The following is a 51,151-nucleotide window of genomic DNA, read 5'->3' as shown; positions in this document are numbered from 1 at the left end:
CACTGCTGCCCGAGCGGATTGCTCACGCCGACAAGTTGTTCCTCCGTATCGTAGTGATAGCGCGTCACGCTGCCATCGGGATCGGTGCGCGTGTGCAGCCGCCCTTGACCGAAATAGGTATAGCTCGTGAGTTGACCGGCTTCGTCGGTATAGCGGATCAGATTGTCTTGCGCGTCATACTCGCAAAGCACGTCCCGCGAACCGGGCAAATGACACGCGCTCAAACGATTCTTGGCGTCCCAGCGATAAGACGTGGCGTCTTCACCGGGCGCTTCTCGGCGCAGCAGATTGCCGCGCGCATCGTGCGCGAGGCGGATGCTTCGGCCCGCCGCGTTGATTAATTCGGCGAGATAGCCGAACGTGTCGTAGATGAGCGTCGTGGGTTGTTTGGCCGCATCGTCGACCCGCACGAGCTGGCCGCGCGCATCGTATTCGAACGCCGTCTCGATGCCTTCGGGCGTGGTCTGTCGCACCAGATTTCCGCGCGCATCCCACGCCTGTTTCCATACGCCGCCCTCGGGATCGGTGATCGCGACGGGTCTGAGGGTTTCGTCGTACTCGGTGCAGACGCGGCCTCGATCGGGGAGCGTCTGGCTCACGACATTGCCGAAGTTGTCGTATTCCCACGTCGTGCGGTTGCGCGCCGGATCGACCATCGACGTGGTGCGGCCCAATCCGTCGTAGTGGTAGCTGGAGACACCGCCCATCGGATCGGTCAGCATGATCGGCAGGCCGCGTGCATCGGCTTGCAGGAGTGTCACGCCGCCAAGCGAATCGATGATGCGTGTTTCCAGATGCGTCAGGTCGTACTCGAAAAGATAGTCGTACAGCCCACCATCGCCCCACGCATGATCGACGCGCCAGAGACCATCGTCGTGATGTTGATGCGAGTAATAGAACGACAGGCCGTTACGATCCGTATGGCGCACCATCAGGTGACGATGCCGCCGATTTCGTCGTCGTGCTCGAACAAATCGAGGCGGATGTCAGCAGGCGTGCGCCAGCCGTGGCCCGCCGCGCCCGGCAACATGTCATGGCTCGCGTAGTAGCGATGCCACACGAGCGGCAAACGCCCGCGCACGGTGAAGTCGCGCTGCTCGACGATCACTTCGCCAGTCACGCCATCGACCGGTTCACCGAAGGCACGCTGGCAGACGCTGCTGAGGAACCTGCCCCACTTGCCATCGCCTAGTCGATCCTGAATCGCCCGCGATACGTCGCAGAACTTCGGCTTCTGGTTCATCGCGTGGGCGTGTGCGGCTTGCATCGCCATGCCCGCGAGCGCCGCGATGCTCGGCACCGGTGGACCGCCAACCAATACTGGGCGTGAGGCGGGAATCGGCAGCATCATCGAGGTCGGCAGCGAGGCGGAGCCGCGCTTGCTGTGTTCAGCGTTGTGAGAGAGCGAAAGCATCCCCACGAACCAGCAACTCAGCGCGGGCAACACGGCGTAGGACATCGGGTCACCGTTGGCGCGCACGGTGAGGCTGCCAAGGAACGATTCGCTGTTGCTGGATGGCCGGGGCGCGTCGGGGCCCGTGAACGTGCCGCCAATCGGGAAATGCAGGCCGGGAACATGAATGGTCTGGGTGCCCGCGGTGGTGCGCATCAGGCCGTTGACATGGATAGGGTCCACCGCCTCCGCCAGCGGCGCTCTGCACGGCCATCGCCGCCACGCCGACCGCCGCCGCGCCAAAACTGCGCATGCCCATCTTGACGATGGAGGCCGCGCCCATCGCCATCATGCCCATCGACACCATGTTGCCGACGCCCTCTGGCAAGAGGCTCAGGTACTCCATCGGATCGAACACCATGCCTACGTGCGGATGCGGCAGCGGTAGCGTGGGGCCTGCGAATGTCTGGATCAGATGAACGTCCACGCCGATGACCGGCGTCAGGTGGGTAACTGCAAGCAGCGCCATTACGCGTGGCCTCCCGTTTCGGGAGCCAATTCCCCGGCGAACTGTTGCGATACGTCCGGATGCCAGTTATTCATTCTCGCTTTCGCGCCTGAGAGGAATCGAACCGTCTTTCTAAACCACGGCTTAAATCAAAGCAAACCTAGTAATCCTAATCAATGCACCAAAAATCCCGGATGACTCTCGTGGGGGACACACACGGAATCACGCTGCAAGCGGTTCATCCGATCGACGCAGACCATCTGCGATGGCAAAAAGCGAAGCTCGTCAGCGCTGGATTTCGCAAACCACGCGCAGGATCAACGCGCCCCGCATCACCATCAGAAAGTCAGCACACTCATGAACAGCCGCTGCAACCACCCCATCGTCGTCGAATCCGCGAGCATTCCCACGCCCGCCTGCTCGATGCGCGCATTCGCCACCTTGTTCGACGCCACGTAATTCCCCGCCTCGATATCCTTCGGATTGACGATGCCGGAGAATCGCAGCCGGTCCTGATTGCCGCTCATCGCGATGATCTTGTCGCCCGCGACCACGAGATTGCCGCCCGGCAACGTGCCGATGACCGATACCGCGAGCGTGCCGCTCATCGCCGAAAGATTGCTGGTGCTGCCGTTCCCCTTGAACGACGTATCCGCCGAGCCGACATTGAAAAGACGCGCGAGCCGCGCCGCCGCCCCGCTCGACTTGTCGGCGGCCTCGGCGCTGATGCTGCTCGCGCGGGTCGCGCTGGCATCCGCGGTATTGCTGCCCTGGTACGACTCCGCGAGCCGGATCGTCAGCACGTCGCCGACCTTCTGCGCGCGCGAAGTCTCGTAGAGCGATGCCGAACTGCCCGCCTGATAGATCGCGCCCAGCGTGTTGACGTTGACCGGCTGCGCGACGGCCGGCGCATAAGTCGGCATCTCGACGATCGAGCGCGACCCCGACGACGAGCACGCGGCGAGCGCGAGCACGAACGCCGCGCATGGCATTGACGCCAGTTTCATGAACAATCCTCTCCTTCGATTCAGGGCGCGTCGTGAACGGCGGCGAGCCGCCATCTGTCGGTGGTATCGCGCAGCCACGCTTCGTAGGCCTTCAGGCGATAGATCACGCGCGCCGAGGCCGCGGCGCCGTTCGCCTCCAGCGTGATCGAGCTCGCCGCGTTCTCCCATGTCCGCGTCTGGTAGCCGTTCGCGCGCTCGACACGACTCCCGCCGAACTTCGACGTCAGCGCTTGCGCGAAGTCATCGGCCACGCGCGCATCGATCACGAACGACATGCGATAGAGCCGCGGCGACGCATCGCCCGGCATCGCCATGAAGCGCAGCACGTGATCGCGCGCGGGCGTGCCATCGACGACCGCCAGCGATTCGCTCCATCCGTTTTGCGTGCGATGCGCCCATTTGCAGGCGATCGACAGGCTGTGCGCATCGCGCAGCACCATGCCGAGCGAGGCGGCCTCGAGGTCCGTGTCGCATACGGCGACGCTGCCCGGCGGCGTCGCGCGCGCGGGTTCCTCGCGACGGAAGGCATCGAGCGAAATGCCGAGCCGCAGGCCGCGGAAGTCGAACGGCTTTTGCGCCGCGGCGAATGCGGGCATCGCCATGCAAGCGAGCAAGGCGCAGCGAAGGAACGTTCGCTTCATGTCAGTCGATGGCGGTGGCGCAGGCATCGAAGGGCGTGGACGCGGCATGACCCACGACCGGCACGATCTTCAGCGCGGCAGATGTCACGCGGCACGGCAACGCGGCGAGCGCGCAGCCGTCGAGCATGAGCGGACACGCCGCGAGCGCGGCGCACGCGAGCACGAGACGAAAGAACGTCGCCATGATTCACGCGGTCGTGTCGACGTGATTGCCGAGATGCGCCGGATTGCTCGGCGTCGTCTTCGCCTTCGGTGTGGCGGTGTCTACGGTCGGGTTATCGCCACCCCGCTTGATGGGCAACGTGTGCGACGACGTTTGCGTCGTGTGTTGAGTGCTCGGGCCAGTGACGTTCATGCTGCGCGCTCCTTGAAGATGAAAGACCGTTGCGGATTGCAACGGGGCAATCTTCCATGAGCCCGCGATGTGACGATCGCGCGAAAAAAACACGCTTTTCGCGGGTGCTTACGAGGCATTACGCCGGTGTTACCGGTTCTTTCCACTTCGTTCGAAACGATGCTGCAATGCGGCGAAAGCCGCGAGATGGTATGACTGTTTCGCCCGAAAAAGCGGGTTAACGTGAATTAAAAGTGGCCGGATAGCTTCATATAGTCAATCTATCTCGGCGCCGTTGCATCGGCAGTATAAAAACCCAAATACCGGAACGGCAAAGAGATAAATAGAACAACGAATTAACAGGTTATTCCAGAATCACTCGAACAAAGTCGAATAAATAGCCAACGGATGGAGGAACCACTGACATGAAACGCCGCACCGTGTTAGTCGCGATGGCCGCCGCGCCCCTGAGCGCCATGCTCCCGCTACCCGCCTTCGCACAGAAGCCGATCGTGCTCGGCTTCGCGCAGGTTGGCGCCGAAAGCGAATGGCGCACTGCGAACACCGAGTCGATCAAGTCGAGCGCGAAGGAGGCGGGCATCGACCTCAAATTCTCCGACGCCCAGCAGAAGCAGGAAAACCAGATCAAGGCGATTCGCTCGTATATCGCCCAAAAGGTCGATGTGATCGCGTTCTCGCCGGTCGTCGAAACCGGCTGGGAAACGGTGCTCGTCGAAGCGAAGAACGCGAAGATTCCCGTGGTGCTCACCGACCGCGCCATCAGCAGCAAGGACGAGACGCTCTATGTCACGTTCATCGGCTCGGACTTCACCGAGGAAGGCCGCAAGGCGGGCCGGTGGCTCGTCGAGAAGGAGAAAGGCAATCCGGGGCCGGTCAATATCGTCGAGTTGCAGGGGACAGTGGGTTCCGCGCCCGCGATCGATCGCAAGAAGGGCTTCGAGGAAATCATCAAGTCCGATCCGAAGTTCAAGATCATCCGTTCGCAGACCGGCGACTTCACGCGCGCGAAAGGCAAGGAAGTGATGGAAGCCTTCCTCAAGGCCGAAGGCAAAAAGATCAACGTGCTCTACGCCCACAACGACGACATGGCGATCGGCGCGATCCAGGCGATCGAGGAAGCCGGCATGAAGCCCGGCAAGGACATCATCATCATTTCAGTGGATGGCGTGAAGGGCGCCTTCGAAGCGATGATGGCGGGCAAGCTCAACGTATCCGTCGAATGCAGTCCGCTGCTCGGGCCCCAGTTGATGTCGGTCGTGAAGGACATCAAGGCCGGCAAGTCCGTGCCCAAGCGTATCGTCACGCAGGAAAGCATCTTCCCGATGGAGGTCGCGGCGAAGGAATTCCCCAATCGCAAATACTGATCTCCGATGACTTCACCCGTATTGGAGTTGCGCGGCATCGACAAGCGCTTTGCCGGCGTGCATGCGCTGCAGGACGTGAACCTCACCCTCTATCCGGGCGAGGTTCACGCGCTGATGGGACAGAACGGCGCCGGCAAGTCGACGCTCATCAAGGTGCTCACCGGCGTCGTCAGTCTCGACGCCGGCGAAATCGTGCTCGACGGTCGCGCGATTCGCCCCGAGTCGCCGCTCGAAGCGCAGAAGCTCGGCATCAGCACGGTCTATCAGGAAGTGAATCTCTGCCCGAATCTGTCGGTGGCGGAGAACATCTTCGCCGGTTACTTTCCGCGGCGCGGCGCGCTGCACGGCTATCGCATCGACTGGGACGCGACGAACCGGCAGGCGCGCGAGCTGCTTGCGCGCATCGGTCTCGATATCGACGTGACGCGCGTGCTGACGAGCTATTCGGTCGCCGTGCAGCAGATGGTCGCGATCGCGCGGGCGCTGAAGCTGTCGTCGAAAGTATTGATTCTCGACGAGCCCACTTCCAGCCTCGACGACGACGAAGTGCGCCGCCTGTTCGACGTGCTGCGGCGGCTGCGCGAGCAAGGTCTCGCCATTCTGTTCGTCACGCACTTTCTGAATCAGGTCTACGCGATCTCCGATCGCATCACCGTATTGCGCAATAGCCGGCGCGTGGGCGAATGGCGCGCGAGCGAGCTGGGCACGCAGGCGCTGATCGCAGCGATGCTCGGGCGCGAGCTCGCCGCAGCGCAAGCGCGTCAGGCGCCGCCCGAAGAGTCCGAGGCGAGCGCGACGGATAACGCCGTGCTCGACGCCGTGCGGCTCGGCCAGAAGGGACAATTGCAACCGCTCGATCTGCGCGTACGTGCGGGCGAAGTGGTCGGCGTCGCGGGGCTGCTCGGGTCCGGACGCACCGAGCTTGCGAAGCTGCTCTTCGGTCTGGAGAAGCCCGACGAAGGCGAACTGCGCATCGATGGCACGCCGGTTTCGTTCGCGACGCCCGCCCAGGCGATCCGTCATGGCATCGCATTTTGTCCGGAGGAGCGCAAGGCCGATGGCATCGTCGCGGAGTTGTCGTTGCGCGAGAACATCGCACTCGCGTTGCAAGCGCGAATGGGCGCGCGACGCTGCCTCACGCGCGCCGAACAGAACGCGCTCGCCGAACGCTTCGTGCGCGCGCTCGGCATCAAGGCCGCGACGCTCGACATGCCGATAGGCCTGCTCTCCGGCGGCAATCAGCAAAAGGCGCTCATCGCGCGATGGCTCGCGACCGAGCCGCGTCTGCTCATTCTCGACGAGCCGACGCGCGGCATCGACGTCGCGGCAAAACAGGAAATCATGGACGAGATACTTCGCCTCGCATCGACGGGCATGGCGGTGCTCTTCATCTCGTCGGAAATCTCGGAGGTCGTGCGCATCGCCAACCGCATCGTCGTGCTGCGCGACCGTCGCAAGGTCGGCGAGCTACCGGCGGGAACGAGCGAGGACACCGTCTGCGAAATGATCGGAGCCGAACATGGATGACACCGTGCGACGTGGAATGCTGCGTTCGGCGATGGAGCATCGGCTCGGCTGGCCGATCGTCACGCTCGCGCTGCTGCTCGCGCTGAACGCGGCCTTCAATCCGGGCTTCCTGCATGTCGAATGGCGCGATCATCATCTCTACGGCAGCCTCGTCGACATCCTCAACCGCGCCGCGCCGCTCGCGGTCGTCGCGCTCGGCATGACCATCGTGATCGCGACGCGCGGCATCGATATCTCCGTGGGCGCGGTCGTCGCCATCGCGGGCGCGGTCGCCGCATGGACGATCGGCGGGTCGGTCGCGGGCACCGTCACGCGCTTTCCACTGCCCGTCGTGATCGTGGCCGCGCTCGGCGTCGCGTTGCTGTGCGGGCTGTGGAACGGCCTGCTCGTTGCGCGCGCGGGCATGCAGCCGATCATCGCGACGCTCATTCTCATGGTCGCGGGACGCGGCATAGCACAGCTCATCACGAGCGGCCAGATCATCACGATCTACTACTCGCCCTACTTCTTCTTCGGCGGCGGTTATCTGCTCGGCGTGCCGGTGTCGATTCTTATCGTCGCGCTCGTGTTCGTGCTGCTCTATCTCGCCATTACACGCACCGCGCTCGGGCTTTTTCTGCAGGCGATCGGCATCAATCCGACCGCCGCGCGCGTCGCGGGCGTGCAGGCGCGAAGGCTCACGCTCGGCGCGTATGCATTCAGCGGATTGTGCGCGGGCGTCGCCGGCATTCTGATCAGCTCGAATGTAAAAAGCGCGGACGGCAACAACGCGGGCCTGCTGCTCGAACTCGATGCCATCCTCGCCGTCACGCTCGGCGGCACCGCGTTGACGGGCGGCCGTTTCACGCTCGCGGGCAGCGTGATCGGCGCGCTCATCATCCAGACGCTCACCTATCTGATCTATTCGCTCGGCGTGCCGCCGGAGGTGAATCTCGTCGTGAAAGCGATCGTCGTGTTCGCGGTGATGATGCTGCAATCGGGCGAATTCCGCGCGACAGTCGCGAAGTTCGCGCGCCGCCCTCTTCCTGACCGCGAGGTGCGCCGATGAATTCGGGCCTGCCCACGCTCACGCAGCATCGCAAGGAAGATACGCCGCCGCGCAAGACATCGCGCAGCCGCTACCTTCCGCTTGCCGCGACGGTATCGCTCTTCATCGCCGTGTCCGTGCTCGGCTCGGTGATGTACACCGGCTTCTTCTCGCCGCAAGTCTTTCTGAATCTGCTGATCGACAACGCGTTTCTGATCGTCGTCGCGGTGGGCGAGACATTCGTGATTCTGTCGGGCGGCATCGATCTGTCGGTGGGATCGGTCATCGCGCTCACGACGATGGTCTCCGCCGCGCTCGTCGAGAAGGCGGGCTGGCATCCGCTCGTGGTGATTCCACTCGTGCTCGCGATGGGCACCGCGTTCGGCACGCTGATGGGCTGGCTGATCGCGCGCTTTCGCCTGCAGCCGTTCATCGTCACGCTCGCCGGAATGTTTCTCGCGCGCGGGCTGTGCTATCTCATCAGCATCGACTCGATCAGCATCACGGACCCGTGGTACGCCGCTGTGTCGCAGATTCGCATACCGGTGATGAGCGGCGCGTCGCTCTCGCTCGGCGCGGTGATCGCGCTCGTCGTGCTCGCCGCCGCCGTGTTCGTCGCGCATTACACGCCGTTCGGACGCACCATCTATGCGGTCGGCGGCAACCCGCATTCCGCGCTGCTGATGGGCTTGCCGGTGAATGCGGCGACCATCGGCGCCTATGCGCTGTCGGGCTTCTGTTCCGCGCTCGGCGGCGTGCTGTTCACGTTCTACATGCTGTCGGGCTACGGCCTGCATGCGATGGGCCTCGAACTCGATGCGATCGCTTCGGTCGTCATCGGCGGAACGTTGCTGACGGGCGGTGTCGGCTATGTGATCGGCACGCTCTTCGGCGTGCTGTTGCTCGGCATCATTCAGACGCTGATTTCATTCGACGGCTCGCTCAGTTCGTGGTGGACCAAGATCGCGGTCGGCGCGCTGCTGCTCGTGTTCTGTCTGTCGCAGCGGGCGTTCGGTGACCGCGGCGCGGCGAAGCGCTGACGAAGCTATGGACTATCGCCATCCACAGCCCCGCAAGAGCATGCACGCGCGCATCGTGCAGGAACTCGGCATCGAGATCGTGAGCGGCAGGCTCAAGCCGGGCGACCGCCTGCCCGCCGAGGCGAAGCTATGCGAAGCGTATGGCGTGAGCCGGCCCGTGCTGCGCGAAGCGACCCGCGTGCTGGTCGCGAAAGGGCTCGTGCTGTCGAAGCCGCGTCTGGGCAGCGTCGTGCGTGCGCGCGATGAATGGCATACGCTCGATCCCGATGTGCTCTTCTGGACGATCAACAGCGTGCATGAAGGCGAGTTCTTTCAATCGCTGCTCGTGGTGCGCAGGATTGTCGAGCCTGCCGCCGCCGCGCTCGCCGCATCGAACGCAACGGAGGACGATGTCGCGCGTATCCGTGACGCATTCGAGCGCATGTCGCACGCGCCCACGCCCGAGGCACTGCTCGCGCCCGATCTCGAGTTTCATCGCGCCATCATGACGGCGACGCACAACGACATGCTGATGTACATCGGACACATGCTGACGCTGGCGCTGTCGGAGTCGATCAAACTCACGAGCCGTCATCCCGATACGCATGCGCTCTCATTGCCGCGGCACAAGGCGATTCTCACCGCCATCGCGAATCGCGATCCGCTCGGCGCGCGTCATGCGAGTCTCGTGCAACTCGACAACGCGCTCGCCGATGCACAAAGCGTGCTGTCGGCGGTGTATCAGGAATAGCGGCCTTACGTGCTCCGGCGCCACGCGTTGTCTTTCAGTGCCTTTTCGAAGGCATCGGCGGACCAGGCTTCATCGAGCGCCTGGCGAAGCAGCGCCTGCTGGCTCTTCGGCGCGAGACCCCCGATGGGTGGATCGCGATCCAGATTCGTCGGGAACGCATAACCTTCCGCGCACGACGCGATGACCGCATCGAGCTCGGCATCGTTCATTCGTCCCGTCGACTTGATGTCGAGCAGCACCGGAAAGATCGCTTCGCACATGCGCGCGCGATCGAGCGTTTCCATCGCGCGGCCATACGCGGACGACACCTGGAGAAGATTCGCCATGCGCTGCACGTCGTGCGTGCGGTTCGCGCCCGCCGCATGGAAGAGCGCCGGGCTGAAAAAGAGCGCGTCGCCCTTTTCGAGCGGCAGTTGAACGTAGTGAGCCTCGAAGTGCGCGCGGAAGTCCGCACGGCGCCATGCGAGATAACCCTCGCGATAACGTTGCGAGAACGGCAGCAGTTTCGTCGGGCCGCTCTCGACGGGCATGTCGCTGTGCGCGACCGCGCCTTGCAGCGTGAGAAACGGCGACATCGCGTGGACGTGTGCCGGATAGCGTTGCACTTCATCCGCCGTCTGGAATCCGAGGTGATAGTCGCGATGTGCCTCTTGCGCGTCTCCGCCCGGACGCACGACATTGACCTGCGACGTCATCTGAAATCCGGGACCGAGCCACGCTCGCGCGGCACACTCGATGAACGGATTCGCAAAGTAGCGCGCAAAAACGCGGGGTGCTTGCAGACAGAGCTTTTCCTGAGCGTTCCAGATGCGATCGTTCGCGCCGGCTTTTGCGAAATGATCGCCCGCGCTCGCGCCTCGCGCGTGCTCCTGCCGGATGATGGATTCGAAAATCGCGGTGGCTTCGTCTACGGGGCCGGTGTCCGCATACGCGCGCTTCAGTACGAACACGCCCGCGCCATCGCGCAGCACCGTCGCCCATTCCGCCTGCAATGCCATGATCTTCGATGAATCGTGCAGCACCTCGGCAAGCGCGCCGCAATCGTAGAGCGGAATCCGGCTTCGACTATCCGATGCGAATATCAGCTTCTGCGCGGTGTCGCGCTCGAGCAGGCTCGAAAACGCGTCGAGCGAGCACCCGCTTTCCGTGTACCAGTTCGTCTCGTTCATGTCTTGCTCCGTTTTCCTCAAGCATAACGGCTAATGCGAAAAGCGGACCATCATCGATACATCAAAAAACCATCAAGCCTCGATGATGAAAACGGACCGTCTTGCAGAAAGCGGCTGAAGCTCATTTCAGCGGATCGTGGCCCCAGTTCATCAGCGAATAACGCCAGTGCGAATGCTCGACGTCGTGCGGACGTTGCGCGAGGGTGCCGTTTGATATAGCCGATCACTTTGCGCACGTGCGCATAGGTATTCACCCTTCATGCTCGATCTCGAACGCCTGGCCCTCGTGCTCCAGCCACGAGCGAAACAGCACGATCAGATCGTCTCCGGCCTTTTCATCGGCGATATAGGTGCAGTAGCTGCGCGACGGCAAACGCGGACCGGCAAACGGCGCGACGAGCCGTCCCGCGGCGAGGTCGTCGGCGACGAGCGCGGTCGGGCCCATCGCGACGCCCATGCCATCGACAGCCGCCTGCAAGGTCAGATAGAAGTGATCGAACGTCAGCACCGCCGCGGGCGTGAGCGCGGACTGGCCCACCTGCGCGAGCCAGTCAGGCCAGACGCGCGGCAAGCTCGACGTATGCAGCAGAGTGTGCCGCCGCAAGTCTTCAGGCGTTCGCAGCGGCAAGCGGCGCAGCAGCGCCGGACTGCACACGGGCAAGCGCGACTCTTCCAGAAACGGCCGCATTGTGTACCCATAGAACGTGTCCGGGCCGCCACGGATGACGATGTCATGGGCATCCTTCAGGCGCTCCACCGGCTCGTTCGACGTCTCGATCCTGACTTCGACGTCGGGATGACGCACGCGGAATTTTTCGAGCCTCGGCACGAGCCAGCGCAAGGTAAACGTCGCGGGCGCATCCACGGTCAGCGTGCGCGACACCTTCGCCGACACGCCATAGCGCGCGGTGGCCTGCGCAAGCTGATCGAAAAGCGGACCGATCTCCGCGAGATAAGCCCGCGCCGCAGACGTCAGCACGACGCGCCGGTTATGGCGCTCGAACAGTGACGCGCCGAGCCACGCTTCGAGCAGGCGTACTTGCTGGCTGATCGCCCCTTGCGTCACATGCAATTCGGCCGCGGCTTCCTTGAAGCTGCCGAGCCGCCCTGCAGCCTCGAAGGCGCGCAGCGCGTTGAGCGAAGGCAATGACGGTCTCATTCACAAGAGATTTTCTAACACGACTACGCAATTTATATGCTTTGTCGCCCGCAGACAAGATAGTTATTCTGTAAATCGTCCGTCACATAATCAACATAAAAACGCATGTTCACTTACACCGGCGGAGTGGTTCTCCTCGCAGCCGTGCTTCACGCGAGCTGGAACGCGATGCTCCATGGCAACCGCGACCGGTTCCTCTCGATGACATGGATGAGCATCGCGATCGGGGTCGTGTCGGCGCTCGTCGTCCTCTATCTGCCGATGCCCGCGAAAGCCGCGTGGCCGTACATCGTCGCTTCGGGGCTCGTGCATATCGTCTATAACGTGAGCCTCGTGCGCTCGTATCGTCGCGGCGATCTCGCGCAGGCTTATCCGATTGCGCGCGGGTCATCGCCGATGCTCGTCACGCTCGGCGCGGCGCTCTTCGCGCACGAAGGCATCGGCTTGCTGCATGCGTTCGGCATCGTGCTGATATCGGGCGGCATCATGGCGCTCGCGCTGCAGGGCGGACGCGTGTCGCGCGCGGGCGGGCTCGCCGCGCTGACGACGGGCGTGACCATCGCGATCTATACGGTCATCGACGGTATCGGCGTGCGTCTCTCCGATGGCCAAGCGCTCACCTACACCGCATGGATGTTCATGTTCTACTGGCTGATGCCGGTGATCTTCGTCGCGAAGCGCGGCCTTCCGGCGCTCTGGACGCCCGTGAAGGAAGCGCCGATGGCCGTGGGCTCGTCGCTCGCGGGCGGACTCGTGTCGATCGCCGCCTACGGCATCGTGATCTGGGCGATGCAGTCCGGCGCGATGGGCGCGGTATCCGCGTTGCGCGAGACGAGCGTCGTGTTCGCAGCACTCATCGGCCGCGTGTTCCTGCGCGAGCCGGTGAGCGCGAAGCGCTGGCTCGCATGCGTGGTCGTCGCGGGCGGGGCCGTGTGTCTGGGACTTTGAAGGCGGGCTTTGAAGCGGGCTATGAAGCATGCCGCGAAGTGAGGCTCAAGGCTGCCTTTGATCGACGAATCGGGATTGCGCAGGGTTCGATAAATTGCTCATCGTGGCATTGGGCGCGATGGCAAACCGCGGCGCACAGTGTCAGTGACGCGCGTAGCGCGATGTTGCCGTCTGTGTGACCGAGAAGAATCGAGAACGACCTTGCAACCCGTACACGAATGGCATGCGGCGCCTTTGCCCGCCGATGAAGCGAAGCGGCTCCAGTTGCTGCGAAGCCTCGACCTGCTCGACACTGCGCGCGAAGAAGTCTTCGACCGGGTGACGCGCGTCGTCGCTGAACTGTTGCAGGTGCCCATCGCGCTGGTGTCGCTCGTCGATGAACATCGTCAGTGGTTCAAATCGCGCGTCGGGCTGGATGTCTGCGAAACCGCGCGCGACGTGTCCTTCTGCGCGCACGCGCTGCATTCGGGGCGCCTGCTGCTCGTCGAGGATACGCAACACGACGCACGCTTCGCGGGCAATCCGCTCGTCACGGGCGCGCCTCATATCCGCTTCTATGCGGGCGTGCCGCTGCGCTCGTCGCACGGGCTCGTGCTCGGCACGCTGTGCGCCATCGACACGAAGCCGAGAACGCTGAGCGCATCCCTGCAAGCCGCATTGTGCGATCTCGCGGCCACGGTCGAGCGCGAGATCGTCCAGCGCGAAGCCGCACGCGAGACGCGCGAGCTTCAGGAAGCCGACCGTCGGAAACTGCGCCTGTCCGAGTCGCGCTTTCACACGATCTTCCAGCAGACGCCGACGGGCAAGGCGATCGTCGATCTGAACGGCCGCTTCGTCGAAGTCAATCCGAAGCTGTGCGACATCACCGGTTATAGCGCCGATGAACTCGTCACGATGACCTTCCAGCAGATCACCGAGGAAGCGGACCTTTCCGTCGATCTGCAACTCGTCGCCGAACTGCTCGACGGCGCCAGAAAAACCTATACGCTCGAAAAGCGCTATCGACGCCGCGACGGCGAACTCGTGTGGATCGAGCTTTCCGTCGCGCTGATTCGCGACGATCGCGGCGCGCCGCTGCACTTCGTGAGCGTGATGCACGACATCACGAGCCGCAAGCACAGCGAACAGATGTTGCGCGACTACCGGCAGGAGCTCGAACGCCGCGTGCTCGAACGCACTTGCGAACTCACCAGCAGCCGCGTCGCGTTGCAGACGATCACGGACAACCTGCCGGTGCTGATCGCCCATGTCGATGCCGACCTGCGCTATCGCTTCAACAATCAGGTGTATCGCGAGGTGTTCGGCATCGAGCCGGCCGCGTTGCGCGGCAAGCGCATTCGCGACACGATCGGCGCGACGGCGTTCGGGCGCTGCCTGCCGTTCTTCCGCCGCGCTCTCGCGGGCGAACGCGTGACGCACGAGGACATCGTCTACGAAGGTGCGCCGGGGCGGATCTGGAACGCGACGTATATCCCCGAATTTCAGCGCGATGATGTCGGCGGCTTCTACATCATGTCGCAGGACATCACCGAGACGAAGCGGCGCGAGAACCAGATGCGCTCGGAAGTGATGCTGGACGTACTGACGGGCCTGCCCAACCGCCGCGCCCTTGCAGAGCAACTCGCCCTTTGCATCGAAGCGGCCCGCGACGACGACGTGCCCTTCGCGCTCTTCTTCATGGACCTCGACGGCTTCAAGAGCGTCAACGATCAGCACGGACACGATGCCGGCGACGCCCTCCTGAGACAAGTGGCCGCGCGTCTGAAGAAGACCACGCGCGCGGGCGATCTCGTCTGCCGCCTCGCCGGAGACGAGTTCGTGCTGCTCGCGCGAGGCATTTCATCGACGAGCGCGTGCAGCCGCATCGCGCAGGACATCTGCCGCGCGATCGGCCGGCCTTTCGAGCTCGGCTACGCCGAGGCGCGACTCGGGACGAGCGTGGGCATCGCGATGTGCGCCGGCGGCTTCGACACTTCCGCCGACGCGATTCTCGGCGACGCGGATCGCGCGATGTACGAGGCCAAACGCAAGGGGCGCAACGGGTTTCGTTTCGCGCCCGTGCTGGCGGACTCGGCCGCGCATTCGACCAACTATCGCCGTGAAATTTTCACGATGCGGAATTGAGGTCCGTTGCCCGAAAATCCACGCTGCATGGCAGCACGGCGCGGGTTGCACATCGGAGGATGGGCTTTCTCATCATGAGAGTTCGCGCTTAACGCATTGATTCTCCTGCATTTTTATATTGCTGCCGTCACCCCGCAAGGCAACCGGCCGCCGTCGTTTCTTCGATAACCTCTTATACAAGAGGTGACGTTCGCCGATGCGAACCGCCCAGTGCTTTCCAATCACGCGGGAGTAACGCAATGCAGAATGTCTATATCGAACCGATGCCGAAGGGCCAGTGGGGACCAATCGATGGCTACACGCTCGAATTCCACGACGGCACGAAGATCACGCCGCAGGTTTATCGCTCGGAGCGGCTTGCCGTCGATGAAATCAAGCTGCGCGGGTATTCGCCGCTGGTCGCGACCGTGCGTGTGACGGACAAGACCGTCGATGATCACTGGCAGCCTGCCAATTAAAGAACCCACACGCGCTTCGCGTCTCGCGCGAAGCGCATTCTCCTTTCCAGTCTCGCCCCCGCCTGGCCGGAAGTTTTTATCCGGCGATTCGCCTTCCGCTCAATTCTTCGCTTTGCCCGGCTTCCAGCTTCCGTCGGCGGTCATGGCCGGTTTCACCGGTGATGGAATGGCCGCGACCTTTTGAAATTCCTTTGTCCCTGTTTTCGCTCGTGCAACCGGGGGAGGATTCGGCGATTTGTTCGCCTGCCGATGCTTCGGCTCCGCGCTAGCGACGCGGCGTTGCGGTTGCTCCGTACACGCACGACCGGTCTTATGCGCACACGCGGCGGCGGGTTTGGAGGCGACCTTGGACACGGGCTTGGAAACAGTCTTGGGCGCGGCTTTGCTCGAGTGCTGCACACGGGTCGCCGAAGGTTTGGCCGCGACCGGTCGTTCGCTCACGACGGCCTCGCGAGTGTGATCATCGCTGGATGCGGCAACCGCAATCAAGGGTGAAGCCGTTTCGACTGGAGGATTCGTCGAAGCGCGAGACGGCGCCTCGACGATTCGCTGCGGCGGCACGTCGGCTTTCGGCGCTGCCTGCCCAACGCTGCCGACCACCGCGACTGGGAGTGTCCCTGCGCGTGGCATCGAAGAATGCTGGTCGAAATAAGCGCGTATCAGGAAACACGCCCCAATCACGATGCCGCCCATTGCGACCGTAGCCAGTATCGAATTCGATGCGCGATGCGGTTCCATCACGGCCGCCGCGCTGGCGGACGCGCTCGCGGGCGCGGACAAACGCGGTTCGCGCCGACGCGGACGCACGGTCCATCGCACGCGCGCCACTTCGTCTTGCGCCTGAAAATGGCGCGTCACGCCGCGCGCCGCTTCGACAGCCCGCAGCGACGTCTCCGCGCCCTTCGTCAGTACCGCCCCGTGCCTGTCCGCGCCGCAGAACGGGCATACGCTTTCTTCTACGGATGAAAGGCTTTCACATCGGGGGCAGATGACGAGATATAGCGACGAGCAGCCTGCCCGCTGGTCCATTGTCACACTCCATCCGAATCAGTTCGGAAGGCCGATCGACAATCAGCGATCGCCCGGTCGCAAGTAATACATACGAATCACCGTAGCACACCGGGCAACGTTTCGGAAGAACAAACAAACGCATTGGATGCGTTCAATCTTCAGGTGAATAAGGCACTTTGGAAGATGCGTCCGGCTATGCATTCAAATGGGCGACGAGCGCGAGAAGCCGAGTGATTTCGCGCGTTCTGCGTTTCGCGCGACGGTGCGTTGAGGAAGACAAACGGTAGCGCCGGCGCAAAAATTTCAATGTACTGACCATTCAAGCTCTAATCGAGATACCGCGGCTGACCGAGCTTACCCCTTCGCCTCCATCGCCCCGCCACTCGCCAGCGTGCGCGGCAAATGCGGCGCGGTCTGCGCGATATGGTCGAGTTCGTCGCGCACTGCATCGATCACGCGGACATCGTGCATACAAGGGTCCGCTGCATGGATCGCCTCGAGACGCCGCCGCACCGCGCCGTACTGCGCACCCGCACGCCGATGGAGTTCGGCCCGCTCGCTGTAGCGCAGGAACGTCTGCAATGAGGCGAGCACGGCCGCGCTGAGACTCGTCATGCCGATCACGACGCGCACATCCGGCGACATCGCCGTCGCGACGAGCGACAGGAACGCCGACGTGCCCGTCGCCGCCGTGATGCCGATGACACCGAGGCCGAGCCGTCTGCCGCAGCCTGTCAGCCTGTCGGCCATCGTGTAGTGACGAATTTGCGATTCGCGGGCACGCCTGATCCAGGCCAGCACGAGCGCCGGCGTGTCGCGAGGCGGATCGTACGAGTCAGCCGTGCCGGTTCGTTGCGGTTGAAGGTGCAAGTCGGTCATGTTCTAAACGTTGTATGAACAGACTTCATCTTCTCCGCAAGCACGGACAGATCATGTCCCGATCAGCGCGGCGCCTGGATCACCTTCCAGCCGTTGCCGGCGGGATCGCGGAATCCTGCATCGACGCTGCCGAAGCGATCGACCGGCTCCTGCGTGAACTCCACGCCGCTCGCCTTCAACCGCTCGTAGGTGGCGCGGCAATCCGCGACGGACAGCACGAGCGGCGGCATCGCGCCCTTCGCGACCATCGCGCGCAAAGTGAGCGCGGTGGCGTCGTCGTGAATGGGCGGGCCGGGCGCGAACAGGCCGAGCTGAAACGACGGTTGATCCGGATGCTGCACGGTGAGCCATCGGTACGTGCCGTTGCGCACGTCGGTTTGAACGCGGAATCCGAGCTTGTCGACGTAGAACGCGAGCGCTTCGTCCTGATCGTCGACATAGATGCCCACCACGCTGATGCCCTGGTTCATGCGACCTCCTTCGTTGAAGATGGCCGCACTGTACCGTTCGCCCCGCGCCGCCGCTTCTCCAAAACTGCGATCGTGAGATCGGGGCGCTGCGCCGCCTTCAGCACGCAGGCGGGCACGCGCTCGAGCGCGGGAACGTCTGCGCGGGATTCGATGCGCATCGCGCCCGGACTGTGACCGGTGATATCGCGAAAGATGCGGCCGAAGGTGCCGAGGCTCTCCCACCCGGTGACGAAGGCGATGTCCGTGACGGAAAGATCGGTGTCGCGCAACAGCGTGACGGCCTGCTCGATGCGCCGCGTCAGCAGATAGCGATGCGGCGGAATCCCGAACGCCCGCTTGAACGAGCGCGCGAAATGCGCTTCGGAAACGCCGCTGACTTCGGCGAGGCGCCTGACCGGCCAGTCTTCATGCGACGACGCATCCATGCGGTCCTTGGCGCGCAAGAGGCGCCGCAGCAGCGCCGGGTCTTGCGAGTCGTCGGCGCTGTCGTGGTCGCGAGATGGCATGGCGTTCAGGGCGCGGAAAGTGAGCGGAAAGTGAGCGGCTAGTGTAGCCCGCGCGCGCAATCTTCCGCCGCAAAAGAAAAACGTCGTGCGGACGGAATCCGCACGACGCGAAGTCGCTCACTCCCTGGAGGGAAAAGAGCTGGAGGGGATGGAAAGCATCGTAGCGCGCGTCAGCAAATCGCCAAGCGCCGGAAAGCGGGCGATTCTCGGCCTACTTCGCCGAATCGAATCAATCTCATCAAAGCAACGGCAGCGTGAGCCGGATGTGGTCCGCAAATGCCGCCGTCAGCAGCGAAGGCCGGTCCCGCGCGAACTTCAGCGATATGCCCACGCCCGGCAACGCAGGCAGGCCGGGGTCGGCATTCAGCACGCAGAGGTCCGCGGGCACCGCCGTCTGCGTGATGACCGCGAAGGCCTGCCCGGAGCGCACGAGCGCGGTGAGACCCGCGAGGCTGCTGCTCGCGTACGCGATGCGATACGCCTTGCCCGTGCGCTGCAACGCCTCACACGCGGCAATGTGATCGAGCGTATCCGGATCGGAGAGCGCGAGCGGCAACGGGTCGTAGTGCGCCGAATCCATGCCCGGACAGCCGATCCAGACAAGCTGCTCGCGCCGGATCACGTCGTCGCCGGGGCTGTCTTCGGGCAGCGAGAGCATCGCGAGATCGAGCGCCCGCTTCTTCAACTGCTCGGCGAGCCGGGGCGTCGGGCCGCACACGACTTCCACCAGCGCATGGGGATGCTGGCTCGAAAACTGCCGCAACAAGGCCGGCAGAAAAACGGCGGCGTAGTCGTCCGGACAGCCGAAACGGATGCTGCCCGACAGCCCCTTGCCGCATAAATCGGCCATCGCCTCGTCGTGCAGCCGCAGGATGCGCTGCGCGTGAACGAGCAGACGCTCGCCGGGATTCGTCAACACGACGCCTCGGCCAGTGCGCTGAAAGAGCGGCTGATCGACGATCTCTTCCAGCCGCTTCATCTGCTGACTGAGCGCGGACTGCGTCCGGCCGATCCGCTCCGCCGCGCGGCTCAGCGCCCGCACTTCCGCGATGACGGCAAACGATCGCAGCAATTCGATCTCGAGCGAAAGACTCAAGGTATTAGCGCCTCTTCTATCTTGCATTAGAACTATTCGATTCTATAAAACCAGAGCGCCGACTACACTGCAAATTCCCTTCACCTTTCGAGAGGAGAAGCAAGGTGTCCCGGAACGACGACGCAATTTTTTGGCAGAACGCCAGACAGCACCTCATCCGCTACGGCGGCACATTCGAGCCGATGATCATCGAGCGCGCCCAGGGCAGCTTCGTCTACGACGCCGACGGCCGCGCGATCCTCGATTTCACGTCGGGACAGATGAGTGCCGTGCTGGGGCACAGTCACCCTGAAATCGTGTCGGTGATCAGCGAATATGCGGGCAAGCTGGACCATCTCTTCAGCGGGATGCTGTCGCGTCCCGTGGTCGATCTCGCGACGCGTCTCGCCGATATCACGCCCGCCGGGCTCGATCGCGCGCTTCTGCTCAGCACGGGCGCGGAGTCGAACGAGGCGGCGATCCGCATGGCGAAGCTCGTCACGGGGCGGTACGAAATCGTCGGCTTCGCGCAGTCGTGGCACGGCATGACGGGCCATGCCGCGTCGGCCACGTACAGCGCCGGGCGCAAGGGCGTCGGTCCGGCGGCGGTCGGCTCGTTTGCGATTCCCGCGCCGTTTCCGTATCGCCCGCGCTTCGAGCGCAACGGTCACTACGACTGGCTCGCGGAACTCGACTACGCGTTCGATCTCGTCGATCGTCAGTCGAGCGGCAATCTCGCGGCGTTCATTGCGGAGCCGATCCTGAGCTCGGGCGGCATCATCGAATTGCCGGAAGGCTACATGGCGGCGCTGAAGCGCAAGTGCGAGGCGCGCGGCATGCTGCTGATTCTCGATGAAGCGCAAACCGGCATCGGCCGCACGGGCACGATGTTCGCGTGCCAGCGCGACGGCGTCACGCCCGACATCCTCACACTATCGAAAACGCTGGGCGCGGGTTTGCCGCTCGCGGCCACCATCACTTCGGCGGCGATCGAAGAAAGAGCGCACGAACTCGGCTATCTGTTTTACACGACGCACGTGTCCGATCCGCTGCCGGCTGCCGTCGGCTTGCGCGTGCTGGACGTGGTCGAGCGCGATGGGCTCGTCGCGCGCGCGAACGTGATGAGCGCGCGGCTCAGACGCGGGCTGCTCGATCTGATGGAGCGCTTCGACTGCATCGGCGATGTGCGCGGACGCGGTCTGCTGCTGGGTGTGGAGATCGTCAGGGATCGCCGCACGAAGGAGCCCGCCGATGGACTCGGCGCGAAGATCACGCGCGAGTGCATGAAGCTCGGGTTGAGCATGAACATCGTGCAGTTGCCTGGCATGGGCGGGGTGTTTCGTATCGCGCCGCCGCTTACCGTGAGCGAGGAAGAGATCGATCTCGGGATTGATTTGCTCGGCAAGGCTATCGAGCGTTCGCTGTAGGTTTTGCCGGATCCCGGCGAAAGCCCGATTAACAAAAGCTCCAAGCACGCCCTGGACGTAGCGTCAACGATGCGCGCCCGCCGCCGCGCGCTCGATCGCGGCGATATCGATCTTCTTCATCGTCATCATCGCGTCCATCGCGCGTCGCGCGGCTTCGCGATCGGGGCCGCTGAAAATCTCGAGCATCCGCTTCGGCGTGATCTGCCATGAAAAACCCCAGCGATCCTTGCACCAGCCGCACCGACTTTCCTCGCCCCCATTGCCGACGATCGCGTTCCAGTAGCGATCGGTCTCTTCCGCGCTGCCGGTATGCACCATGAAGCTCACCGCTTCGTTCGGCTTGAAGTTCGGGCCGCCGTTCAGTCCGAGGAAGCGCTGGCCGAGCACGGTGAACTCGACGGTCAACTCCGGCCCCTGCCCCACGCCCGGCTTCGCGGACGCATGGCCCGCGCCGACGCGGCTATCGGGAAAGGTGGCGGCGTAGAACTCCGCCGCTTCACGGGCATTACCGTCGAACCAAAGGCAATTGACGAGTTCGGCCATTTCGCGCTCCTTCGGACAGTGAACAGTGCGCCGACGATATCACGCCGGCGTATCCATCCTCACCCGCGACGACGCGCCAACGTGCACGCGCTTCGAAGGCAAACGCTGCAACACCGCCTCCGCAACGATCTCCGCCGTCGCGGCCGACAAGGTCCAGCCGAGATGCCCGTGCCCGGTGTTATAGAACACGCCCGGACGCCTGCCCTGCCCGACTTTCGGCAGCATGCCGGGCAACATCGGGCGCAGGCCGCTCCACGGAATCACGCGCGCGGTCGACACATCGGGGAAATGACGCCGCGTCCATTCGACGAGCGGCGCGATGCGGTCCGCGCGGATATCGCGATTGAAGCCGTTCAGCTCCGCCGTGCCCGCGACGCGGAAACGGTCCGCGCCGAGCCGGCTCGTGACGATTTTCGCGCGGTCGTCGAGCAGGCTGACCCACGGCGCGCGATCGCGGCTCTTCGCATCGTCGAGACAGACGGTGATCGAATAGCCCTTGACCGGATAGACGTTGAGATGATCGCCCGCCATCGATGCAAACGCCCGGCTGCCCACGCCCGCGCAGATCACGATGCCATCGAACTGGAGCGCCTGCGCCTCGCCCGCATGCTCGACGGTCAGCGTGAGCCGCCCCGCCTGTTCGTCGATGGATGTCACCGACGTGTCGTAGCGGAACTCGACGCCGTGCCGCGCGCATGCATCGGCGAGTCCGCGCGTGAACTTGTGGATGTCGCCGGTGGAATCCGACGGCGTGAAGAAGCCGCCATGAAACGAGCCGCGCAAGGCCGGTTCGATCGATGCGATCTCTTCCGGCGCGACCGGGTGACGGTCGAGGCCCGCATCGCGCAGGATTTCGTTGACCCTCGATGCGGCGTCGAACTCCTTGCGGGTCGCGTAGAAATGCAGAATGCCGCGCCGTTCGAGATCGAAATCGATGTTCTCGTCCCGCGCGATGCGAAACAGATGCTCGCGCGCCGCGATCGCAAGGCGCACCGTCTCGGCGGCATTCGCACGATAGTTCGGAATCTGACGCAGGAACTCGCCGATCCAGCTGTACTTGTGCCAGCCCGGCCGCGGATTCATCAGGAGGGGCGCGTCGCGCGTGAACATCCACTTGAGCCCTTTCAGCACGGTGGAACGGCTATTCCACACTTCGGCGTTGCTCGCCGAGAGTTGCCCGCCATTGGCGAAGGACGTTTCCATCGCCGCATAGCGATGACGCTCGAGAACGGTGACGCGAAAGCCGCGCTGCGCAAGGGCGTAAGCGGTCGTGACGCCGGTGATCCCGGCGCCGATGATGGCGATTCGTGACATGACATGATCCAGATTGATTGAGCATCGCCGGCTTTGGCCACATGCCGCAGCCGGCACCGATGCCCCATCTGTCCATGTACCTGAGAGTTTCGCCCGCGGGCCGCCCGACATTCGCGTCGGCAGCCGGGGCTCCCCTTCGGTGGGCGCGTTCAGGCGCCGCTCTCCAGATGTTCCGGCGCGCACGGTCCTTTTGCCTGAGAGTTTCCGGGGCGGTTGCTCCGTCGGCGTCGTCGCGGGGGACGAGCTCTTCCGTGGCGCGTTGTCGAACTTTTTGACAATACCGGTACAAAACTGACGTGGCAAGCCCCCGTCACGTTGACAGACCGCCGCGCTCGCCGTCAGACTCCCGTCGTTCGTTCTTTCGCAGCTCAAAAATGCCGTCTTCCCAATTGTCCGTCTACTTTTTCGCGCAGGCCGCGGTGATCGTGCTCGCGAGCCAGCTTGTCGGCAGGCTTGCGCAGCGCGTCGGCCAGCCGCAAGTGGTCGGTGAAATGATCGCGGGCGTGCTGCTCGGGCCGTCGCTCTTCGGAATGCTTCTCCCGCACTGGCAGCAGGCGCTCTTTCCCAAGCCGACGATGGGCATGCTCTACGTCGCGGCGCAGCTCGGCGTCGGGCTCTACATGTTCCTCGTCGGCACGGAGTTTCGCGCGGACCATTTCCGCGCCCGCGCAAGAAGCGCGATGAGCGTGTCGCTTGCCGGCATCGTGGCGCCGTTCGCGCTCGCGTTCGCGCTCACGCCGTGGCTGCACACGATCCCCGGTCTCTTCGCGGAGAAGGTGCGGCTCTACGAGGCGTCGCTCTTCCTCGGCGCGGCGATCGCGATCACCGCGTTTCCGATGCTCGCGCGCATCATCCACGAACGGGGGCTTGCCGGCACATCGCTCGGCACGCTCGCGCTGACCGCGGGCGCATTCGACGACGCCGCCGCGTGGTGCATCCTCGCGATCGTGCTCGCGAGCTTCGGCGGCTCGTGGATGGGCGCCTACGCGGCGATCGGCGGCGGCGCGGCCTTCGCGCTCTTCATGATCTTCGCCGGCGGGAAGCTGCTGCGCCGGCTCGCGGCCGGATTGAATCCGCACGCACCGCTGCCCACGAGCGTGCTCGCCACCGTGATGGTGCTGTTCTCGCTCTGCGCATTCGCGATGGACGCAATCGGCATCCATGCCGTGTTCGGCGGCTTCCTGCTCGGCGTGGCGCTGCCGCGCGGCCCGCTGACGGAAAAGCTGCGCGACATGCTGCAGCCCTTCGTCGTCGTGTTTCTGTTGCCGATGTTCTTCACCTACTCGGGCCTCAACACGCGGCTCGACATGCTGATGGACCCGGCCATCATGCTTGCGGCCGTCGTCATCCTGCTCGCGTCGTTCGGCGGCAAGGGCATCGCATGCTGGGCGGCCGCGCGCGCCAATGGCGAGCCTTCCGGCGACGCAATGGCGATCGGCGCGCTGATGAATGCGCGCGGTTTGATGGAACTGATCATCATCAACATCGGACTCGCGGCGGGCGTGATCCTGCCCGGACTGTTTTCGATCCTCGTGCTGATGGCCGTGCTCAGCACGCTGATGGCCACGCCGCTCTTCAACTGGATCGTGCGCCGCAATGCGGCGCTGCGCTCGGCTATCGCGCGCTAGCGGGCGGGAGCGCGGGCTTAGAATAGCGGGACCCACACGTATCTCGTTCAGCCCATCATGCGCTCCTGGCGACTCGACCGCGTCTCATCGAACGGGCAGCTCGATCTCAGCCGCGCGACCGGGCTCGTGTCGTCGATCGGCAGCGAGGATTCCAACGCGCTCGCCGCCGAAGTGCTGAAGCTGCTCGGCGACGTCGCCGCGATTTCGCAGTGCACGATCTTCGCGTATGAATTCGGCAACCGGCCGCGCACGGTGTCGGTGGCGGATCATCGCGGCGGGCGTTTCCTGCGCGATGTCGCCGACACCTACGCGTGCCATTTCTACGCGCTCGACGGCAATCAGAAGATCGTTTCCTCGGCGCGCAACGACAAGCCCGGCTCCATGCTCGTGCTGCATCGGCAGACGAGCGAGGACATCGCGCACGAGGCGTATCGCGCGGCGTGCTATCACCAGCCGAACGTGTCGGACCGCGTGTCGCTGCTCGTGCAGCCGAGCGCGGATCTGTGGCTCTCCGTGAACCTGTATCGCGACACGCGCTTCGGCAACTACCATCCGCGCGAGATCGCGTTGATCGAAGCGATGGCGCCGCTCATCGCGCACGCGGCGAAACATCATTACGCGATCTGCGGGCAGCGCGACATGCCGATCTCGCATCTGATGCTCGCGCGCGTGCGCGGCCTGTGCCCGGAGTTGTCGAAGCGCGAGCTCGACGTGCTGACCGGCGTGCTCGAAGGCCGCACCGCGCAGGAAATCGGCGATGCGATGGGCATCAAGGCGACGAGCGTCGTCACATATCAGAAGCGTGCATACCGCAGGCTCGGCATTTCGAGCCAGCGGCAACTGTTCGCGCTGTGCATCGGGCCGGGCAAGGTCTGACGATTCCCCTGCGTAAGTGTTTTCCCCGGGCCGCTGACGGCCTCGCGCTGTACCCAAATTGAGGACAAGCGGCACGATTGCGCGCTTCATACTCCGACGCATCAGATGTCCGACAGAGCGACACGACCGGAGACGACAGCATGGAAACCACGAGCGCAAGCGGCGCATTAAACGCGACGCAACGCACATCGAACCCGCACACGCAGGAGCCGCCCGTCATCGCGAAAGTTTCGCGGCATCTGCTGTGGTTCCTTTTCGTGCTGTTCTTCTTTTCGTTTCTGGACCGCATCAACATCGGCTTCGCCGGCCTGACGATGATGAAGGACCTCGGCCTCACCAGCACGCAATTCGGCCTTGCGACGACGCTCTTCTATGTCGCGTACATCGCGTGCGGCATTCCGAGCAACATCGTGCTCGCGCGTATCGGCGCGCGCCGCTGGATCGGCACGATCATGGTCGCGTGGGGCCTCGCGTCGACGGCCACGATGTTCGCGACGAGCCCCGCGTCGCTCTATGTATTGCGCGTGCTGGTCGGCGTGACGGAGGCGGGTTTCCTGCCCGGCATCCTGCTTTATCTCACGTACTGGTTTCCCGGCGCATACCGTGCGCGCGCCAATGCGCTTTTCATGATCGCGATGCCCGTGACCGCGGCCGTCGGCTCGGCGCTTTCAGGCTTCATTCTCGGGCTCGACGGCACGCTCGGCCTGAAGGGCTGGCAGTGGCTCTTCCTGCTGGAAGGCTTGCCGTCGGCAGTGCTCGGCCTCGTCGTCTATCGCTATCTCGACGACAACCCCGGCAACGCGCGCTGGCTCGATACCGACGAAAAGCGCGCGCTTGCCGACACGCTCGCATCTGACCATTCCGGCGACGCGAGCGCTCCGGCGCAGCATGCACGCGGCACGAGCATCGTGGCGGAACTGCTTTCGCCGACCGTGGTGAAATTCGCGATCGCGTACTTCTGCCTCGTGAACACGCTCGCGATGGTCGCCGTATGGACGCCGCTCATCGTCAAGAGCTTCAGCGCCGATGCGAGCAATCGCACGATCGGCCTCCTCGCGGCGATTCCGCAGGTCTGCACGATCGTCGCGATGATCGTCTGGGGCCGCCGCTCGGATCGCAAGCAGGAGCGCAAATGGCACCTGATGCTGCCGATGCTCTTCTCCGCCGCGGGCTGGCTCTGCACCGCATGCTCGACGAACCCCGCGCTGCGCATGCTTGGCGTATGCCTCGCGTCGGCGGGCTCATACACGGCGATGTCGATCTTCTGGACCACGCCCGATCACGCACTGAGCTTCAGGGCGCGCGCCATCGGCATCGCGGTCATCAATGCGACGGGCAACATCAGCTCGGCGCTCAATCCGCTGATTGTCGGCTGGCGGAAGGACGCGACGCACAGCTTCACGTCGGGGCTGATCTATTCGGCGGTGTTGCTCGCAATCGGCGCGGTCATCGTCATGATGTTGCCGATCAGGCAAAACGCAGCGCAAGCCGTTTGAGGAACACGCAAGGAGCACTCGATGAACAAGCCATTCAAGCCGTATCCGTTCACGGCGAAAAAGTATGCGGCGCGCGTTCCGGCGCTGGAACAAGGCGTCGAAGTGAAGCGTCATGACGTGACGATCGTCGGCGGCGGTCCGGTCGGACTCGCGGTCGCGCTCGGGCTCGCGAATCATGGCGTGCGCTCGGTGCTGATCGAAGCGGACGATTCGGTCTGTCACGGCAGCCGCGCGATCTGCATCTCGCGGCGCAGCCTGGAAATCATCGAACGCCTGGGCGCGCTCGGCGGCTTTCTGAAAACGGGCCTGCCGTGGACGGGCGGCCGAAGCTTCTATCGCGACACGGAAGTGCTGCATTTCACGATGCCGCAGGACGAAAACCAGAAGCTGCCGCCAATGGTCAATCTCGCGCAGTATCACATCGAACAGTTTCTGCTCGATGCCGCCGAGAAGCGCGCCGACCTCATCGATATTCGCTGGCAAACGCGCGTGAAATCGATCGACGCGCGCGACGATGGCGCGACGCTGCAACTCACGACACCCGAAGGCGATTACGCGCTCGAAACCGGCTGGGTCGTCGCGAGCGACGGCGGCCGCAGCACGATACGCGAAGCGCTCGGTCTTCAGCTCGAAGGAACGAGCTACGAAGGGCGTTATGTGATCGTCGATATCGAACTGGAGAGCGAGCGGCCGACAGAGCGGCTCGCGTACTTCGACCCATCGTCGAATCCGGGCTCGACCGTGCTCGTGCACCAACAGCCCCACAACGTATGGCGCATCGACTATCAATTACGCGACGGCGAGGATGCCGACGAAGCCGTGAAGCCCGATAACGTCATGCCGCGCGTGCAAAGCCTGCTCGACATGATGGGCGAAACGGGCGCCTGGTCGCCGATCTGGATCACGATCTACAAGGCCAATGCGTTGACGCTCGAACGCTATCGCCACCGGCGCGTGATGTTCGCGGGCGATGCCGCGCATCTCGTGCCGATCTTCGGCGTGCGCGGCGCGAACTCCGGTATCGACGATGCCGACAACATCGCGTGGAAACTCGCGTTCGTCGTGAAGGGACTTGCCTCCGATACGCTGCTCGACAGCTATTCCGACGAACGCGTCGCCGCCACGCACGAGAATCTGAGCTACGGCACGAAGAGCACTGAGTTCATGGCACCGCCTTCGTTCGCCTTCGATCTCATGCGCACGGCCGTATTGAGTCTCGCGGCGAAACATCCCGAAGTGCGTTCGCTGATCAATCCGCGCCAGACGTCCGCGATCACGTACGCGGCCTCGCCCTTGAACGTCGTCGATCGCGATGCATTCGCATCGGGTCCTGTTCCCGGCGCGGTGCTGACCGAGTATCCGGTGACGATCGTCGAGGCCGGGCACGGACGCGAAGCGCATCTGACCGATCTCGCCGGCCCGAGCTTCACCGCGCTGTGCTTTACCGACGATGGCATGCTGCCCGCCGCGTTCGCGACGTTGGCGCACGCGTTGCGCTCGCGCGGATTGCCGTTCAAGGCGGTGCCGTTGAGCGCGCATTTGCATCCGCGCACGCAGGGCGTGCATGCATGGGATCACACGGGACGCATCTTCGAGCGATACGACGCCCGGCCCGGCGCGGTGTATGTGCTCAGGCCCGATGGCCATGTGCTCGGCCGCTGGCGCGATGCGCAACCCGGCGATATCGACGCGGCGATTGCACGCGCGCTGTGCGCATCAACCGATTGAACGATGGAGAACATCATGAACGATGCACAACTCGACGCTGTCTACACGCGCCTGTGCAAGACGATGACGCAACTCGGCGAAGCGAAGACGTCGCTGTTTCTCGCGCGCTTTGCATTGCTTGCAATCGGCGAGATGGACGATGCGAACGTGTCGCTCAGGTTGATCGATGAAGCGAGCGACGGTATCGCGAGTTGATTCGGGAAGAGAAGGCGTCGTGCCGGCCAGCCGCAACACGACGCCTTCGTCAGGAGGCCGTCAACGTCGCATGAGCCCCATCACCAGCGTCACGAGGAATATGACAAGGAATATGAAGAAAAGGATCTTCGCGATGCTCGCTGCGCCCGCCGCGATGCCGCCGAACCCGAGGGCGGCGGCGATGATCGCCACGATGAAAAAGACCAATGCGTAATACAACATGATGTTATGTCCCTCCGGTTCAGTATCCGCCGCGCGCCCCATGGTCGCGGACAGTGGACCACTCCAAGCAAGCAGTATTCCTTACCGGATGGAGCAGAGTTTTTTCCCGTGATATCCTTGGCTCCGTCCTGCATACGCCATCAAACCTGCATCACGCCGCGAGCGCGGATCATCCGCTTTTTACACGGTCGTCAAGAACACTCGTCACCTGCCGTTAATTAAAAAAAGGGACTAGAAGCTGAAACGACGTGTTTCGACGCTCGCTCGCGCTGTTCCGCGTTATCGAATGGTCATGCGATTTGGGCACCATTCCAGCGGAGCACTTCCCGATAAAAGGGCCATGCTCGCATGGTTGACGATCTGCGGATCAAGGTCGATCGCCTCGCCATCTTGTGCACAAGACATACGCGGCGGGCATCCCACCACCGAGAAATGAAAGAGACACGTCCCGAGGCCATTTCCTCCGACGATAGATTGAAGGGTGCCGCTCATTCGGCCCCATTGGGAAAGATTGATGAAACCGGCAAGGAATTCGCTGCGGTCACGCGTTGGCCGATATATCGCGTATGGTTTGATCGCGGCCGCGCTCGTAGCGGGCGTGAGCTTTCTGCATTGGCGCCACGAGTCACGGACCGCGCAGTCGCAGTCCGCGGCACTCGCGGGCGTCGCGAGCCAGATGCGCCATGACGCGTCGGCCTGGACGCATCGGGAAAAGGATGCATCGGAAATGCTGACCGATATCCGCGACAGGAACGTCGCCACGATCGGCGTCAGTCCGGATGCGATCCTCGTCTCCACGCTCAAGGGCGAGAAATACTACGTGGCCGACCATAACGGCGCGTTCTCCAATGCACTCCTGCTCGGAGACATGAAGCCGGGCGCGAGTTCGCCCTATCAGCTCGTCTGGCTGCCCGACGCCGACGTGCGAACGGGCGTGGCGCGCTGGAGCGAGATGTTTGATCGCTCGCGCGACATCCTGAGCCTCATGTTGCCGCTGCTGATGCTCGGCGGCCTCCTATGGTTCATGCGCCGCGAGATGCGCGGCGGCGCGCAGTTGCTCGGCGAGTCGCCGACGCTGCGTTTCGACGACGTCATCGGGGCGGGCGAAGCGAAGGCCGCGCTCACCGATGTCCGCGCGTGGCTGACCGAGCCTGCACAATTTACCGGCATGGGCGTGCGTGCGCCGTGCGGCATTCTGATGACGGGCGGCCCCGGCGTCGGCAAGACGCGGCTTGCGCAGGCGCTCGCGGGCGAATGCGGCGCGAACTTCATCGCGATCACGGGCAGTTACTTCAGCGCGAAGTATTACGGCGTGGGCATTCAAAAGGTGAAGCATCTGTTCGAACTCGCGCGCAAAAACGCGCCGACCGTGATCTTCATCGATGAAGCCGACGGCCTCGGCAAGCGCACTGATACCGGCGGCGGCCCGGTCGAAGCGGAGAGCAACCGCATCATCAATCAACTGCTCGCGGAGATGGACGGTTTCGCATCGAACGAAGGCGTGATCATCGTCGCTGCAACGAATCATCCGGACAATCTCGACGAAGCGCTGCGGCGCCCCGGCCGTTTCGATCGCACGGTGCAGGTGCGGCTGCCGAGCCTCGACGATCGCGCCGAGATCCTGCGTTTCTATGCGGCCAATTTGAAGAAGAAGAACGACGACATCGACTTCGAACAACTCGCGCGTCTGACGACGGGCCTGTCGCCGGCCACGCTGTCGATGATCGTCAATCAGGCGGGACTCGTCGCGCGCAAGGCCGGCGAACGCGAAGTGGCCGCGAAGCATTTCCTCGAAGCCATCAAGATCGCGCGCATCGGCGATGTCAACGGCGCGGAGCGCGCGCTGTCCGACGACGAACGCACGCGCATCGCGGTGCATGAAGCGGGTCACGGACTCGTTGCGGCGCTGCTCGGCACGGGCATGCTCGAAGAAGTGACGATCCTGCCGCGCGGCGGCGCTTTGGGCGTCGCTCTCATCACGAAGATGCAGGACAAGCATCTGTACCGTGAGACCGAACTGCGCAACGAGATTCAGGTGCTGCTCGGCGGACGCAATGCTGAACTGCTAATGTTCGACGAAGCGTCGAGCGGCGCGGCATCGGATCTTCAGGAAGCGTCGCGCATCAGTCTCGACATGGTGTCGAAATTCGGCTTCAACGAGGATGGCAACCTGTTCAGCCTCGCAGCACTTCCGCAGCAGTATGCGGGCTTGCAACTGAAGAATTCCATCGGACACGCGAACGCCTTGCTGCACGACCTGAGCGATGAATGCTTCGCGCTGCTGCGGGCGAACGAGTCGGTGTTGCGCGCGATCGCCGATCAACTGCTCGAGTCGGAGACCGTGCCGGGCGAGACGGTTTATCGGCTGATCCGCGAGCACGCTGCCGCTGTGGAGCATGTGCAAGCGGCGGTCGACGAAGTGCTGGCCGCCTGAGCGGTTCGCACCGCAAACCAAGAGCGTGGACATGTCCGCCTATCGCGCGAAAGATCCCGAGGGGCACATCTGGACCTTCGGCGTCACCGTGCAGCGCATGAAGCCCGAGCAATGGGACGAGGCGAGCGGCCTGAAAACGCGCATGCGCCTCGACTGATCCGCATCGTCGTACCGAAGGTCAGACCGCGTCGCCGCTTTTTCTTCGATACCGGTACTCGGTCGGGGACATCGAAAACTGCTTCCTGAATACCTTGGAGAATCGCTCGCCATTCGTGAGCCCCGTCCTGCGCGCGATCTTGTCGATGGGCAGATCGCTCTTGGCCAGCAACTCGCAACTGAGATTGAGGCGGGCGCGCAAGAGATACTGCGATGGCGTCAGACCCATCTCGCGCTTGAACAAACGCAGAAAGTTGCGCTCGCTCATCGCCACGGTCCGCGCGGCGTCGCCCACTGAAATCGGACGGCCGCAATTGCGTTCGAGCCAGCGCGCGGATTCCTGTGCCTTCTCCGCCAGCGTCGTCGTGGCGATGGTGCTCAGCATGATCGGCAGGTGCTGGTCATGCGACGACGCGAGCCGGTCCGCCACCGCTGTCGCAATGTCGTAGCCGAGATCGCGCTTGACGAGCGTGAGCGCGTTGATCAGCGCATCGCCGCGTTCGGTCGTTGCCAGGCCTTTCGACGGGCCGCTGTTCCATATCCCGCGCTCCACCGAAGCCCATGCGCTGCGCGAAATGTCCGCCGCTGCGAGCAGCACATCACCGTTGCTGAGCGCGCTGACTACGACGCTTTGCGAGCATGCAATGCGCAGTAGCTCGATGAGCGTTTCGTCCGCGGCGGCGCGCGTCACGCCCGGACCGCCCGCGATAAACAGCGCGTCGAAACTCTGGAATCTCTGGCCGCCCAGCCGCTCGGTCCACACGCAAACCGACGACGAACACGCGATCGCGCCGCCGCGTGCCGAAACGAGCCGGACGCTGTAATCGATGTGATTGCCCGAACCGGGAGACTGAAGCTCGGTCGCGATATGAAATGCCTCGGCGAGCGTTCCCGCACCGAGCAGCGAAAAACCGTCATACAACAGAATGCCCATGCGCTTCGTTACTTTCTCATCAGACAAGCAATACACCTTGCTGATATCTGCATCGCCGAAGGTTATGGCTTGAGAAGACATGTCGATCTCCCTGATTTCGGTTGCAGATTCGATTCGTTCGCTGCGGTGCGAAGGCCACCCTTATTCCGTATACTTTCGTGATCGTAGTGGCCAATTCGCTCCATTCTTTTCGCCGTGGCGGGCGAAAGCATGGTTTTGGCCGAGAAATGCCGCACCCGACAATTCGACATCGGCCGCCGGCGATTTCGCTATCCGATGGAAGCTGGCGAAGCGCCGAATCGCGAAGTTGACTTCGGACTCCGTATCTGTCTGTCTCCGGAGAATGCAGGTATCGAAAGCGTCGTCCTGACTGAGAAGCGGTTTAATCGATTGCGGGGCGTCGATGATGAGCAGAGTCCGCATTTTTATTCGGCCAACGCCTGGTCGAAACCCGCCTCGGCGACCGGCGCAAGGACCCGGCCAACACCTTGCCGAAATCCGTCACTCATGCGGCCGTGCACCGCATGGTGACTACCCTCTGTCAAGACCGGCCAGCTGACGAGGCTGACGAGTCGATAGCGCAAGCCGAGGCGGGTTGGCACCACGACGATTCATGGAGTCGCTCACATGAGTTTCAGCAAGCGATACTCGCAATACTACGATCTTTTCTATCACGAGAAAAACTACAAGGAAGAGGCGGCGTTCGTCACTGGCCTGCTCAGCCGCTATGGAATCGTTGGCGGCAATCTGATGGATCTCGGTTGCGGGACCGGTCGTCACGCGGTGGAACTGGCGGCTACGGGCTTCTTCGTTTCAGGTGTCGACATGAACGCGGATATGCTTGCCCGGGCCGATGCCCGACGCATCGCGCTGCCCGGCGCCGTCGCGAAGCGACTGAAGTTCCAGCAAGGCGACGCACGTACCGTCCGCACCGAAGAGATCTATAACGCCGTCGTCTCTTTGTTTCGTGTCGCAAGCTATCAGACGACCAACGCGGACTTCATGGCGATGTGCCACACCGCCGCGACGCACCTGCCGCGCTCCGGCCTGTTCCTGTTCGACTGCTGGTACGGACCCGCTGTGCTTGCCGATCCGCCCAAGGTCCGCGTCAAGCGCGCGACCAGCGACGACACCGCCGTGATCCGCATCGCCGAGCCCTTGATGCGTCCGCATGACAACACCTTCGCGGTCAATTACACCATCATGATGACGGACTGGAAAACGCAGTGCGTCGAGACCGTGCTCGAAACGCACGTCATGCGCTACATGTTCAAGCCCGAAGTGGAACTGATGCTGGATCTGAGCGGCTTCGAAGTGCTGGACAGCGTGAGGTGGATGGGCGGCGAGCTGACCGCCGCCGATCGGTCCGCGACGTTCGTCGCCCGAAAAAGATGACGTGAAGCGTCGCGCGACGATCCGCCAGGCCTGTCAGTAAGCGTTCACGCCGCGCAGTCCCTTGAAGACCGTTGCAGCGATGATCCGCATATCCAGCCCGAACGACCAGTTCCCCAGATAGTACAAATCGTGCGCGACACGCGCCTCCATCTTTTCGATACGGTCGGTTTCGCCGCGCAGGCCGTTGACCTGCGCCCAGCCGGTGATTCCCGGCTTGATCCGGTAACGATGGATATAGCCGGACACCACCTTCTGATACAGATCGTCATGCTCGATCGCGTGGGGACGCGGCCCCACGACGGACATATCTCCGCGCAGAACATTGAAGAACTGCGGCAGTTCGTCGAGGCTCGTGCGCCGCAAAAAAGCACCGACCGGCGTCACGCGCGGATCGTTACGCGTGGCCTGACTGAGCACGCCGGCCTGCTCGCTATGCAGGCGCATCGACCGAAACTTGTAGATCGTGAAGACGCGCCCGTCCGCGCCCTTGCGTCGCTGTCTGAAGAACACGGGACCGCGTGAGCTGAGCTTCACCGCAATGGCGATGCCGACGAGCAGCGGCGCCACCGCGCAGAGCGCGGCAAGCGCGAACAGCCGGTCGAATATTTCCTTCTGCAGCACCGCCCTCTGCGAGAGCGGCGAGGCAAGGAGATTGATCGCAGGAACGCCCAGTAACTCGGACACGCCGCTCTCAAAGAGCGCGAGGCTGCGCACGTCGGGGATAAAGCGCACGTTGACGAGATCATCGCGGAACTCGTTCACGAAGCGCAGGATCACGCGCTCCTGCGATAGCGGTAACGCAAGCCATACTTCATGTGCGCTGTGTTCGCGGACGTGCGCGACGAACGTATCGAAATCGTCGAAGACAGGTGCGCGGGATGTGATCGACACCTCGGGAGAGGCATTGAACACCGCGATCGTGCGAAAGCCGGAATGGCTCGCCTCCTCGATCTTCTTCGTGACCGATTCGCAATGCTTGCCGCAGCCGACGACCGCCACGTGGTGATAGTTCATGCCCGCCTGACGCATATGGGCGAGCACCGCATGCGTGACGAAGCGGCCCGCGATCATCAACCCGCCCGACATTGCGGTCCAGTAAGCGAACCAGAGGCGCGACACTTGATCGAGCCGGTGCAGCGAGAACATCAGTACGAGCGCGCAGGCCTGCACGACGAGCCAGACGAGCGACACTCGGCTCGCCAGCACGAGCTTGCTGCGCCCGCGCCACGATTCGTACACGCCGAAGCTCGGGAACAAGGTAAGCGAAAACGCAGCGGAAAACGCGGCGAACGGCATGTAATAGTCGGGACCGCCGATGTGATCGAACCTGATCCGCGACGCGATCGCTGCGCCGAAAACCACCATGCCGACATCGAACAGCCGGGCTAGCAATCCCTGTATATCGCGCATGAGAAACCCCAAGCCTGAGATGCGATGCCTTGTTCTTGACGCACCGGGTGGCGCGCGCTCAGATGCGGCCGTAGCAATCGTCCAGCCGCACGATATCGTCCTCGCCGAGATAGGAGCCCGATTGCACCTCGATGATTTCGAGTTGCACCTTGCCCGGATTCTCCAGTCGATGCCGCACGCCGAGCGGAATGAACGTCGACTCGTTTTCTGAAAGCAGGAATTGGTCCTCGCCACGCGTGACGAGCGCCGTGCCGCTCACCACGACCCAATGCTCCGCGCGATGATGATGCATCTGCAACGACAGTCGCGCGCCGGGCGCCACCACGATGCGTTTCACCTGGAAGCGTTCGCCATGCTCGATCGAATCGTAAAAGCCCCAGGGACGCCGCACCTTCCGATGCGCCTCGGCTTCGGGCGCGTGCTGCTCCCGTATGCGCGCCACGAGCCGCTTGATGTCCTGCGCATGGGATCGGTCGGCGACGAGCACGGCGTCGTCGGTATCGACGACCACGACGTTCGTCGTGCCGACGCACGCCACCAGCCGTCCGCCTTCGGAGCGCGCATAGCTGGACGTCGCGCCCTCGAATACGACGCGTCCGCTCGCAACGTTGCCGAGCCCGTCTTTCTCCATCGCTTCCCACACGGCATCCCAGGATCCGAGGTCCGACCAGCCCGCCGCAAGCGGCACGACCACGCCCTTGCATGGCGAGTCGGCCCCGCCGATATGTTCCATCACCGCGTAGTCGATCGAATCCGACGGCACGCGGCCGAACTGATGCGGACACGGGCGAATGAAGTGACCGTCCGTTTTGCCATCCTTGAGCGCCGCGATGCAGCCCGCATGCATCTCGCCGTTGAGACGCGCGAGCGCATCGAGCCAGACGCTTGCACGCACGACGAAGATGCCGCTGTTCCACCAGTAGGTTTGCGCGGCGATGTACTGCGCGGCCAGCTCGGCGGCTGGCTTTTCGACGAATCGATCGATCAGATGAGCGCCATCGCCGAGCGGCTCGCCGATGCGAATGTAGCCGAAGCCCGTATCGGGGCGCGTGGGCGGAACGCCGAGCGTCACGATCATTCCACGTTCGGCATGATTCGCCGCCGCGGAGATCGCACTGTGCAACGCGGTGAGGTCCGCAATGGAATGATCGGACGGCATGGCGACCATGATCGCGTCTTCGCGCGCATCGGCGATGGCGAGCGCCGCGAGCGTCAGCGCCGGCGCCGTGTCGCGTCGCGCCGGCTCGACGATGATGCGCGCGCCGACGCCGCATAGCCGCACCTGTTCTTCAGTCGTGAAGCGATGCTCCTCGCCGCAAACGATGACCGGTTGCGCATCGACGTCGAACTTGCCCTTGAAGCCTTCCATCCGTGTGACCGTCGCCTGTAACAACGAATCGCGTCCGACGACGCCGATCAGTTGCTTCGGAAACTGTTCGCGTGACATCGGCCAGAGGCGCGTGCCCGATCCGCCTGCAAGAATGACCGGCACGATGCGGCGGCAGAGCGGCCGATCCGCTGCTTGCCCGGATGTCGCCGTCGTTGCGTCTGCAGAACTCGTTGCGATTTGCATGGCTGAACTCCGTGGTTTGCCACATTCGTCCGTCGAAAGGAACGCTGCACCCGAAGTCATGCCCGCCGGACGGAGGTGTGAAGTTGGACCATTACCGCTGGCATCGTTTGACGAAAACGCTGCACCGACTGCCCCGGGCACGAGAGAAACCGGATCATCATGTCAAGCACCGCGGCGACCCTCTGCTCCTGCTGCGCCAGGGCGAGCGCCAGTCTGCAAGGTAGATGGAATCCGCGCCGACTCATGCGCTCGGCGACCGGATGACGTTCTCCGTCGAAGCGCCCCCCGATCAGCGAACGCTCGGCCTCATTCGTGATGTTCCAGCGCCCGATATCCCGCAAGCGTGATCAGCGCATCCCGCTTCGCTATCTGGTAGTCGGACAGCACCATCTCCTTGACGAGCGCGGCGAATGTCACCGTGGGGGCCCATCCCAGCTTCGCGTGGGCATTCGATGGATCGCCCAGCAAGGTTTCGACTTCGGTCGGCCTGAAATAGCGAGGATCGACCCGAACGATGACCGTACCCGGGGCGACCCGGCATTCCTTGGCGGACACGCTTTCCACGATACCGACCTCATCGACGCCGCTACCCTCGAAGCGAATCTTCATGCCGAGCTCGGCCGCCGCGTGGTGAACGAACTCACGAACGCTGTATTGCACGCCCGATGCGATAACGAAGTCTTCGGGCTCCCGTTGCTGAAGCATGAGCCATTGCATCTGGACATAATCGCGTGCGTGTCCCCAGTCGCGCATCGCCGCCAGATTGCCGAGATACAGACGGTCCTGTGACCCGATCGCAATGCGCGCGATGGCGCGCGTGATCTTGCGTGTGACGAAGGTCTCTCCGCGAACCGGCGATTCGTGGTTGAACAAAATCCCGTTGCACGCGTATATCCCATAGGCCTCGCGATAGTTCACCGTGATCCAGTATGCATACATCTTCGCCACGGCATAAGGACTGCGGGGATAGAACGGCGTGGACTCGCGCTGCGGCACTTCCCGAACCAGGCCGAACAATTCGGACGTGGATGCCTGATAGAAGCGGGCCGTCTTCTCGAGGCCCAATACGCGCATTGCTTCGAGAATTCGCAGAGCGCCGAGGCCGTCTGCGTTGGCCGTGTACTCGGGTTCTTCGAAGGACACCGCTACGTGGCTTTGCGCGGCCAGATTGTAGATTTCGTCGGGCTGCACGCGCTGGATGATGCGCAGAATGCTGGTCGAGTCCGTCAGGTCGCCGTGATGCAAGTGAAAACGCCGCTTTGCGACATGATCATCCTCATAGAGATGATCGATCCGGTCGGTATTGAAAAGGGAGGAACGGCGCTTCACGCCATGCACCTCATAGCCTTTGTCGAGCAGGAATTGAGCGAGATAGGAACCATCCTGACCGGTGATCCCGGTGATCAGCGCGACCTTGTTCGACATCGTTCTTTCTCCTCGTGTGCGTGTGCGACTTTCGAAGTGCAATCAGAAGGTGTCTACGGGCCTCGCCACATCCCCCGCCGAGCCGGCGCCACGATCATGCACGGCGCTGCATCCGGACTTGTCGGCGGAACATCCGCCCTGCATGCCCGGCAGGCGCGCTTATATGAGGGACGACGCGTCATGAAAGCGGGCACTCGGACGCGTTTCCTGGGTTCCTGAAGCAGAACAAGCTGAAGGGTTCGGAATTCGCCGACGAGAAACCAGATGAGCCTCGCTGCGTCCGTCGCTGTTGTGCACTGTACCTATGCCTTGCTCGCGCATGGCGATGCGACGGAAATCGCCAAGATGTTGTCGGCAGCGAAAGCACTGTCGGTAAGAACGAAACTGCGCCCGAAGCACCGGCGTGCTTCGGCAAGGCTTTGTCGGCCTACATACGGGGATAGGGAACATCGTCCATGCCGTCGGCGTCATGACCGAGCCGGGTAACGCGGAAGCACTGCCGGAGGCGATCGTAGGTCCGCTTTACCCCGCGCTAGAGAATCGTGGCTATGTTGCCGTCTTCACGGTTCTCTTTTTTGTGCATCGATCTCCTGAGTTGAAGGCATCCGTGGCGGCAACGCGGCCAATTCATCCGCAAGCGCTCCGACAGATTTTTTGATCGTCGGGTGGCCGGCGTCGCTCAGGATTTCTCGCGGCTTCGCGCGCGAAACTCGGTCGGGGACATCGAGAATTCCTTGCGGAAAAGTTTTGACAGCCTCTCTCCGTTGCTAAGCCCCGTCCGCCGCGCAATCTTGTCGACCGGGAGATCGCTACTCTCGAGCAGTTTGCATGTGAGTTCGAGCCGCGCGCGAAGCAGGTACTTCGAAGGCGTGACACCGATCTCGCGTTTGAACAAGCGCAGGAAGTTACGCTCGCTCATCGACGACATCTGCGCCGCGTGCACCACGGATATCGGCTTTGCGCAGTTTTGGACAAGCCAGCGCGCCGCTGCGCGCGCTTTCTCCGCGAGCGTCGCGTCGTACATCTCTTCGAACCTGTCGGCGAGCGAAAGGTCCGCACCGGAGCCGAGGCGGTCCGCCACACGAACGGCCAATTCCGCGCCGAGGTCTTTTTTGAGCAGCGCGAGCGAAGTCATCAAGGCCTGATCGCGCTCATGATCGTCCACGATCGCCGTTTGCGACTTGTGATGTATCTCCGGCTTCATCGAGGGCCAGTCACGTCGCGCCACGCCCGCCGCCGACAAGAGCATCTGTCCGTTACCGATCGCGGTTATCGTGACGCTCTTCGCGCTCACGCGTCGCAAGAGATCGATGAGACCGTCATCGGCTGAAGCGCGCGCGATCCCGGTCCCACCGGCGACGAAAAGATTGTCGAGGCTTTCGAACTGCCGGCCCGCCAGTTGTTCTGTCCAGACCGACATTGAAGAGGAACACGAGACGGTTCCACCACGGGCCGATACGAGGTTCACGCGATAGGTCAGGGAACGGTTCGCATCTTCCGATTGCAATTCATTTGCCGCATGCAACGCCTCCGCGACCATCCCGGCCGCGAGCAGGGAAAATCCGTCGTACAGGACGATACCGACATGTTTTACCACTGCTGAATTCCGCATCGAATAGGCGTGCCTACCCATGCAATCCACAGCTTCGAGAACGTCAGATGAAGTTGACATCACGTAGCCTCCGAGTCGTTGCGTTAATGTTCTTCGTATTGAACGAGCGAATCGACTGACGGGCGTCGTCGGACTGAGAAGTCGCTTCTGAATTTGCACGTTCAGGTTACAGGCAAGAAAAAATTGCGTCGAGGGCTGGATAAAAAATAGGCATCCATATGAAAAAACTTCCCGATCCGTTTTTAGTCTACGAATGATCACGCACGTTCGTATAGACATCCTGCATGACGCGTACAACTTAGGAGACCTTTCGCAGCCTGCGAAAGATGCGTGGTCAAACAGCAAGTTTGGCTATATACCAGTCAGATAATCCGCCATTCAAATTTGAATAGCCCTCCTTCTGCTGGAAAACGTGGACGCGGCGCCCATTAGCGCCGAATAACATTCCCGCAATCGTTTGCGCGCGGCCGCATTGGCAACGCTACGACCGCTGCCAGGTTCGACTTATCGACTGGTGAAGTCTTTTGTCTGAATACACCGGAATGAAAATCAAAGACCGATGAGTGCGGATCGACCCATGGAACAAATGAATGGCGATCCGGCAATCGATGTCCAATGGAGGACAGGGATGCCGGATCGTGAAAAGAAGCGACGGGTTAAAGATCCCGGGCTTGGGGAAAGTCCCTACGGGGTTTCAGTGAAGCCCATGCTGAAACGGACGAAAGATGCGAAAAGACAGCTTTAATTCGCCTTACAGGCAATATCATTTGGTGTGCTACGCATACAATCTTCCTGGCTGCCGCGCATTGTATCCTCTTATCAAATCGCAACGGGTTAGCGGTCCATCCGCGAACAATAGTTAATCCGGCAACGGCGCGTGCGAAGTTTCGCGACTTGCAAGCATTGTAATGAGTGCCACGCCCGCGGCTCCAACGAGATACCACGCGGGCGCCAGCTTGTTGCCCGTCGCGCTGATGAGCCACGTCGCGACGAGCGGTGCGGTACCGCCGAAGAGCGCATTCGCGGCATTGAAGCAGAAGGCAAAGCCGCTATAACGGACGCGCGTCGGGAATATCTCCGACAAGAAGCACGGCAATGTGCCATCGTTCATCGTGAGCAGCGCGCCGAACGCGACCTGGATCGCGACGATCATTGCGAAGCTCGCGCCCGCCAGTCCCTTGAAAAGCGGCACCGTCAACACCGCGAACAAGATCGATGCACCAATCAGCATCGACTTGCGTCCTACGCGGTCGGATATCGCACCCATCACGAAGATCAGGCCGATGTATGCCGTGAGCGAAATGGTCGCCGCAATGAACGAGGCGCTCTCGCTCATCCCCATTTCAGTAGAGAGATACGTCGGCATGTAGCTCAGCACCAGATAGAACGCCACCGCATTCAGGCACGTTACGCCGAATGCAATCAGCATTCTCCCGCGATGCTTCGACAGCAATTCAGCTATCGGCGCCTGCGCGGCTTGATGATTCTTCTCCATTGCCTTGAAACGCGGCGTGTCCTCGAGCTTCACGCGGATATATCGACCGATAAGACCAAACGGCGCGGCCAGAAGAAAAGGCAGACGCCAGCCGAAGGACTGCAACTGCTCGCTCGTGAGCGCGGCATGCATCAGAACAACGAGGACCGAGCCCAACAGCAAGCCCGCCGCCGTGCTGGCGGGCACGATGCTCGTATAGATGCCGCGCCGTTTGTCCGGTGCGTATTCGGCGAGGAACGCAGCCGCGCCCGCATACTCACCCGATGCAGAAAAGCCCTGCACGACGCGCACGAGAAGCAGCAGAACCGGCGCTAGCATGCCGACCTGCGCATAAGTCGGAAGCAATGCAATGAGAAAGGTCGAACACGACATGATAAGAATCGACAGAGACAGCGATGTCCGCCTTCCTATCCTGTCGCCCACATGGCCCCACACGATGCCGCCGATCGGCCTCACGATGAACGAGATCGCGAACACGCCGTAAGTGGCGAGCAAACCCGTCGCGCCGTCGGTCTTCGGGAAGAACACGACGGCGATGATGGTCGCCAGATAGCCATAAGACGCATAATCGAACCACTCGACGAAATTGCCGATGAAGCTCGCACAAGCCGCACGCTTCAATATCTGCGGATCGACTTGCGTGCTCTCCTTGTGCGATACCTCGGGCATCGCGACCTGCGCGGCGACTGCTCTTTCCGTATTCATCGACTGTCTCCCGACATGATGATGCGATTGCTTCATGCGAGCCGGCGGCGACGCCGCCGCCGGATCGTGCCTTGGCCGTTCAGGCCGGGATGATGTTGTGCTCCGGTCCGTAAGGGAAGCCTGTGATGTTCGTAGCGCCCTTCTCCCCGACGACGAGGATGTCGTGTTCGCGATAACCCCCGGCACCGGGCAGGCCTTGCGGAAGCATGATCATCGGCTCCATCGAGACGACCATGTTCGGTTCGAGCACCGTGTCGATGTCCTCGCGAAGTTCGAGGCCCGCTTCGCGACCGTAATAGTGCGAGAGCACGCCGAACGAATGGCCATAACCGAATGTGCGGTATTGCAATACGCCGTATTCGGCATAGATCTTGTTGAGCTCGCTCGCGATATCGCAGCATCGAGCACCCGGCTTGATGAGCTTCAGCCCCGCCTCATGAACTTCGACGTTGATCTTCCACAACCGCATATGGGCGTCGGAGCAATGATCGAAGAACATGGTGCGTTCAAGCGCCGTGTAGTATCCCGCGATCATCGAAAAGCAATTGAGGCTGAGGATGTCGCCCTTTTCCACCTTGCGCGTGGTGACGGGATTGTGCGCGCCATCTGTATTGATGCCGGACTGGAACCAGGTCCAGGTATCCATGAGTTCTGAATCGGGAAAGCGGCGGGCGATCTCGCGCACCATTGCCTGCGTGGATGCGAGCGCCACTTCATGCTCGGGCACGCCTTCGTGAACGGCCTTTGCGAGCGCAGCGCCGCCGACGTCGCACACGTTCGCACCATGCTTGATCACATCGATTTCTTCCGCCGATTTGATCATGCGCATGCGCATCGTCTGCACGCCGATATCGACGAGTTCCACCGACGGCAGCGCAGCCTTCAGCTTCGATAACATCTCGACCGAGAGCTGATCGAATTCGACGCCCACACGTCCCTTGTTTTCGATTTCACCTTGTACGGCGCGGAAAAAGTTATCGCGCTGCCAGTCGGTATAGACGACGTTATAGTCCCCCACGGTGCGCCGCCACGGCTGTCCGCCGTCGATGTTCGCGGAAATTGACACGACTTTCTTCGGCGTGACGACGAGACCGTACTTCCGGCCGAACGAACAATATAGAAAGTCGGCGTAATAGTTGATGTTGTGATACGACGTGAACAGGACGACATCGACGTTCTCGCGCGCCATCAATTCGCGCAGCCTGCCGTGGCGATTCGCGTATTCGGCATCGGAGAACGTGTGCGTGGCTTTGTCGCCGTTCTCGATGCGGATAAGGTTCTCCATTTTCATGCACTCAGCTCCTCGGTGAAAGTCCGTTGGTGTGAGTGAATGGTAGGAGCCTGGCGGTTTTGGATATTTCCCGATTCGACGTCAAAATTCGGCTTTTCGACATCGAGGGTTAACCACGAACGACGCCTGTGAGCGCTGCTTCAAAGGGCCTTTTGATAGCGCCGGCGATCGGCTATCGGCGAGATGTTGAACTGCGCCTTATAGCGCGTCGAGAAATGGGACAGGGACGTGAAGCCGGTGCGCTCGCATACGTCTTCGAGCGTGCGCGCGGTTCTATACAGCAATTGACGCGCGCGCAGCAGGCGTATTTCGAGGTAAGCCTGCGCCGGTGTCCTGTCGAGGCGCTCCTGAAACCATCGCTCGAGTTGACGTTGGGATACCTTCACGAATGCCGCGATCTCCGCGATGCTGAGCGTCTCCTCGATATTGCTTTCCATGACCTGCAGTGCTTCATCGAGCTTGGCGTGTGCGTCGCCGGTGTATTGCCTGAGCGACGTCACCTGGCGCTCTTCGTGACCGCGCCGCTCCGCGACGAGCAATTCGAGCACACGCGCCGCGAGTGCGGGGCTGCCCGGCGGAAGCGACAGCAAATGCACCATCAGATCGAGCGGGGCAACGCCGCCGCTGCACGTGTACCGGTCACGATCCACTTCATAGAGCCGATTGGATACGGTGAGCTTCGGAAACTGCTCCAGCAGCGTGTCCTGATCCTCCCAGTGAATCGTGCAGCGATAGCCATTGAGCAGGCCGGCGCGCGCAAGAAAATAGCTGCCCGTATCGAGACCGCCGAGCGCGCTGCCGCGACGCGCCTGCAAGCGGAGCCAGTCCATGATCGCGCCAATACCCTTGCGCGGAATCGGATTCGGCCCGACGACGAACACGGCGTCGAACTCGGCCGCCTCCGGCATCGCGACATCGGGAATCACGCGGATGCCGTCGCTCGAACGCACGGCGTTACCGTTCGTGCCAATGAGCGTGTACTCGTAGACCACGCGCTCGACGAGCATATTGGCAATGCGGAGCGGATCGACCGCCGTGCCGAGAGCGATCAGCGAAAAGTTTTCCAGAAGCAAGAAGCCGATTCGCATCACACGCAGATCGTGCATGCCGAGATGGGCACGCCGCGTCTTGTCGGGCAGATTGGCGGCGGACGGCATGAGAGGTCGCTTGGCTCCCGTATCACACCATCACTTCGGGATAGTGCTCGATGTATTCCTCACCCTGGCACCCGGAATAGACAACACATCTGCGAATCAGATCGACGTCGTAGCGAACCACGCCGGCATTCCACGCGCTCTGAAGGAACTCGGGGAACGTGCTTTGGCCCGCCTGATCCGTCCGCAACGCTTTGATCAGTGCGCCGCGATCGAATGCCGGCACGTCGAGTGCGCCCTGCGCTAACGGCGCACCTTGCTGAATCACAGCACCGCGCGTCGTCATATAAAGACTCTGGCACGAGGGCAGAAACCAGACGTTCTTGCTGACGCCAGCCTGCCGAAGCACTTCCGCGAGATATGGAAATCCGCCGGACTTCGGTGTGCCGTTCATTGCGCGTCGTTGGGCGGCGGCAAGATTTTCGATCGCCTCACTCATTCCTTCTCCATTCATCGAGGATCATTCGATAGGGATCTCGCGAATCTGATTAAGCTCGGCGAGCTTTTGCAGGAGATCGCGAAGTGTGTTGCGCTCCGATTCGTCGAGCACGGAAAAGAAATGGTCGTCATTACCGTCGGCAATGGCGGTCAGTTTAGGTAGCAAGCGACGCGCGTCGCGTGTAAGCGACAGTATTTGCACACGGCTGTCATCAGCACTTGCGACGCGCGAGACGAGCCCTTTTGATTCGAGCTTGTCGAGAATCTTCGAAACGGCGCCCCTCGTCATCCCGATCGAAGCGGCCATTGCCGAGTTCGTCGAGTTGGCACGGTTCGCGATATGGTTCAGCGCAACCCATTCGGCCACGGAGATCTGCCGATCCGACAAGGCGCGTGCAAATGCGTCCGATACCTCGTTCGATACGAGCCTCATCCAGTATCCGAGGTGGCGCTCAAGAGGATCATGCGTGGCAGACAGGTTAGTCACAGATCGAATCACATTTTATGTTTCCGTGGAAACAATTTTAGTTTCCACGGAAACATATGTCAAGCTACCATCTGTGCGTTTTTCAGTACGCTGCAATGCGTACGCGATATTGCCAGCGCCGTAGACGCATACTATGGAATGTATGTCCGGGGATGAACTCCGCAAAACGCCGGCTTGAAACGAGAGAAGAATCAACACTTGAAAATGATCTGGCTCGCGAACGCGACTCTCGTACTGCACGCGCTGATCGTGATTTTTATCGTCGGCGGATTGATCGCGATCTGGAGCGGCGCCGCGTTCGGACGCAACTGGGCGCGCAACCGCGCGTTTCGCAGAGCGCACATCTTTGCCATCGCCATCGTCGCGGCACTCGCCGTCGCGGGCCTCCCCTGCCCGCTCACCGTTCTGGAAGATCAGTTGCGCGCCGGGGCGCCCGGCGCGCAAGGCTTCGTGCAGCGTTGGGTCGGCGCCTGCCTGTACTGGGACTTGCCGGGCTGGGCGTTCACGCTCGCCTATGTCGCATTCTTCCTCGCTGTGGTCGTGACTTGGCGCCGCATTCCGCCTGACGCGTGAACGGATTGAGATTCAGAACGACGTGCGGGGAAGATAGCCGCTCGGCCTGCCCTGGAGCTTGCGGCTCACCTTGAGGGCGAGCAATACCGGTTTGGTGATATGCGGGCGCAGGATCGCATGTTTGCGCACATACCTTGGAACGTACCATTCGGAACGCGTGCCCGCGTAGAACAGGGCAGCGTGTCCCGCGCGCAGCGTGCGCGGTTCTTGCCCTTCGGCGGTGATGATAACTTCGCCTTCGATCACGTAAATCGTCTCGTCTTCTTCGAAGTACCAGTTGAAACGGCCGGCGGTGCAGTCCCAGACCCAGGAGGAAGTCGTGGTATCGAGACTTTGCGACCACCTGCCGCTGCGGGCAACGGGATTGCCTTCGAGGATCCACGCCGGGTCGATCGGATCGGGCTCCAGCAACACGTCATCCAGACGCACGGACTCGAAAACGGGACTTGTCATGAAGGCTCCTTTTTACGTTGCAGCTCATCGGTCATAAACAGAGCGAGGCTCCGTCGGAAGGCGTCGGTGCCTTGCGCTCAGGGCGATCCGCATTGGTCTGATCGCATTAATAGACAAATTCGCCAGAACCCGGTTCGCGACATACATTACAGTTTGTAATGTATGTCCATCATACCTTGCCGCAGAACGGTGCAAACAGAAAAGACGTTCCTTGTATGACAAATCGCACTCGACTTCGTCACGAACGTTGCGGATCAATGCGCACCGAAGCGCTTGCGCATCGAACGAAAGAGCACGTCGAGCATTGCTTTGCACTTCGTTTCCCCAACCGTAGATCCGGTCTGCGAGTTGCGCGCGGGAAAGAATTGCGTCAGGTCGCTCGAAAAGCGCGTGCATCAACGCGAATTGCCGTGCGGACAACGGCGACGCGACACGCTCGCGCCAAAGCGTGCGGCGGTCGATATCGATCGCATCGGGATTCGCTCGGCTGGGCGTGCGTCACATCACCGATAGCAAGCGCGAACGCGGCAAGAAGAAGGGAATGCACGGAAGAATTCTGCGCATGCGCCGCCGCGCTGAGCCGCGCGAATGTCCGGAAACGGTTGTGCCTCCAATCCGATCGTAGAGACACTAAACCAGCTCACTGTTAGCGACTCTCGTTTCAGGCAGCGCGCTTCAACGATGCCCATGCCGCTTCACGAAATCCATCAAGGCAGCAAACGCGGGAGGAATGGCTGGATCCGCGGCCTTGAGCCGCAGCGCGTCGCCGCCATCGATGTTAATCCGGTAAGTGCGGCCGTCCGGCACCGGCTTCGCGGCGCGCGGGCCCGGCGCGCTTGCCTCGTCGCGCGCCGCAGCGACGAGGCGCGCGAACTCGGCGCCGTCTTGCGCCGACAGGTCGCCTTCGTCGAGTATCACAGGCCGTGCAAGTCCTGGAAAGGCGGCGAATCCGCCATCGGTCGTCAGCTCCGCATGCATCGAAGGCTCCCGTGACGTTTGATGCAAGGCGCAGCCCATGCAAATCAAGGCCGCACCAAGAAAGAGTCCAGTCGTCACAATACACCGACCTCGGTCCATCCTTTCCTGACCGCCGACGACTCCGCGCTGCTCGCGCCATAGAGCTTGCTCGCGGTGGAGAGCGTCAACTTCGCGAACGTCTTGAAGGTCGCCGTCGGCTTGAGATGCGAGTCGGTCAGGGTCTCGTACCAGATCCGTCCCGCCTTCTCCCACGCATATCCGCCGATTTCCAGCGCGGTCACGCAAAAGGCCTTGTTCGGAATGCCCGAATTGATATGCACGCCGCCATTGTCCTGCGTCGTGCGAACGTAATGGCTCATGTGGTCCGGCTGCGGGTCTTTGCCGAGTCTCGGATCGTCGTAGGCGGTGCCGGGATTTTTCATCGACCGCAACGCGACGCCGTTCACGCCGTTGGCGAGCAGTCCTTCGCCGATGAGCCAGTCCGCCTTGTCGGCCGTCTCTTTGTTCGCATACTGCTTGATGAGCGAACCGAACACATCCGACACCGATTCGTTCAACGCGCCCGCCTGCGCCATATAGTTCAGACTCGCGGTGTGCTCCGTCACACCATGCGTCAACTCATGACCGATCACGTCGAGCGCGATGGTGAAACGATTGAACAGTTCTCCATCGCCGTCGCCGAAGACCATCTGCTGTGAATTCCAGAATGCGTTGTCGTAATCGGTTCCGAAATGAACCGTTCCGGTGAGCGGCAATCCCGCATCGTCGATGGAGTTGCGGTGGAACACCTCGAGATAGAACTCGAAGGTCGCGCCGAGTCCGTCATACGCCTCGTCGACTGCATCGTCGTTCACGGGCTTCCCGCCTTCAGCCCGAACCACCGTGCCCGGCAGCGTCTCTGTGTGGTTGGCCGTGTAGATCGTCCTGTTCGCGGAAGGGGCCGCAGCCGTGGGCATCGGCGCGGCACGCCGTGGCGCGAGTGCTGCCTGCACGGAACGGAAATGCCGCATCGTGTGGTCCGTCGACAAGGTGTCGATGGCGATCTCACGCTGTTTCGCATCACCATGTTTTGCGATGTGCTCGAGCATATGCGGCGGGAGAATGCAGTAAATCGAACGCGGACGTTCCGGCTTCGGGTGATTGCACATGATGCTGTCCTTTTTCATAGCGATTGGGATGGCGACCGCAGCTACGACGAAGAATCTAGACGATGAAACTGAATAGTCAATGCGGCGCTTTTACCGAAACGTGGCGAGACGCGAGGTCCTCGTGAACTGCTTCATGCACGTGTAACGAGTGGACGTCGTTTTTCGAGTCTACAAAACACATAGGTATGCTTACTATATTGATGATAAAGAGAAAGAAAGTCACCGTTTGCGGCTTGCGGATAAACATCTGCTCCTGACCGGCGATTTTTGAAGCCCGCCTGCATGCGTCTCCCGGTCATCTGAAGGTTTACGCAAATCATCAGTTTGTTGGCCACCGCACCGAAAAGACGAATCGAAAAGATGTTAAATCTTCCAAAACGTGCAATGAGAAACTCAAGAAAATGCGCGACCTTATTAGAAAATTCGGCGGCCGAGGGACGCGTGACGCTGCCAGCGTCGCGTTTTACCGAAGCACGCGCGCCTGCATCGGTAATTTCGGAAGGGGAGGCGACGCATGACGCCGCTTGTCTTCGGGGGCCGTTTCGGGTGGCTTCATGCGGGTCAGGGAAGCCACGGCGTCGTGCTGTGCAATCCCTTCGGACATGAGGAGGCGTGGGGACACAAGGCCATGCGCTATCTCGCCGAGGAGCTTTCCCGGCGGGACATTCCGGTCCTGCGCTTCGACTATCTTGCAACGGGCGATTCGGTGGGCATCGATCACGAAAGCGATCGGCTCGACGACTTCGTCGCGGATATCGGCGCGGCGGTCGAACGCTTGAGGCATGAAACAGGCGTGACCAGGGTCACGTTGTGCGGCTTGCGTCTGGGCGGAACATTGGCGGCGCTCGCATCGCATCATCCGCTCGTGGATTCGCTCGCACTGCTCGCGCCCGTCGTGAAGGGACGCCACTATCTGCGCGAATTGACTGCCTTGCGCAGCACGTGGGTCGAGAATCTTCCCCTCGACGTGCGCGCCCGGCAGATGGATTCGCCCTATCACGTGCTCGGTCAGGTTTATAGCGAAGCGTTTCGCAACCGGTTGAGCGGCCTCGATCTCGGCAAGTCCATGAGCCGTCATCCCGCTCTACCCAAGCGCGTGTTCGTGGCCGATATGCGGCCCGGCGCGAGTCAGTCGCTCTGCACCGCATTGCGCGATCGTGGCGTCGACGTGCAAGCGGACAGCTTCGACGACTATTTCGAATTCATGCAGGAGACGGCCTCGTCGACGTTGCCGGAGAAAACGCTCAAGCGGACTGCGCAATGGATCGCCCAAGGCATGGCCGAAGACGAGCTCGGCGACCTCGCGCCGGCTCGCACGAGAAAGGCGTCCCGGCCGAGCATGAGCGACGATGCGATCATCGAAACGCCGGAGGCCGTTGAGCGCCCGGTGATCTTCGGCGCGGCCGGACTCTTCGGCATCTTGTGCGAGCCGCGCGACAGACTCGCGGGCGGGCCTGTCATCGTCATCACCAACACGGCGGGCAGCGTGCATCAGGGCGACAGCCGTCTGTCCGTGCGCTTCGCGCGGGAAATGGCGCAACGCGGTATCGCATCGTTGCGCTTCGACGCGCGCGGCATCGGCGATAGCCCCGCCCGCTCGCCCGACGGAACGCTGGACACGATGGCCTCGATTCATGCGGAAAGCACGATCGATGACGTCGCGACCGCGGGCGCATGGCTCAAGCGCAAGGGCTACGACAACGTCATCGCGTTCGGCATCTGCTCGGGCGCGTATAGCGCGTTGCGCGCATCGCTCGTCGAGCCGGCTATCGCGGCCGTGATCGCCGTGAACCTCCAGCGTTTCTACATACCCGAGCGGCTGACCCTGCAGGAACTCAGGAACCAGCGGCGCAACACGATGGCGCGTCTCGGGCCGGCCATCCTGAAGCCCGGGAAATGGTGGCTCGTGCTGAGCGGTCAACGCGGGTTCAAGCCGATCCTCAAGGCTTTCGCATCGAATGCGGCGGCGCGGCTGCAGTCGCAGTTGCTCGGCGTAACCCGCAGGAAACCGGTGCATGCAGGCGGCAACGAATCGCTCACGGACCCGCACAGTGTCGTTCACGCCCTCGAACGCAAGGGCGTGCGCACGTTGCTCGTGTACGGCGCGGGTGACGAAGGCCTCGATCAACTCAATGCCCACTTCGGCCGCCATGGGAAGAAGCTCTCGCGAACGGCGAGAGTGAAGGCCGCCGTTTGCGGGGATGTCGATCACGCGCTCTATGACACGCGCGCGCTGGCGAGCGTGATTGCGCTGTCCGAGACGTTCATTCAGGATCTGCAGCCACGAAGCGTGCCGGTGATGGAACCTGTCGCACCGCTCGGCGTTTCCCAGCAACTTTGAGTTGATCTTCATCACCTCGTCTTCGGTACGGTCGCGACCTGCTTTCTCTTGCGCGGGTCCGTATCGAAGACGACATGCCTCAATCGCGACGATGTTCGTCCGACGCCAACATCCCTCCCCGATCTGTTTTTCGCCGACCGACACGTTGCCTCGATTTTCGCTTCGAAGAAACGATGCAAAGCCGCGTCATCTTCTTGTTTTCTCCATTGATATCAGCCGGTTAGATTAACCGAACAGATCTTCTAGCCTTGCCTGGCACAGCCCTCGCATATGTAGCTGCGAGCGCAACGATTGATGCTCATCCAACCAAACCCAGTCCAGGAGCTACA

The 51,151-nt window shown here is 62.3% G+C and carries 48 protein-coding genes, 2 pseudogenes and 2 riboswitches; of the genes and pseudogenes, 20 read left to right on the top strand and 30 right to left on the bottom strand.

Annotated elements, in window-relative coordinates; genetic code table 11:
* The 6 genes and pseudogenes from NCR38_RS30470 to NCR38_RS30445 form a co-directional block, all read right to left on the bottom strand.
* Positions 1–932: pseudogene (locus NCR38_RS30470) on the bottom strand (type IV secretion protein Rhs); the annotation flags it as partial.
* Positions 932–1,636 carry a DUF6531 domain-containing protein gene (locus NCR38_RS34380; RefSeq protein ID WP_250478103.1) on the bottom strand — a complete coding sequence of 235 codons (705 nt, stop codon included), beginning with the start codon at positions 1,634–1,636 and terminating at the stop codon, positions 932–934. The pseudogene NCR38_RS30470 and the gene NCR38_RS34380, both read right to left, overlap by 1 nt.
* Positions 1,637–2,239: 603 nt before the next feature.
* The gene (locus NCR38_RS30460; protein ID WP_061121329.1) at positions 2,240–2,908 is read right to left on the bottom strand and encodes a flagellar basal body L-ring protein FlgH; all 669 of its coding nucleotides are present in this window, start codon (positions 2,906–2,908) and stop codon (positions 2,240–2,242) included.
* A 20-nt stretch (positions 2,909–2,928) separates the two neighbouring features.
* Complete coding sequence (locus NCR38_RS30455; protein ID WP_061121330.1) at positions 2,929–3,549, bottom strand: hypothetical protein; 621 nt, start codon at positions 3,547–3,549, stop codon at positions 2,929–2,931.
* Between the two features lies 1 nt (position 3,550).
* On the bottom strand, positions 3,551–3,733 hold the full coding sequence (locus NCR38_RS30450) for a DUF6726 family protein (protein WP_061121331.1): 183 nt from the start codon (positions 3,731–3,733) through the stop codon (positions 3,551–3,553).
* A gap of 3 nt (positions 3,734–3,736) precedes the next feature.
* Positions 3,737–3,904: a hypothetical protein gene (locus NCR38_RS30445; RefSeq protein WP_250478102.1), complete on the bottom strand. Its 168-nt coding sequence runs from the start codon at positions 3,902–3,904 to the stop codon at positions 3,737–3,739.
* A 404-nt stretch (positions 3,905–4,308) separates the two neighbouring features.
* Between NCR38_RS30445 and NCR38_RS30440 the strand changes: the two genes are divergently transcribed.
* From NCR38_RS30440 to NCR38_RS30420, 5 genes are read left to right on the top strand one after another with little or no spacing between them, the layout of a single operon-like run.
* Complete coding sequence (locus NCR38_RS30440; protein ID WP_061121333.1) at positions 4,309–5,268, top strand: ABC transporter substrate-binding protein; 960 nt, start codon at positions 4,309–4,311, stop codon at positions 5,266–5,268.
* 6 nt (positions 5,269–5,274) lie between these two features.
* Complete coding sequence (locus NCR38_RS30435; RefSeq protein WP_061121334.1) at positions 5,275–6,795, top strand: sugar ABC transporter ATP-binding protein; 1,521 nt, start codon at positions 5,275–5,277, stop codon at positions 6,793–6,795.
* Positions 6,788–7,843 carry an ABC transporter permease gene (locus NCR38_RS30430; protein ID WP_061121335.1) on the top strand — a complete coding sequence of 352 codons (1,056 nt, stop codon included), beginning with the start codon at positions 6,788–6,790 and terminating at the stop codon, positions 7,841–7,843. Before NCR38_RS30435 ends, NCR38_RS30430 begins: the two co-directional genes overlap by 8 nt.
* On the top strand, positions 7,840–8,862 hold the full coding sequence (yjfF, locus tag NCR38_RS30425) for a galactofuranose ABC transporter, permease protein YjfF (RefSeq protein WP_096031964.1): 1,023 nt from the start codon (positions 7,840–7,842) through the stop codon (positions 8,860–8,862). The genes NCR38_RS30430 and yjfF overlap by 4 nt, the downstream gene beginning before the upstream one ends.
* Positions 8,863–8,869: 7 nt before the next feature.
* Positions 8,870–9,592, top strand: a complete 723-nt coding sequence (locus tag NCR38_RS30420; RefSeq protein WP_061121336.1) for a FadR/GntR family transcriptional regulator — start codon at positions 8,870–8,872, stop codon at positions 9,590–9,592.
* 5 nt (positions 9,593–9,597) lie between these two features.
* On the opposite strand, the gene NCR38_RS30415 is transcribed toward NCR38_RS30420, so the two are convergent.
* Together NCR38_RS30415 and gcvA are read right to left on the bottom strand one after the other, a co-directional pair.
* The gene (locus tag NCR38_RS30415; protein ID WP_061121373.1) at positions 9,598–10,761 is read right to left on the bottom strand and encodes a phytanoyl-CoA dioxygenase family protein; all 1,164 of its coding nucleotides are present in this window, start codon (positions 10,759–10,761) and stop codon (positions 9,598–9,600) included.
* A 250-nt stretch (positions 10,762–11,011) separates the two neighbouring features.
* Complete coding sequence (gcvA, locus tag NCR38_RS30410; RefSeq protein WP_250478101.1) at positions 11,012–11,920, bottom strand: transcriptional regulator GcvA; 909 nt, start codon at positions 11,918–11,920, stop codon at positions 11,012–11,014.
* Between the two features lie 105 nt (positions 11,921–12,025).
* On the opposite strand from gcvA, the gene NCR38_RS30405 reads away from it, so the two are divergent.
* The 3 genes from NCR38_RS30405 (at position 12,026) to NCR38_RS30395 (ending at position 15,450) form a co-directional block, all read left to right on the top strand.
* Complete coding sequence (locus tag NCR38_RS30405; protein WP_061121338.1) at positions 12,026–12,868, top strand: DMT family transporter; 843 nt, start codon at positions 12,026–12,028, stop codon at positions 12,866–12,868.
* Positions 12,869–13,069: 201 nt separating this feature from the next.
* A complete protein-coding gene (locus NCR38_RS30400; RefSeq protein ID WP_061121339.1) occupies positions 13,070–14,992 on the top strand; it encodes a diguanylate cyclase domain-containing protein in 1,923 nt (640 codons plus the stop codon).
* 239 nt (positions 14,993–15,231) lie between these two features.
* On the top strand, positions 15,232–15,450 hold the full coding sequence (locus NCR38_RS30395) for a hypothetical protein (RefSeq protein WP_061121340.1): 219 nt from the start codon (positions 15,232–15,234) through the stop codon (positions 15,448–15,450).
* Positions 15,451–15,549: 99 nt separating this feature from the next.
* Here NCR38_RS30395 and NCR38_RS30390 read toward each other — a convergent pair whose 3' ends face one another.
* The 5 genes from NCR38_RS30390 to NCR38_RS30370 form a co-directional block, all read right to left on the bottom strand.
* Positions 15,550–16,188, bottom strand: coding sequence for a hypothetical protein (locus NCR38_RS30390; RefSeq protein ID WP_143756437.1), 639 nt, complete (start codon positions 16,186–16,188; stop codon positions 15,550–15,552).
* Positions 16,189–16,815: 627 nt separating this feature from the next.
* On the bottom strand, positions 16,816–17,340 hold the full coding sequence (locus tag NCR38_RS30385; protein ID WP_061121342.1) for an SLATT domain-containing protein: 525 nt from the start codon (positions 17,338–17,340) through the stop codon (positions 16,816–16,818).
* A 62-nt stretch (positions 17,341–17,402) separates the two neighbouring features.
* A complete protein-coding gene (locus NCR38_RS30380; RefSeq protein ID WP_061121343.1) occupies positions 17,403–17,810 on the bottom strand; it encodes a VOC family protein in 408 nt (135 codons plus the stop codon).
* Positions 17,807–18,316, bottom strand: a complete 510-nt coding sequence (locus NCR38_RS30375; protein WP_250478100.1) for a helix-turn-helix domain-containing protein — start codon at positions 18,314–18,316, stop codon at positions 17,807–17,809. Before NCR38_RS30375 ends, NCR38_RS30380 begins: the two co-directional genes overlap by 4 nt.
* Before the next feature lie 238 nt (positions 18,317–18,554).
* Positions 18,555–19,439: a LysR family transcriptional regulator gene (locus NCR38_RS30370; protein WP_250478099.1), complete on the bottom strand. Its 885-nt coding sequence runs from the start codon at positions 19,437–19,439 to the stop codon at positions 18,555–18,557.
* 77 nt (positions 19,440–19,516) lie between these two features.
* On the opposite strand from NCR38_RS30370, the gene NCR38_RS30365 reads away from it, so the two are divergent.
* Entirely contained in the window at positions 19,517–20,818 is a 1,302-nt protein-coding gene (locus NCR38_RS30365; protein WP_061121346.1) for an aspartate aminotransferase family protein, read from the top strand.
* 63 nt (positions 20,819–20,881) lie between these two features.
* On the opposite strand, the gene NCR38_RS30360 is transcribed toward NCR38_RS30365, so the two are convergent.
* Together NCR38_RS30360 and NCR38_RS30355 are read right to left on the bottom strand one after the other, a co-directional pair.
* A complete protein-coding gene (locus NCR38_RS30360) occupies positions 20,882–21,361 on the bottom strand; it encodes a VOC family protein (protein WP_061121347.1) in 480 nt (159 codons plus the stop codon).
* Between the two features lie 39 nt (positions 21,362–21,400).
* A complete protein-coding gene (locus NCR38_RS30355) occupies positions 21,401–22,675 on the bottom strand; it encodes a D-amino acid dehydrogenase (protein ID WP_250478098.1) in 1,275 nt (424 codons plus the stop codon).
* Between the two features lie 65 nt (positions 22,676–22,740).
* Positions 22,741–22,845: riboswitch (glycine riboswitch) on the bottom strand.
* Between the two features lie 10 nt (positions 22,846–22,855).
* A riboswitch (glycine riboswitch) is annotated at positions 22,856–22,929 on the bottom strand.
* A gap of 120 nt (positions 22,930–23,049) precedes the next feature.
* Between NCR38_RS30355 and NCR38_RS30350 the strand changes: the two genes are divergently transcribed.
* The 5 genes from NCR38_RS30350 (at position 23,050) to NCR38_RS30330 (ending at position 28,598) form a co-directional block, all read left to right on the top strand.
* Positions 23,050–24,303 (top strand): cation:proton antiporter, encoded by a 1,254-nt coding sequence (locus NCR38_RS30350; RefSeq protein ID WP_061121349.1) that lies wholly within the window; start codon positions 23,050–23,052, stop codon positions 24,301–24,303.
* Between the two features lie 57 nt (positions 24,304–24,360).
* Positions 24,361–25,179 carry a LuxR C-terminal-related transcriptional regulator gene (locus tag NCR38_RS30345; protein ID WP_061121350.1) on the top strand — a complete coding sequence of 273 codons (819 nt, stop codon included), beginning with the start codon at positions 24,361–24,363 and terminating at the stop codon, positions 25,177–25,179.
* Positions 25,180–25,319: 140 nt separating this feature from the next.
* Complete coding sequence (locus NCR38_RS30340; RefSeq protein ID WP_250478097.1) at positions 25,320–26,675, top strand: MFS transporter; 1,356 nt, start codon at positions 25,320–25,322, stop codon at positions 26,673–26,675.
* 21 nt (positions 26,676–26,696) lie between these two features.
* Positions 26,697–28,403 carry an FAD-dependent oxidoreductase gene (locus NCR38_RS30335; RefSeq protein WP_250478096.1) on the top strand — a complete coding sequence of 569 codons (1,707 nt, stop codon included), beginning with the start codon at positions 26,697–26,699 and terminating at the stop codon, positions 28,401–28,403.
* 15 nt (positions 28,404–28,418) lie between these two features.
* Positions 28,419–28,598 carry a hypothetical protein gene (locus NCR38_RS30330; protein WP_061121374.1) on the top strand — a complete coding sequence of 60 codons (180 nt, stop codon included), beginning with the start codon at positions 28,419–28,421 and terminating at the stop codon, positions 28,596–28,598.
* 60 nt (positions 28,599–28,658) lie between these two features.
* Here NCR38_RS30330 and NCR38_RS30325 read toward each other — a convergent pair whose 3' ends face one another.
* Positions 28,659–28,820 (bottom strand): DUF1328 family protein, encoded by a 162-nt coding sequence (locus NCR38_RS30325; RefSeq protein ID WP_086961576.1) that lies wholly within the window; start codon positions 28,818–28,820, stop codon positions 28,659–28,661.
* Between the two features lie 514 nt (positions 28,821–29,334).
* Here NCR38_RS30325 and NCR38_RS30320 point away from each other — a divergent pair.
* Complete coding sequence (locus NCR38_RS30320) at positions 29,335–31,254, top strand: AAA family ATPase (protein WP_061121354.1); 1,920 nt, start codon at positions 29,335–29,337, stop codon at positions 31,252–31,254.
* A 31-nt stretch (positions 31,255–31,285) separates the two neighbouring features.
* Positions 31,286–31,411 (top strand): hypothetical protein, encoded by a 126-nt coding sequence (locus tag NCR38_RS34255; RefSeq protein WP_284502455.1) that lies wholly within the window; start codon positions 31,286–31,288, stop codon positions 31,409–31,411.
* A gap of 21 nt (positions 31,412–31,432) precedes the next feature.
* On the opposite strand, the gene NCR38_RS30315 is transcribed toward NCR38_RS34255, so the two are convergent.
* Positions 31,433–32,425: a GlxA family transcriptional regulator gene (locus NCR38_RS30315; RefSeq protein ID WP_061121355.1), complete on the bottom strand. Its 993-nt coding sequence runs from the start codon at positions 32,423–32,425 to the stop codon at positions 31,433–31,435.
* Positions 32,426–32,971: 546 nt separating this feature from the next.
* Between NCR38_RS30315 and NCR38_RS30310 the strand changes: the two genes are divergently transcribed.
* Positions 32,972–33,739: a class I SAM-dependent methyltransferase gene (locus tag NCR38_RS30310; protein ID WP_061121358.1), complete on the top strand. Its 768-nt coding sequence runs from the start codon at positions 32,972–32,974 to the stop codon at positions 33,737–33,739.
* A gap of 33 nt (positions 33,740–33,772) precedes the next feature.
* Here NCR38_RS30310 and NCR38_RS30305 read toward each other — a convergent pair whose 3' ends face one another.
* The 4 genes from NCR38_RS30305 to NCR38_RS30290 form a co-directional block, all read right to left on the bottom strand.
* Entirely contained in the window at positions 33,773–35,149 is a 1,377-nt protein-coding gene (locus NCR38_RS30305) for an undecaprenyl-phosphate glucose phosphotransferase (RefSeq protein ID WP_061121359.1), read from the bottom strand.
* 58 nt (positions 35,150–35,207) lie between these two features.
* A complete protein-coding gene (locus tag NCR38_RS30300) occupies positions 35,208–36,722 on the bottom strand; it encodes a mannose-1-phosphate guanylyltransferase/mannose-6-phosphate isomerase (protein WP_250478095.1) in 1,515 nt (504 codons plus the stop codon).
* Positions 36,723–37,028: 306 nt separating this feature from the next.
* The gene (gene gmd / locus NCR38_RS30295; RefSeq protein ID WP_061121362.1) at positions 37,029–38,147 is read right to left on the bottom strand and encodes a GDP-mannose 4,6-dehydratase; all 1,119 of its coding nucleotides are present in this window, start codon (positions 38,145–38,147) and stop codon (positions 37,029–37,031) included.
* Positions 38,148–38,826: 679 nt separating this feature from the next.
* Positions 38,827–39,819, bottom strand: a complete 993-nt coding sequence (locus tag NCR38_RS30290) for a GlxA family transcriptional regulator (RefSeq protein WP_061121363.1) — start codon at positions 39,817–39,819, stop codon at positions 38,827–38,829.
* Positions 39,820–40,336: 517 nt separating this feature from the next.
* Here NCR38_RS30290 and NCR38_RS30285 point away from each other — a divergent pair.
* Positions 40,337–40,504, top strand: coding sequence for a hypothetical protein (locus tag NCR38_RS30285; RefSeq protein WP_250478094.1), 168 nt, complete (start codon positions 40,337–40,339; stop codon positions 40,502–40,504).
* A gap of 114 nt (positions 40,505–40,618) precedes the next feature.
* On the opposite strand, the gene NCR38_RS30280 is transcribed toward NCR38_RS30285, so the two are convergent.
* The 5 genes from NCR38_RS30280 to NCR38_RS30260 form a co-directional block, all read right to left on the bottom strand.
* The gene (locus NCR38_RS30280) at positions 40,619–41,959 is read right to left on the bottom strand and encodes an MFS transporter (RefSeq protein ID WP_409241447.1); all 1,341 of its coding nucleotides are present in this window, start codon (positions 41,957–41,959) and stop codon (positions 40,619–40,621) included.
* 79 nt (positions 41,960–42,038) lie between these two features.
* Positions 42,039–43,250: a M24 family metallopeptidase gene (locus NCR38_RS30275; RefSeq protein WP_061121364.1), complete on the bottom strand. Its 1,212-nt coding sequence runs from the start codon at positions 43,248–43,250 to the stop codon at positions 42,039–42,041.
* A 140-nt stretch (positions 43,251–43,390) separates the two neighbouring features.
* On the bottom strand, positions 43,391–44,407 hold the full coding sequence (locus NCR38_RS30270; protein ID WP_061121365.1) for a GlxA family transcriptional regulator: 1,017 nt from the start codon (positions 44,405–44,407) through the stop codon (positions 43,391–43,393).
* Between the two features lie 22 nt (positions 44,408–44,429).
* The gene (locus NCR38_RS30265) at positions 44,430–44,843 is read right to left on the bottom strand and encodes a DUF1398 domain-containing protein (protein WP_061121366.1); all 414 of its coding nucleotides are present in this window, start codon (positions 44,841–44,843) and stop codon (positions 44,430–44,432) included.
* Between the two features lie 21 nt (positions 44,844–44,864).
* Positions 44,865–45,329: a MarR family winged helix-turn-helix transcriptional regulator gene (locus tag NCR38_RS30260; protein ID WP_250478093.1), complete on the bottom strand. Its 465-nt coding sequence runs from the start codon at positions 45,327–45,329 to the stop codon at positions 44,865–44,867.
* Between the two features lie 204 nt (positions 45,330–45,533).
* On the opposite strand from NCR38_RS30260, the gene NCR38_RS30255 reads away from it, so the two are divergent.
* Positions 45,534–45,902 carry a DUF2784 domain-containing protein gene (locus tag NCR38_RS30255; RefSeq protein WP_061121367.1) on the top strand — a complete coding sequence of 123 codons (369 nt, stop codon included), beginning with the start codon at positions 45,534–45,536 and terminating at the stop codon, positions 45,900–45,902.
* A gap of 12 nt (positions 45,903–45,914) precedes the next feature.
* Here NCR38_RS30255 and NCR38_RS30250 read toward each other — a convergent pair whose 3' ends face one another.
* The 4 genes and pseudogenes from NCR38_RS30250 to NCR38_RS30235 form a co-directional block, all read right to left on the bottom strand.
* Entirely contained in the window at positions 45,915–46,355 is a 441-nt protein-coding gene (locus NCR38_RS30250) for a cupin domain-containing protein (RefSeq protein ID WP_061121368.1), read from the bottom strand.
* 240 nt (positions 46,356–46,595) lie between these two features.
* Positions 46,596–46,826 (bottom strand): annotated as a pseudogene (locus tag NCR38_RS34555) (winged helix-turn-helix domain-containing protein); the annotation flags it as partial.
* Between the two features lie 204 nt (positions 46,827–47,030).
* Entirely contained in the window at positions 47,031–47,333 is a 303-nt protein-coding gene (locus tag NCR38_RS30240) for a protealysin inhibitor emfourin (RefSeq protein ID WP_061121370.1), read from the bottom strand.
* Between the two features lie 74 nt (positions 47,334–47,407).
* A complete protein-coding gene (locus NCR38_RS30235) occupies positions 47,408–48,481 on the bottom strand; it encodes a M4 family metallopeptidase (protein WP_061121377.1) in 1,074 nt (357 codons plus the stop codon).
* Positions 48,482–48,995: 514 nt separating this feature from the next.
* Between NCR38_RS30235 and NCR38_RS30230 the strand changes: the two genes are divergently transcribed.
* Positions 48,996–50,822: a serine aminopeptidase domain-containing protein gene (locus tag NCR38_RS30230; protein ID WP_061121371.1), complete on the top strand. Its 1,827-nt coding sequence runs from the start codon at positions 48,996–48,998 to the stop codon at positions 50,820–50,822.
* Positions 50,823–51,151: the final 329 nt, after the last annotated feature.

The organism is Caballeronia sp. INML1 (genome assembly GCF_023631085.1).
Taxonomy (GTDB): domain Bacteria; phylum Pseudomonadota; class Gammaproteobacteria; order Burkholderiales; family Burkholderiaceae; genus Caballeronia; species Caballeronia turbans.
This window is presented reverse-complemented; position numbering and strand designations above follow the sequence as displayed.

Bases quoted from the DNA above. Each gene is read 5' to 3' on its own strand.
- NCR38_RS30460 (WP_061121329.1), bottom strand. From the start codon at position 2,908: ATGAAACTGGCGTCAATGCCATGCGCGGCGTTCGTGCTCGCGCTCGCC.
- NCR38_RS30455 (WP_061121330.1), bottom strand. From the start codon at position 3,549: ATGAAGCGAACGTTCCTTCGCTGCGCCTTGCTCGCTTGCATGGCGATG.
- NCR38_RS30450 (WP_061121331.1), bottom strand. From the start codon at position 3,733: ATGGCGACGTTCTTTCGTCTCGTGCTCGCGTGCGCCGCGCTCGCGGCG.
- NCR38_RS30445 (WP_250478102.1), bottom strand. From the start codon at position 3,904: ATGAACGTCACTGGCCCGAGCACTCAACACACGACGCAAACGTCGTCG.
- NCR38_RS30440 (WP_061121333.1), top strand. From the start codon at position 4,309: ATGAAACGCCGCACCGTGTTAGTCGCGATGGCCGCCGCGCCCCTGAGC.
- NCR38_RS30435 (WP_061121334.1), top strand. From the start codon at position 5,275: ATGACTTCACCCGTATTGGAGTTGCGCGGCATCGACAAGCGCTTTGCC.
- NCR38_RS30430 (WP_061121335.1), top strand. From the start codon at position 6,788: ATGGATGACACCGTGCGACGTGGAATGCTGCGTTCGGCGATGGAGCAT.
- yjfF (WP_096031964.1), top strand. From the start codon at position 7,840: ATGAATTCGGGCCTGCCCACGCTCACGCAGCATCGCAAGGAAGATACG.
- NCR38_RS30420 (WP_061121336.1), top strand. From the start codon at position 8,870: ATGGACTATCGCCATCCACAGCCCCGCAAGAGCATGCACGCGCGCATC.
- NCR38_RS30415 (WP_061121373.1), bottom strand. From the start codon at position 10,761: ATGAACGAGACGAACTGGTACACGGAAAGCGGGTGCTCGCTCGACGCG.
- gcvA (WP_250478101.1), bottom strand. From the start codon at position 11,920: ATGAGACCGTCATTGCCTTCGCTCAACGCGCTGCGCGCCTTCGAGGCT.
- NCR38_RS30405 (WP_061121338.1), top strand. From the start codon at position 12,026: ATGTTCACTTACACCGGCGGAGTGGTTCTCCTCGCAGCCGTGCTTCAC.
- NCR38_RS30395 (WP_061121340.1), top strand. From the start codon at position 15,232: ATGCAGAATGTCTATATCGAACCGATGCCGAAGGGCCAGTGGGGACCA.
- NCR38_RS30390 (WP_143756437.1), bottom strand. From the start codon at position 16,188: ATGGAACCGCATCGCGCATCGAATTCGATACTGGCTACGGTCGCAATG.
- NCR38_RS30385 (WP_061121342.1), bottom strand. From the start codon at position 17,340: ATGACCGACTTGCACCTTCAACCGCAACGAACCGGCACGGCTGACTCG.
- NCR38_RS30380 (WP_061121343.1), bottom strand. From the start codon at position 17,810: ATGAACCAGGGCATCAGCGTGGTGGGCATCTATGTCGACGATCAGGAC.
- NCR38_RS30375 (WP_250478100.1), bottom strand. From the start codon at position 18,316: ATGCCATCTCGCGACCACGACAGCGCCGACGACTCGCAAGACCCGGCG.
- NCR38_RS30370 (WP_250478099.1), bottom strand. From the start codon at position 19,439: ATGCAAGATAGAAGAGGCGCTAATACCTTGAGTCTTTCGCTCGAGATC.
- NCR38_RS30360 (WP_061121347.1), bottom strand. From the start codon at position 21,361: ATGGCCGAACTCGTCAATTGCCTTTGGTTCGACGGTAATGCCCGTGAA.
- NCR38_RS30355 (WP_250478098.1), bottom strand. From the start codon at position 22,675: ATGTCACGAATCGCCATCATCGGCGCCGGGATCACCGGCGTCACGACC.
- NCR38_RS30350 (WP_061121349.1), top strand. From the start codon at position 23,050: ATGCCGTCTTCCCAATTGTCCGTCTACTTTTTCGCGCAGGCCGCGGTG.
- NCR38_RS30345 (WP_061121350.1), top strand. From the start codon at position 24,361: ATGCGCTCCTGGCGACTCGACCGCGTCTCATCGAACGGGCAGCTCGAT.
- NCR38_RS30340 (WP_250478097.1), top strand. From the start codon at position 25,320: ATGGAAACCACGAGCGCAAGCGGCGCATTAAACGCGACGCAACGCACA.
- NCR38_RS30335 (WP_250478096.1), top strand. From the start codon at position 26,697: ATGAACAAGCCATTCAAGCCGTATCCGTTCACGGCGAAAAAGTATGCG.
- NCR38_RS30330 (WP_061121374.1), top strand. From the start codon at position 28,419: ATGAACGATGCACAACTCGACGCTGTCTACACGCGCCTGTGCAAGACG.
- NCR38_RS30325 (WP_086961576.1), bottom strand. From the start codon at position 28,820: ATGTTGTATTACGCATTGGTCTTTTTCATCGTGGCGATCATCGCCGCC.
- NCR38_RS30320 (WP_061121354.1), top strand. From the start codon at position 29,335: ATGAAACCGGCAAGGAATTCGCTGCGGTCACGCGTTGGCCGATATATC.
- NCR38_RS34255 (WP_284502455.1), top strand. From the start codon at position 31,286: ATGTCCGCCTATCGCGCGAAAGATCCCGAGGGGCACATCTGGACCTTC.
- NCR38_RS30315 (WP_061121355.1), bottom strand. From the start codon at position 32,425: ATGTCTTCTCAAGCCATAACCTTCGGCGATGCAGATATCAGCAAGGTG.
- NCR38_RS30310 (WP_061121358.1), top strand. From the start codon at position 32,972: ATGAGTTTCAGCAAGCGATACTCGCAATACTACGATCTTTTCTATCAC.
- NCR38_RS30305 (WP_061121359.1), bottom strand. From the start codon at position 35,149: ATGCGCGATATACAGGGATTGCTAGCCCGGCTGTTCGATGTCGGCATG.
- NCR38_RS30300 (WP_250478095.1), bottom strand. From the start codon at position 36,722: ATGCAAATCGCAACGAGTTCTGCAGACGCAACGACGGCGACATCCGGG.
- gmd (WP_061121362.1), bottom strand. From the start codon at position 38,147: ATGTCGAACAAGGTCGCGCTGATCACCGGGATCACCGGTCAGGATGGT.
- NCR38_RS30290 (WP_061121363.1), bottom strand. From the start codon at position 39,819: ATGTCAACTTCATCTGACGTTCTCGAAGCTGTGGATTGCATGGGTAGG.
- NCR38_RS30285 (WP_250478094.1), top strand. From the start codon at position 40,337: ATGGAACAAATGAATGGCGATCCGGCAATCGATGTCCAATGGAGGACA.
- NCR38_RS30280 (WP_409241447.1), bottom strand. From the start codon at position 41,959: ATGAATACGGAAAGAGCAGTCGCCGCGCAGGTCGCGATGCCCGAGGTA.
- NCR38_RS30275 (WP_061121364.1), bottom strand. From the start codon at position 43,250: ATGAAAATGGAGAACCTTATCCGCATCGAGAACGGCGACAAAGCCACG.
- NCR38_RS30270 (WP_061121365.1), bottom strand. From the start codon at position 44,407: ATGCCGTCCGCCGCCAATCTGCCCGACAAGACGCGGCGTGCCCATCTC.
- NCR38_RS30265 (WP_061121366.1), bottom strand. From the start codon at position 44,843: ATGAGTGAGGCGATCGAAAATCTTGCCGCCGCCCAACGACGCGCAATG.
- NCR38_RS30255 (WP_061121367.1), top strand. From the start codon at position 45,534: ATGATCTGGCTCGCGAACGCGACTCTCGTACTGCACGCGCTGATCGTG.
- NCR38_RS30250 (WP_061121368.1), bottom strand. From the start codon at position 46,355: ATGACAAGTCCCGTTTTCGAGTCCGTGCGTCTGGATGACGTGTTGCTG.
- NCR38_RS30240 (WP_061121370.1), bottom strand. From the start codon at position 47,333: ATGCATGCGGAGCTGACGACCGATGGCGGATTCGCCGCCTTTCCAGGA.
- NCR38_RS30235 (WP_061121377.1), bottom strand. From the start codon at position 48,481: ATGTGCAATCACCCGAAGCCGGAACGTCCGCGTTCGATTTACTGCATT.
- NCR38_RS30230 (WP_061121371.1), top strand. From the start codon at position 48,996: ATGACGCCGCTTGTCTTCGGGGGCCGTTTCGGGTGGCTTCATGCGGGT.